The 41,261-nt window shown below is 39.7% G+C and carries 48 protein-coding genes and 3 pseudogenes; 20 read left to right on the forward strand and 31 right to left on the reverse strand.

Going from position 1 to position 41,261, the window contains the following annotated elements; translation table 11 throughout:
- The 7 genes from AC01GB_RS02025 to AC01GB_RS02055 form a co-directional block, all read right to left on the reverse strand.
- Positions 1–810 (reverse strand): recombinase RecT (locus tag AC01GB_RS02025; protein ID WP_474450052.1); only part of this gene is annotated, 810 nt, incomplete at its 3' end.
- Positions 807–1,550, reverse strand: a complete 744-nt coding sequence (locus AC01GB_RS02030) for a PD-(D/E)XK nuclease-like domain-containing protein (protein WP_474450111.1) — start codon at positions 1,548–1,550, stop codon at positions 807–809. The genes AC01GB_RS02030 and AC01GB_RS02025, both read right to left, overlap by 4 nt.
- Before the next feature lie 6 nt (positions 1,551–1,556).
- Entirely contained in the window at positions 1,557–2,402 is an 846-nt protein-coding gene (locus tag AC01GB_RS02035) for a hypothetical protein (RefSeq protein WP_474450053.1), read from the reverse strand.
- Positions 2,399–2,758 carry a hypothetical protein gene (locus AC01GB_RS02040; protein ID WP_474450054.1) on the reverse strand — a complete coding sequence of 120 codons (360 nt, stop codon included), beginning with the start codon at positions 2,756–2,758 and terminating at the stop codon, positions 2,399–2,401. The genes AC01GB_RS02035 and AC01GB_RS02040 overlap by 4 nt, the downstream gene beginning before the upstream one ends.
- Before the next feature lie 69 nt (positions 2,759–2,827).
- Positions 2,828–2,965: a hypothetical protein gene (locus AC01GB_RS02045; RefSeq protein WP_474450055.1), complete on the reverse strand. Its 138-nt coding sequence runs from the start codon at positions 2,963–2,965 to the stop codon at positions 2,828–2,830.
- A 242-nt stretch (positions 2,966–3,207) separates the two neighbouring features.
- A complete protein-coding gene (locus AC01GB_RS02050; RefSeq protein WP_474450056.1) occupies positions 3,208–3,462 on the reverse strand; it encodes a hypothetical protein in 255 nt (84 codons plus the stop codon).
- Positions 3,463–4,245, reverse strand: coding sequence for a ParA family protein (locus tag AC01GB_RS02055; RefSeq protein ID WP_474450058.1), 783 nt, complete (start codon positions 4,243–4,245; stop codon positions 3,463–3,465).
- Between the two features lie 720 nt (positions 4,246–4,965).
- Between AC01GB_RS02055 and AC01GB_RS02060 the strand changes: the two genes are divergently transcribed.
- The 3 genes from AC01GB_RS02060 to AC01GB_RS02070 are packed head-to-tail and all read left to right on the forward strand — an operon-like array spanning position 4,966 to position 6,785.
- A complete protein-coding gene (locus AC01GB_RS02060) occupies positions 4,966–6,051 on the forward strand; it encodes a replication initiation protein (protein ID WP_474450060.1) in 1,086 nt (361 codons plus the stop codon).
- Positions 6,052–6,077: 26 nt separating this feature from the next.
- On the forward strand, positions 6,078–6,497 hold the full coding sequence (locus AC01GB_RS02065; protein ID WP_474450061.1) for a PH domain-containing protein: 420 nt from the start codon (positions 6,078–6,080) through the stop codon (positions 6,495–6,497).
- 15 nt (positions 6,498–6,512) lie between these two features.
- Complete coding sequence (locus AC01GB_RS02070; RefSeq protein ID WP_474450064.1) at positions 6,513–6,785, forward strand: HU family DNA-binding protein; 273 nt, start codon at positions 6,513–6,515, stop codon at positions 6,783–6,785.
- An 86-nt stretch (positions 6,786–6,871) separates the two neighbouring features.
- On the opposite strand, the pseudogene AC01GB_RS02075 reads toward AC01GB_RS02070, so the two are convergent.
- Positions 6,872–7,402: pseudogene (locus AC01GB_RS02075) on the reverse strand (RNA-guided endonuclease InsQ/TnpB family protein); the annotation flags it as partial.
- 56 nt (positions 7,403–7,458) lie between these two features.
- On the opposite strand from AC01GB_RS02075, the gene tnpA (AC01GB_RS02080) reads away from it, so the two are divergent.
- From tnpA (AC01GB_RS02080) to AC01GB_RS02100, 5 genes are all read left to right on the forward strand, one after another.
- The gene (gene tnpA / locus AC01GB_RS02080) at positions 7,459–7,884 is read left to right on the forward strand and encodes an IS200/IS605 family transposase (RefSeq protein WP_474450066.1); all 426 of its coding nucleotides are present in this window, start codon (positions 7,459–7,461) and stop codon (positions 7,882–7,884) included.
- A gap of 116 nt (positions 7,885–8,000) precedes the next feature.
- Positions 8,001–10,592 (forward strand): type I restriction-modification system subunit M, encoded by a 2,592-nt coding sequence (locus AC01GB_RS02085; RefSeq protein ID WP_474450067.1) that lies wholly within the window; start codon positions 8,001–8,003, stop codon positions 10,590–10,592.
- 1 nt (position 10,593) lies between these two features.
- Positions 10,594–11,805 carry a restriction endonuclease subunit S gene (locus AC01GB_RS02090; protein WP_474450069.1) on the forward strand — a complete coding sequence of 404 codons (1,212 nt, stop codon included), beginning with the start codon at positions 10,594–10,596 and terminating at the stop codon, positions 11,803–11,805.
- Positions 11,806–11,814: 9 nt separating this feature from the next.
- Positions 11,815–14,991, forward strand: a complete 3,177-nt coding sequence (locus AC01GB_RS02095) for a type I restriction endonuclease subunit R (protein WP_474450071.1) — start codon at positions 11,815–11,817, stop codon at positions 14,989–14,991.
- A 268-nt stretch (positions 14,992–15,259) separates the two neighbouring features.
- Positions 15,260–15,487, forward strand: a complete 228-nt coding sequence (locus tag AC01GB_RS02100; RefSeq protein ID WP_474450072.1) for a relaxosome protein TraM — start codon at positions 15,260–15,262, stop codon at positions 15,485–15,487.
- Between the two features lie 41 nt (positions 15,488–15,528).
- Here AC01GB_RS02100 and AC01GB_RS02105 read toward each other — a convergent pair whose 3' ends face one another.
- The 4 genes from AC01GB_RS02105 to AC01GB_RS02120 form a co-directional block, all read right to left on the reverse strand.
- Positions 15,529–15,987, reverse strand: coding sequence for a hypothetical protein (locus tag AC01GB_RS02105; protein ID WP_474450073.1), 459 nt, complete (start codon positions 15,985–15,987; stop codon positions 15,529–15,531).
- Positions 15,987–16,691 (reverse strand): hypothetical protein, encoded by a 705-nt coding sequence (locus AC01GB_RS02110; protein WP_474450074.1) that lies wholly within the window; start codon positions 16,689–16,691, stop codon positions 15,987–15,989. The genes AC01GB_RS02105 and AC01GB_RS02110 overlap by 1 nt, the downstream gene beginning before the upstream one ends.
- Positions 16,691–17,176 carry a POTRA domain-containing protein gene (locus AC01GB_RS02115; RefSeq protein WP_474450075.1) on the reverse strand — a complete coding sequence of 162 codons (486 nt, stop codon included), beginning with the start codon at positions 17,174–17,176 and terminating at the stop codon, positions 16,691–16,693. The genes AC01GB_RS02110 and AC01GB_RS02115 overlap by 1 nt, the downstream gene beginning before the upstream one ends.
- 197 nt (positions 17,177–17,373) lie before the next feature.
- The gene (locus AC01GB_RS02120; protein ID WP_474450077.1) at positions 17,374–17,496 is read right to left on the reverse strand and encodes a hypothetical protein; all 123 of its coding nucleotides are present in this window, start codon (positions 17,494–17,496) and stop codon (positions 17,374–17,376) included.
- Between the two features lie 95 nt (positions 17,497–17,591).
- Between AC01GB_RS02120 and AC01GB_RS02125 the strand changes: the two genes are divergently transcribed.
- From AC01GB_RS02125 to AC01GB_RS02145, 5 genes and pseudogenes are all read left to right on the forward strand, one after another.
- Positions 17,592–18,353, forward strand: a complete 762-nt coding sequence (locus tag AC01GB_RS02125) for a transposase (RefSeq protein ID WP_474450078.1) — start codon at positions 17,592–17,594, stop codon at positions 18,351–18,353.
- Between the two features lie 458 nt (positions 18,354–18,811).
- Positions 18,812–19,444 (forward strand): annotated as a pseudogene (locus AC01GB_RS02130) (RNA-guided endonuclease InsQ/TnpB family protein); the annotation flags it as partial.
- A 208-nt stretch (positions 19,445–19,652) separates the two neighbouring features.
- Positions 19,653–20,006, forward strand: coding sequence for a hypothetical protein (locus tag AC01GB_RS02135; RefSeq protein ID WP_474450080.1), 354 nt, complete (start codon positions 19,653–19,655; stop codon positions 20,004–20,006).
- Between the two features lie 32 nt (positions 20,007–20,038).
- The gene (locus AC01GB_RS02140) at positions 20,039–20,980 is read left to right on the forward strand and encodes an Rpn family recombination-promoting nuclease/putative transposase (protein WP_474450081.1); all 942 of its coding nucleotides are present in this window, start codon (positions 20,039–20,041) and stop codon (positions 20,978–20,980) included.
- Between the two features lie 4 nt (positions 20,981–20,984).
- Positions 20,985–21,185 (forward strand): hypothetical protein, encoded by a 201-nt coding sequence (locus tag AC01GB_RS02145; protein WP_474450082.1) that lies wholly within the window; start codon positions 20,985–20,987, stop codon positions 21,183–21,185.
- A gap of 20 nt (positions 21,186–21,205) precedes the next feature.
- Here the strand turns inward: AC01GB_RS02145 and AC01GB_RS02150 are convergent, their stop codons facing one another.
- The gene (locus tag AC01GB_RS02150) at positions 21,206–22,375 is read right to left on the reverse strand and encodes an RNA-guided endonuclease InsQ/TnpB family protein (protein ID WP_474450084.1); all 1,170 of its coding nucleotides are present in this window, start codon (positions 22,373–22,375) and stop codon (positions 21,206–21,208) included.
- Positions 22,376–22,431: 56 nt separating this feature from the next.
- Between AC01GB_RS02150 and tnpA (AC01GB_RS02155) the strand changes: the two genes are divergently transcribed.
- Positions 22,432–22,857 carry an IS200/IS605 family transposase gene (tnpA, locus tag AC01GB_RS02155; protein ID WP_474450066.1) on the forward strand — a complete coding sequence of 142 codons (426 nt, stop codon included), beginning with the start codon at positions 22,432–22,434 and terminating at the stop codon, positions 22,855–22,857.
- Between the two features lie 77 nt (positions 22,858–22,934).
- Here the strand turns inward: tnpA (AC01GB_RS02155) and AC01GB_RS02160 are convergent, their stop codons facing one another.
- From AC01GB_RS02160 to AC01GB_RS02175, 4 genes are all read right to left on the reverse strand, one after another.
- Positions 22,935–24,560, reverse strand: coding sequence for an N-6 DNA methylase (locus tag AC01GB_RS02160; protein ID WP_474450085.1), 1,626 nt, complete (start codon positions 24,558–24,560; stop codon positions 22,935–22,937).
- A gap of 326 nt (positions 24,561–24,886) precedes the next feature.
- Positions 24,887–25,213: a plasmid partitioning/stability family protein gene (locus tag AC01GB_RS02165; RefSeq protein ID WP_474450087.1), complete on the reverse strand. Its 327-nt coding sequence runs from the start codon at positions 25,211–25,213 to the stop codon at positions 24,887–24,889.
- Positions 25,214–25,747: a hypothetical protein gene (locus AC01GB_RS02170; RefSeq protein ID WP_474450089.1), complete on the reverse strand. Its 534-nt coding sequence runs from the start codon at positions 25,745–25,747 to the stop codon at positions 25,214–25,216. It lies immediately after the preceding gene.
- Positions 25,748–25,806: 59 nt separating this feature from the next.
- Positions 25,807–26,976, reverse strand: coding sequence for an RNA-guided endonuclease InsQ/TnpB family protein (locus tag AC01GB_RS02175; protein ID WP_474450084.1), 1,170 nt, complete (start codon positions 26,974–26,976; stop codon positions 25,807–25,809).
- Between the two features lie 56 nt (positions 26,977–27,032).
- On the opposite strand from AC01GB_RS02175, the gene tnpA (AC01GB_RS02180) reads away from it, so the two are divergent.
- Entirely contained in the window at positions 27,033–27,458 is a 426-nt protein-coding gene (tnpA, locus tag AC01GB_RS02180; protein ID WP_474450066.1) for an IS200/IS605 family transposase, read from the forward strand.
- Positions 27,459–27,600: 142 nt separating this feature from the next.
- Here the strand turns inward: tnpA (AC01GB_RS02180) and AC01GB_RS02185 are convergent, their stop codons facing one another.
- From AC01GB_RS02185 to AC01GB_RS02210, 6 genes and pseudogenes are all read right to left on the reverse strand, one after another.
- Positions 27,601–27,879, reverse strand: coding sequence for a helix-turn-helix transcriptional regulator (locus AC01GB_RS02185; RefSeq protein WP_474450091.1), 279 nt, complete (start codon positions 27,877–27,879; stop codon positions 27,601–27,603).
- A gap of 210 nt (positions 27,880–28,089) precedes the next feature.
- Positions 28,090–28,572, reverse strand: coding sequence for a replication/maintenance protein RepL (locus tag AC01GB_RS02190; protein WP_474450092.1), 483 nt, complete (start codon positions 28,570–28,572; stop codon positions 28,090–28,092).
- 364 nt (positions 28,573–28,936) lie between these two features.
- Positions 28,937–29,449, reverse strand: a complete 513-nt coding sequence (locus AC01GB_RS02195) for a DNA-3-methyladenine glycosylase (protein WP_474450094.1) — start codon at positions 29,447–29,449, stop codon at positions 28,937–28,939.
- Positions 29,450–29,452: 3 nt separating this feature from the next.
- Positions 29,453–30,437 (reverse strand): annotated as a pseudogene (locus AC01GB_RS02200) (Rpn family recombination-promoting nuclease/putative transposase).
- 45 nt (positions 30,438–30,482) lie between these two features.
- Positions 30,483–31,481 carry a MobP1 family relaxase gene (gene mobP1 / locus AC01GB_RS02205; RefSeq protein WP_474450112.1) on the reverse strand — a complete coding sequence of 333 codons (999 nt, stop codon included), beginning with the start codon at positions 31,479–31,481 and terminating at the stop codon, positions 30,483–30,485.
- Between the two features lie 28 nt (positions 31,482–31,509).
- Positions 31,510–31,653: a hypothetical protein gene (locus AC01GB_RS02210; protein WP_474450096.1), complete on the reverse strand. Its 144-nt coding sequence runs from the start codon at positions 31,651–31,653 to the stop codon at positions 31,510–31,512.
- 220 nt (positions 31,654–31,873) lie between these two features.
- On the opposite strand from AC01GB_RS02210, the gene AC01GB_RS02215 reads away from it, so the two are divergent.
- The 3 genes from AC01GB_RS02215 (at position 31,874) to AC01GB_RS02225 (ending at position 33,649) form a co-directional block, all read left to right on the forward strand.
- Positions 31,874–32,656: a ParA family protein gene (locus AC01GB_RS02215; protein WP_474450097.1), complete on the forward strand. Its 783-nt coding sequence runs from the start codon at positions 31,874–31,876 to the stop codon at positions 32,654–32,656.
- Positions 32,657–32,911 carry a hypothetical protein gene (locus AC01GB_RS02220; protein ID WP_280632085.1) on the forward strand — a complete coding sequence of 85 codons (255 nt, stop codon included), beginning with the start codon at positions 32,657–32,659 and terminating at the stop codon, positions 32,909–32,911.
- A gap of 384 nt (positions 32,912–33,295) precedes the next feature.
- Positions 33,296–33,649 (forward strand): hypothetical protein, encoded by a 354-nt coding sequence (locus AC01GB_RS02225; protein ID WP_474449978.1) that lies wholly within the window; start codon positions 33,296–33,298, stop codon positions 33,647–33,649.
- Between the two features lie 66 nt (positions 33,650–33,715).
- Here the strand turns inward: AC01GB_RS02225 and AC01GB_RS02230 are convergent, their stop codons facing one another.
- The 3 genes from AC01GB_RS02230 to tnpA (AC01GB_RS02240) all read right to left on the reverse strand — a co-directional run bounded on the left by AC01GB_RS02230 (position 33,716) and on the right by tnpA (AC01GB_RS02240) (position 36,162).
- Positions 33,716–33,910 carry a hypothetical protein gene (locus tag AC01GB_RS02230; protein WP_474450099.1) on the reverse strand — a complete coding sequence of 65 codons (195 nt, stop codon included), beginning with the start codon at positions 33,908–33,910 and terminating at the stop codon, positions 33,716–33,718.
- Positions 33,885–35,306 (reverse strand): toll/interleukin-1 receptor domain-containing protein, encoded by a 1,422-nt coding sequence (locus tag AC01GB_RS02235; RefSeq protein WP_474450101.1) that lies wholly within the window; start codon positions 35,304–35,306, stop codon positions 33,885–33,887. The genes AC01GB_RS02230 and AC01GB_RS02235 overlap by 26 nt, the downstream gene beginning before the upstream one ends.
- Before the next feature lie 430 nt (positions 35,307–35,736).
- Positions 35,737–36,162, reverse strand: a complete 426-nt coding sequence (tnpA, locus tag AC01GB_RS02240) for an IS200/IS605 family transposase (protein ID WP_474450066.1) — start codon at positions 36,160–36,162, stop codon at positions 35,737–35,739.
- A 56-nt stretch (positions 36,163–36,218) separates the two neighbouring features.
- Between tnpA (AC01GB_RS02240) and AC01GB_RS02245 the strand changes: the two genes are divergently transcribed.
- On the forward strand, positions 36,219–37,388 hold the full coding sequence (locus AC01GB_RS02245) for an RNA-guided endonuclease InsQ/TnpB family protein (RefSeq protein WP_474450084.1): 1,170 nt from the start codon (positions 36,219–36,221) through the stop codon (positions 37,386–37,388).
- Here AC01GB_RS02245 and AC01GB_RS02250 read toward each other — a convergent pair.
- Both AC01GB_RS02250 and AC01GB_RS02255 read right to left on the reverse strand, forming a co-directional pair.
- Positions 37,366–37,611, reverse strand: coding sequence for a hypothetical protein (locus tag AC01GB_RS02250; protein WP_474450102.1), 246 nt, complete (start codon positions 37,609–37,611; stop codon positions 37,366–37,368). The genes AC01GB_RS02245 and AC01GB_RS02250 overlap by 23 nt on opposite strands.
- Before the next feature lie 249 nt (positions 37,612–37,860).
- A complete protein-coding gene (locus tag AC01GB_RS02255; RefSeq protein WP_474450103.1) occupies positions 37,861–38,259 on the reverse strand; it encodes a relaxosome protein TraM in 399 nt (132 codons plus the stop codon).
- 474 nt (positions 38,260–38,733) lie between these two features.
- Between AC01GB_RS02255 and AC01GB_RS02260 the strand changes: the two genes are divergently transcribed.
- A complete protein-coding gene (locus AC01GB_RS02260) occupies positions 38,734–39,222 on the forward strand; it encodes a lytic transglycosylase domain-containing protein (RefSeq protein WP_474450104.1) in 489 nt (162 codons plus the stop codon).
- A gap of 77 nt (positions 39,223–39,299) precedes the next feature.
- On the opposite strand, the gene AC01GB_RS02265 is transcribed toward AC01GB_RS02260, so the two are convergent.
- The 3 genes from AC01GB_RS02265 to AC01GB_RS02275 form a co-directional block, all read right to left on the reverse strand.
- Positions 39,300–39,896, reverse strand: a complete 597-nt coding sequence (locus AC01GB_RS02265) for a ProQ/FINO family protein (RefSeq protein WP_474450106.1) — start codon at positions 39,894–39,896, stop codon at positions 39,300–39,302.
- Positions 39,897–39,900: 4 nt separating this feature from the next.
- Entirely contained in the window at positions 39,901–40,854 is a 954-nt protein-coding gene (locus AC01GB_RS02270) for an Rpn family recombination-promoting nuclease/putative transposase (protein ID WP_474450108.1), read from the reverse strand.
- Positions 40,855–40,907: 53 nt separating this feature from the next.
- The coding region (locus AC01GB_RS02275; RefSeq protein ID WP_474450109.1) for a hypothetical protein at positions 40,908–41,261 on the reverse strand (354 nt) is incomplete at its 5' end.

Consider the following 41,261-nt stretch of genomic DNA (forward strand, 5'->3'; position numbering starts at 1 on the left):
TTCGGTGGGTGACACTGTCACCGTTTCTGCTTTTTGCCGTAACTTTTCGTTTCGTTCACGGAGAACATCCCTGAGTGACAACCGTTTATTAGCAACCATAGCCATTCTAGGCGGATTTTCCGCTAAATTAATACCTTCGTGTACCTCAAGAAGCGAAAACAACTCAGAGGCGCAAGGAAGCCGTCTAGCGAGGCGATGAATGACAGTTTTAAGCGCCATTCGGTCAAACCACTGTTCCCACGCCGTTGAGGATTTCCCTTTAGTGGTGACATCACGGACTCGTTCTACTTCGGTTTTTGACATCACTTCAATTACGATTTCACCGCTATTGAGTTTTGCGAAAGCGTAGACTTTAACAACCTCATCACCATCAATAAACGCCGGACGGTGGGTTAAGTGTTCGCCGTTTTCGTCAATCACATACTCAAATTCATCTTGGGAATAAACCACTTTTGCAATGATATTCACCACCTGCCCAGATTGACGGGCACGTTTAATCACACCATCAACCATTGGCATGTAAACGGCTTTTTTCACAAACTGGTTGTTAATTTTGGTACTGCGAACAACCAGCGCCGCTTCTCTTCCGTCTGGCATCAGTCCATCTTTGGCACAGCGTGTTAAGGCCAGTACCAGTGATTGTTTATCCGCCTTTTGCAAATCCTCATTTTCAATTAATGCGGTTGCGGCGGTTCGGGTGAACTGCTCAGGGGTGACCTGAGCAGGTAACATAGCTGCTATTCCCTGTTGCATAATGACCGATTGCAAATTGGCATAGACGTTAGTCATCGTTTCCAGTCCGGTATTCATGCTACGCCCCCTTCCATCATCAACGCTTCTCTGCGTTTTCTGTCTGCCTGTTTTGCCCAGAAAGGACGGGATATCATTGCAACCGCCTGTGTTTCGGTTCCTTTTTCCAGCGCATCAATCACACTGTTAACCTGAAGCACACCCTCTTCGCTATCTTCTTCGTCCAACATGCCTAACTGCACGGGATAGCGTCCACACTCCGGTCTTTTGCCAATTGCACAGAACAGAAAATCAATATCAAGATTAAACACCTTCTGCGCGATAATCCGGTAGAATGCGGCTTGCAGGTGATAGCCAAACTTGTCAACGGATTTGCCAAAGTCATGAACATCCTCAGTTGTTTTTACATCAAGGATGAACGGTACGCCAGAGTAGAGCCCTAACCAGTCAGGGCGGATTTTCAATAGCGTTCCGTTTTCCGTGCGGTAAAAAATTGAGAGTTCTGGCGCACCGTTTTCCAGTAGTTCGACAACCAATGGATATGCCACTGCAGAATCACGCATTAGCTCAATTTGCTCAAAGTCGTCTTTTTTGAGCACAATTTGGTTGCTGGCAACGGCCTGAGCTTCAAAATCAGCCAAAGCCTGTTTGCCGTCTTTGGTTCTCAAATCCACTTCTGGCGCACAAAGGTATTGCATTTCAAAGCACTCTGGCTCTAGAATAGCCGAGTGAAGAGCAGTACCAATCAAGAGCGCCCCTTGCTTGCTCTCCCTGCATGGGGCGTTTTTGTACCACTCCAGCGCACCCTAATCCTCCACGTTGCACCAATCGTGATTTGCGTACTCGAATAACCGTTTGCCGCATGATAGGTACTGTTTGAGAGACGACGAACAACCAAAGCTTTCTGTAGGTTTCAGCGCATCAACACAGCCGTTTAACATCTCAAGCGTGATATTTTCCCCACTCATGATTTTTCCGTTAACAGGCGGAAAAGCAGAGAAGATAGAGGTGTCGTCAATATTTTTGATGACCGAGTTAATTAACTCCTCTTCATCTGTACAATTATTAACCAACGCTTCAACCTCGACATTCACCTCGCTTTTTTCCACTTTTTCCACAGGGATAACGACAGGTTTAGTGGATAACTCTGTTGATTGCGTTAATAACTCATTATTTTCCCCACACTCAAAAAGATTACTCGCTATTTCCTTGATTTCGCTTAAAGAGATAGTTTTGCCTGCTTCCTGCATTTTCACAGACAACAGTTCACGCAGTTTGGTATATTGCTCAAAAAGCTCTGGCTCTTCCGCTGGATTGGCGAGCAATTCATCTGCATCTCGAATTTCGCCTTCGTCGTATTCTTCCTGAATCCCAAATATCGTCAGCAAAGCGCAAAACTGATCTATTTCCTGTTCTTCGGTAACAGCCGTCTGCTTCTCGGTATTGGCGAGGTATTCCTCAACGCGTGATTTCTTCCAGATCTGAGGCGATTTGTAAAAACAACAATTTGCGCCGTCTGTTTCAAAGATATGTTGAGAAGCCAATTTCTTGGCTGCAATTTTCGTCTCAGATGCAAGATAGATATGCGATGTTGTTTTGCCGTTCTCGTGGTCAACGGTTGTGATAATCGTTGCTTTGAAGTATTTCATCATTTTTCCCCCTCAACGCGGTTACTCGCCTGTTGTTCTAATCTCCGTAGAATTACGCCTCTGGCTTTGGGTAATGCCTTTTCTCTTTGGTTCTCAGCGCAATGGCAACAAGCACCCGAGCACGCTTTCATCGTTGAGTGCTTGTAAAAAAGCAGCTTGAATTGTTTACGGTTAATTTTTTCAACAAACTCAATACAGGCTTCTTCAGGGTTGACGTAGGGACGGTTACCGAGTCTGGCACGCCAAAAGAAGCTCACAAGAGCTAATGAGAGCTGTCCACAATGACAGCAGGCAAAACGCACATCGGGACGACCCTCATAGGTTCGACGAAATCCGTTGAGGGTATAGGTGTATTTCATGCCGCACCTCCGGCAGGTTGAAAAACCTGAGCGCGTTGATGAGGGAGTAAATTTGCTGGAATATAGCGGTCAAAGCCTTTCTGCGGTATAGATGAGCGAATGGAGTAAATTTAACATGCAGTTATTCATTTGAACTTCAGCTTCATCATCGCTAAAACCACAGGGAACAGCACTGCTCAAAAAGAATTTAATCATCTCGGATTTCATGCTGCACCTCCAACTCTCTTGAGAATTCGGGCACGCTGACAAAGGGTTAAGTTGCGGGATTTACGAGCAAATAGCTCAATTATTTGATTCGGCGCTTCACAGACAAGCACGCGGAAGGTAGACTTTTTCATAGTCCGACTCCTACTGACTTAGGTTGTTGGATCAGGTGCTTGTTGGGATTACCGTCCCTTCAAGTACCGCTTACTTAAGTATATAAAAATGAATATATAAGAGTATATACATTATGTGTTATTAATAACTGATTTCGCTAATTTTTTAACTAAATTTATATCATAATTTAAATAACCAACAGCACGTAAAACTCGTGACTTTGATATATTTTTTTGTGGCACAATTTCTTGTATTTTATCGATCATAATAGAAAGTGCATCTTCATCTAAATTAGTCATACGTAAATTCATTTGCTTACCAGTTGTAATATTTCTCTTTTCTACAACTCGCGTTACACCTTTTATTATTCTATCACTTCGACTCACTTAAGAAATCTCCTCAACTCTTTTAATAAGTTCATGCATCAATGATAAATAATCTTCATGCGGTCTTTCATTAAAAGCATAAAGAGGAGAGGGTCTACGGTTTTCTGTAGCTTGCTTATAAAGCTCACTAACCCTTATTTCTGTTGTAGCTACATGATAGCCTGATTTTTTGACATACTCATTTATAGCTTTTTGCATTTTAGAATGAGATTTGTTTACTTTTGTCTTTACAAGAGTATATACAATATTTTCTTGACGTTTTACTTCTTTTGCTACTTGGAGCAAATCATTAATGCCCTTAATAGCTCTTCGATCCATATCAACAGGAATAACAATTAAATCTGTAATTAAAAGAGCATTTTCTATGCTTAAATCAATTGCAGGGCGCAAATCAAACAGAATAAAATCAAATTTAGTATTTAAACGTTTGAGTGCATCTTCTAAAATAGTTAACCTATGCCTGAATCTTTCAGCACTTCTAGCTTCAACAGCTAATGTTATATCCGCTGGAATAATTGATAAGTTTTTTACTTCATCAGTTGAATCAAGAGCTGAGTATATTATTTTATTAATATCAAATTTAGGATTTTCAAAAAGATCTGTAATTGTATAATCTTCATCTCCCCTGCCTAAATCATCACTAAGATTTCCTTGATGATCTAAATCAATAAGTAATGTTTTATACCCTTGTTGAGCTAGACAACAGCCAACAGCTATACAACTAGTTGTCTTACCTACCCCACCTTTACTGTTGGCAAAGCTAATAATAAAAGGGTTTTTCATATAAAATCCAACATTATTGTATATACTTAAATATATACATTATAGATAAAATAACGATTCGTGTCAAAAAATAAAGTATATACAATTATATATACTTAAATGGCCGTCAATTATTTTGGAAAAGTCGTTTCTTTAATTTATCAATACAGCTTAAAGGAAAAATTTATGTCGAAAAAAATCGTCTATGATGATTATGTATCTAAAAAAATTAAACGACTTTTTGCTACGGCTATTTTTAAGAAATAATAGAATTGGCGTGATTTATTTAATGATAAAAATCCAACATAAAAAATAACTAACTGATATATAAGGATTTATTAAAATTGATAATTTGCTAAACTTCAATTTTATCCACAGAAAAACGCTACGGCTATAACGACTTTTTTGTCCGGCTATTAATATTTATAAATGATATCCGCCACTAGATATGAATAAATTTAAAATTTATATGACCATGTAAGAAATAACATAAATAATTGATTTAATTTGTTTTTTATTATTTACAATTAATATTGTTGGATTAACTTATCCACAGAAAAAATGTCCGGCTATAACGACTTTTTTGTCCGGCTATAACGACTTTTTTGTCCGGCTATAACGACTTTTTTGTCCGGCTATAACAAGTTAACTAAATGATTTTTATATATAAGTATTTCGATAAAAAGAAAAGTAAATATAAAAAATAACAGTGGCTTCACCACATTTTTTAGAGGTATAAAAATGTCAGCATCAGTTGATAAAGATCCAAATTACAATTTAGTTCAAAGTAATGACCTAATAGAAGCAAGTTACAAGCTTACGCGTAATGAAATGAGATTATTAATCTTAGCGCTATCAAGGATTGATTCGAAAATAAGTAATCCAGGCAGAATAACCTTATACCCAAAAGAATTTATTGAAATGTTTAAGACTAACGAACAAAAAGTCTGGGTCACTATGAGGGATGCTCTAATTGGACTAATGAAAAAACAAATAGAATTTTTTAGGCTTGATAACAAAGCAAAGAAAACTATTCATATGGTTAATTGGTTGGACGATGCTAGTTTTTATAAAAAACAAGAAGATTGTAGTAAATTATCACTATGCTTTAGCCGTAGTGTAGAACCTTATCTTTTCGAGCTAAAAGGAAACTTCACTGTTTGCTCTGTAGAAGCAGTTCAAAGATTAACTAATCCTATAGCATTGAGAATATATTGGATATTACTAAGTTACATCAGAAAAGCAAAAAACAGAGAACACAAAAAAGGTAAAAAATTAGACGTTTACACTCTTGTGATGCCAATTCACCATTTTAGGGCTATTTTCCCAAATTTATCGAAAAGCTTTGATGATCTTAAAAAAAGAACATTAATACCTGCTTTCGAACAAATCCAGTCACTTACAGACATTTCATTAAATTGGCGTACTATCAAAACAGGAAGATCAATAACAGACATTGAGATTACTTATCTTCTAGAAAAAGATGATCTATTCAACACAAAACCAATTCGCCCAAGGCTAGCCAAACGCCCACATGTCAAAACTGGTTCTCATGATGAGGGCGAGTGGATGAAGAAAAATGCCGAGATACTTTTCCAGTACGAGAAGGATTTGAAGAAATACGATCCTACATTACGTTTAACCATGCCAGATTTGCGTAAAGCCGTAGAATGTTCAAAATATTGCAAGCAAAATTGGCACGAAGAGAAAAAACGAGAATTGTCAATCAGAGAAGGCAAAAATACAAAAATATCCGTTGTGAAATCTGAGCAAAACAAAGATATTAATTTCTCTGAAAAAGACTTAGAATATGTGGTTAATCATTAGAAATTTAGTATATTAATAGGATTTTTATGTCTAGATATATTGATAAAGCATTAAACAAAAAAGAAGAAGTTATAGAAAGAGCTAAAGTTTCTTGGTTATCTGAAATTTTTTTAATTATTTTAGGGATAATTTGTCTAGGATTTTTTGGATTAGGAATTGCAATATTAATCTACGTAGTAATAAAAATTTGGACAACAGAGTTGGCTTTGACTAACCAAAGAATTATAGCCAAGAAAGGATTAATTAGAATAGATACCGTAGAATTAAGATTGGATAAAGTGGAAAGTCTAGGTGTTCAACAAAGTGTTATTGGCAGGATTTTAGGTTATGGAACCATCCTTGTAAAAGGAACTGGAGGAACAATTACTCCAATTCCAAGCATCAAAAATCCTATGGGTTTCAGAACGGTTTTTAATAACTATCTCGAAGAAAAGCTTGAACAATAAAAAAATAGGCACAACATGAACAAAACAGAAGTCATTAATCAAATCGCTGAAAAAGCTGACTTAACCAAAACAGATTCAGAGAAGGCACTTAACGCATTCATTGAAACCGCGACAGAAGCGTTAAAGGCTGGCAATGATATACAGCTAGTTGGCTTTGGGAGTTTTCAGGTTAAGCAAAGAGCAGCCAGAGATGGACGTAATCCAAAAACGGGCGAAACACTTAAAATTGCTGCTGCAAACGTACCAAGTTTTAAAGCGGGTAAAACGTTGAAAGAAGCAGTCAAATAACATGACCGAAAACGATGTACGAATTAAAACACCTGTACGAAACGCAATTTCACTATTTTCGTACAGGTGTTTTGGATGATGTCCGAAACCGAAGGTTTTTCTGGCGCTTGTGTGCCGTCATCACAGAGTACCGAGGCATAATATTTCCCCGTAGCCGAACGCGTGATCGTAATGCTTTTAACTTTCCCGTTAATTTCACGATGAATGCAGGCTTTTATTGGTGACAACTTGGGTATTTTGATTGCTCCATTCTGCAACCTCACCCCAACACAATGATAACTAGACTGCTTGCCGTGCTTGCGTTTAAAAGCAGGGAAATGCGCTTTCAGCTTCGGATTAAAAAAGTTAGAAAATGCAACATCGAGGTTAATAACCGCCTGCTGCAAGGCTATAGAATCATATTCTTTAAGCCATGCGTATTTACGGGATTTCTTCGCTACTGCCAGTAAAGGTTTCAGATCTTTACGGGGGCTTAAATTCACACTGTGGCGCTTGTAAGCCTGTTTTTTGATGTGCAGAGCCTTATTGTATGCAAAACGAACTGCACCGAACTGGGCATTGAGATAGTCAGCCTGTTCCGGTGTAGGGTAAATGCGTACTTTTGTGGCCCTTAACATAGTCAGCGCTCATTGATATAGTTATTTTATTTTAACAGGTTAAGTGGATATATCAATTGAGTAATCATCATGAAGCACTGGAGGGATTTCTCCGAAAACGGCACAGCGTCAGTAAATTGATTGTGCATCTGATTTTCACGACAAAGTACCGATGCAAGCTCTTCGACGGGCGCATGATAGAGCAACTACGGGAAGCCTTTGGTTCAGCTGCCGAAAAGCTGGAATGTCAAATTATTGGGATGGATGGCGAATCAGACCATGTACACCTTCTGGTCGCATACCCGCCAAAACTGCCGGTGAGTGTGATGGTGAACAATCTGAAGTCAGTATCATCACGGCTATTACGCCAGCAAAACACACATTTACGAATGCAAAGCAAAACGGGGTTGCTGTGGTCAAGATCTTACTTTGCCTGTAGTACGGGAGGGGCAACGATTGAAACACTCAGAGTCTATGTTCAAAGTCAGGCAACGCCTGACTGATCTTTAAAGCCCTTCGGGCTTTTCGCCTTATATCCCCGCCCGCATTGGGCGAGGGTTTACGGCGTTTTTCGCTAAAATAGCCTTTTCAAAAAGAATTGCTCTAAATAGGAATTATAGTGAATAAACAACAGCTTGCGAAAAAAATATGGGAATCTGCCAACCAGATGCGCTCTAAAATTGAAGCCAACGAATACAAAGACTACATACTCGGCTTTATCTTCTACAAGTATCTAAGCGACCAGTTGGTGCAGTTTGTCACCAGACAGGGAATGACGCCCGAAGACATCAAAGCGCTCAATGAAAAAGACGCTGACACCGTTAAATACGTACAAAGCAACTTGGGCTACTTTATTGCCTACGATAATCTGTTTTCTACATGGATTGATCCAACATCCGAATTTGATGAATCTAACGTGCGTGATGCGCTCTCGGCCTTTAGCCGTTTGATTTCGCCAACTTACAAAAAACTGTTTGAAGGCATTTTTACCACACTGGAAACAGGTTTAAGCAAACTGGGTGAAAGTGCCGGCAAACGCACCAAAGCCGTCAGCGACTTACTACACCTGATCAAAAGCATCCCCATGAATGGCAATCAAGGGTATGACGTACTGGGCTACATTTACGAATACCTGATTGAAAAATTTGCTGCCAATGCAGGTAAAAAAGCCGGTGAGTTTTACACGCCTCATGAAGTTTCGGTACTTATGTCGAACATCATCGCTCATGAGTTAAAAAACAAAGATACCATCAAAATTTACGACCCCACTTCCGGCTCTGGATCGTTGCTGATCAATATCGGTGAGGCATTCGAGAAATACGCGAAAAATAAAGACTGTATTACCTATTACGCTCAAGAGTTAAAAGCCAATACCTACAACCTAACCCGTATGAACCTCATCATGCGCGGTATTAAAGCTAGCAACATTAAAACCCGAAATGGCGACACCCTAGAAGACGATTGGCCGTATTTTGATGACAGCGACCCGCAAGGCTCATACTACGCCTTGCATGTCGATGCCGTGGTGTCCAACCCCCCTTACTCACAAAACTGGGACCCCAGCTTTAAAGAAAGCGATCCACGCTATTCACGTTTTGGCCTGGCACCTAAAACCAAAGCCGATTTTGCTTTTTTGCTACACGATCTCTACCATCTAAAACCTGATGGCATTATGGCTATCGTACTACCTCATGGTGTTTTGTTCCGTGGCGGTGAAGAAGGTAAAATTCGCAAGCAACTCATTGAACAGAATCACATTGACACGATTATCGGTTTGCCAGCTAATATCTTTTTTGGTACTGGCATTCCCACGGTGATTTTGACACTCAAGCAAAAACGCCAAAACAACGATATATTGGTGGTCGATGCCTCTAAACATTTTATAAAAGATAGCAAAAACAACAAACTGCAAGCCAGTGATATCAAGCGCATTACTGATGCGGTGATTAACCGCGAAAGTATCGACAAGTTCTCGCAACTGGTGAGCAAACAAACCCTGCGCGACAACGGTTACAACCTCAACATATCGCGCTATGTGGATTCCTCTGCGACAGCAGAAAGCTGGGATTTACACGCCACCATGCTCGGCGGTATTCCCAATAGCGAAATTGCCGAGCTACACAATTTTTGGCAAGCGTTTCCGCAATTGCACGGCGCTCTGTTTACACCAAAATCCGCCGCTTATAGTGAACTACACATTGACAAACAAGCTGTTAACACCTGTATTAGTGAGCACCCTCAAGTGCTAGCGTTTATCAGCGCCTATCACCATGCTTTTAATGGCCTTGATGACCTTCTAAACCGCCAGTTAATTCAAAATTGGGAAAACGTACCACGTAACCAGCAAGAGGAGGTATTAAGTACCGAGTTATTTACTCGCTTAGCTCCCATAGCCTTAATCGACAGATACCAAGCTTATCAATTTTTGAGTAACCAATGGCAAATTATCAGCGCTGATCTAGAAATGATGCAAACCGAAGAGTTTGCCGTCACCAAACAAGTTGACCCCAACATGGTTATTAAGAAGAAAAATGGCCAAGACATAGAAGTTCAGGAGGGTTGGAAAGGTCACATACTGCCGTTTGATTTAGTTCAACAAACCTATTTGAGTGATGACTTACAAGCATTGAAAGATCAAGAAACTCGCCTAGCCGAAATCGCCAACGAGTTGGAAGAAATTCTAGAATCACTAAGTGAAGAAGAAAAAGAACAAGATACGGTCAAAGAAAGCAAAGACGGCTTTGCTAATGTCGAAGTCGGTAAAGCTGCCAAAGTGTTCTTAAAAGAGCAAAAAGATCTTAAAACTAAATTTGCCGAAGACAGCTATGAAGCAAAAGTCATTCGCGCGAACACATTAATCGATGAAGAAAAAGCCCTGAAAAACACGATTAAAGATGCCACTACTGCCCTGCACTTAAAAACCAAAACCACCATTGAAGCCTTCAGTGATGAACAAGTGAATAATCTACTGCACTTGAAATGGATTACACCGCTGTGCAATGAACTTGCGGCGATGCCAAACACAGTAATTACCCAGCTCACCAGACAAGTGCAAGCCCTTGCCGAAAAATACGCCGTGACCTATTCGCAAGTGGCGAATGAAATAAAAACCACCGAGCAAGAACTGGCACAAATGATGGGTGAACTCACTGGCAACGAATTTGATATGCAGGGCTTAACCGAACTTACCAACTTATTGAAGGGTGAATAAGATGAGTATGGATAATAAAGTGCCTGAGGTTCGGTTTAAGGGGTTTAGTGAGGAGTGGGAGGAAAAGGGACTGGGCGAGGTGTTTACTTATGAGAGACCTGATAATTACATTGTTAAATCATCTGTATATTCTGATGAGTATCATACACCAGTACTAACTGCTAACAAGGGGTTTCTTCTTGGCTATACTCATGAGAAATCGACATATAATGATCCGAGTATTATTTTTGATGATTTTACTCTTGACTGTAAATTTGTTGATTTCCCTTATATGGTAAAATCGTCAGCGATTAAAATTCTTACGGTAAAAAACAGTAGAGAAGATGACCTTATATTCGCATTTCATTTACTGAATACCGCACAAATTGAGGTAATGGGGCATGCCCGACACTATATAAGTGTTGTACAAAATACAAAAGTAAGTATACCTAAGAAAAATGAACAAATCATGATCAGCAACTACTTCCAAAAGCTCGATAGCCTAATCAATAAGCACCAACAAAAGCATGACAAACTCAGCAACATTAAAAAAGCCATGCTAGAAAAAATGTTTCCTAAACAAGGTGAAACCATACCTGAAATCAGGTTTAAAGGATTTAGTGGGGAGTGGACGGTGAAGCTATTTGGCGTTTGCTTTGCTAATGTACCAATCAATACCCTTTCTCGAGCCGACTTAAATTACAGCGCTGGCTCGGTAAAAAATATTCACTATGGCGACGTATTAATTAAATTTGGTGAAGTTCTGGATGTACGTCATGAAAGCTTACCATTTATTACAAACGATAGCGTAGCCAATAAGCTAAATCATGCTGCCTTGCAGGATGGGGACATTATCATTGCAGATGCAGCCGAAGATAGTACTGTTGGAAAATGCACAGAGTTACTTAATATAGATGAGCAGTTAGTTGTTTCTGGATTGCACACGATTGCGGCTAGACCTACCTTGTCTTTTGCCTCTAAATATCTAGGCTACTACTTAAATTCATCTTCATTCCATGATCAACTTTTGTCATTGATGCAGGGCACAAAAGTGTTATCAATCTCAAAAACGACAATACAGAACACAAGCGTTATATTTCCAAAGAGTTCAAAAGAACAAGCCGCTATCGGCAATTATTTTCAAAAACTCGACGCGCTGATCAACCAACACCAACAACAAATCACCAAACTCAATAACATCAAGCAGGCCTGCTTGAGAAAAATGTTCATATAGGGAGTGTGCATGATAACCTTTAAAACCGAAGCGCAATTTGAGCAGGCCTTTATTGAGGTACTTACCCAAAAGGGTTGGGAACCAGAGATTCTAAAAAACAAAACTGAAGCGGAGTTATTGCATAACTGGGCAACCATTTTGTTTGAAAACAACCGCCAACAAGACAGATTAAACGATGTGCCTTTAACCAATACAGAAATGCAGCAAATTATTGAGCAAATTAAAGAACTTAAAACACCGCTCAAGCTCAACGGTTTAATTAATGGCAAAACCGTGGCGATTAAGCGCGATAACCCCGCCGATACTTTGCATATGGGCAAAGAAGTCAGCTTAAAAATATATGATCGCCAGGAAATCGCCGCAGGACAAAGCCGCTACCAAATTGTGCAGCAGCCCAAATTTGAACGCGGGTGCCCTTTGCGTAACGACCGACGTGGCGATGTACTATTACTGATAAATGGTATGCCAGTGATCCATGTCGAGCTAAAGCGTAGCGGTATTCCGGTTAGCCAAGCAGTGAACCAAATTGAAAAGTACAGTAAAGAGGGCTTATTTAGCGGCTTGTTTTCGCTCATCCAGGTGTTTGTAGCCACGGAGCCAAACGAGACCAAATACTTTTCCAACCCCGGGCTAGACGGCAAGTTTAACCCCGACTATCAGTTTAACTGGGCCGATTTTAATAACGAACCCATGAACTATTGGAAAGACATCGCCTCTACCTTGCTTTCTATCCCTATGGCGCACCAGTTGATTGGTTTTTATACCGTCGCCGACGATACCGATGGCGTGCTTAAAGTTATGCGCAGTTATCAGTATTACGCCGCCAATGCGATATCTGACAAAGTGGCTAAAACCAACTGGCAGCAACTGGGTAGCGCTGCCAATAACCCTGATCGTCTCGGGGGCTATGTGTGGCATACTACCGGTTCGGGCAAAACCATGACTAGTTTTAAATCGGCACAGTTAATTGCACAATCGAAAGATGCCGATAAAGTGATTTTTTTAATGGACAGGATTGAGCTGGGTACCCAGTCGCTGACGGAATATCGCAATTTTGCTAGCGATAGCGAAGACGTACAAACTACTGAAAATACTCACGTACTGCTCACCAAATTAAAAAGCACCAACACCTCCAACACCTTGATTGTTAGCTCCATTCAAAAAATGAGTAATATTTTTGAAGAGGTAGACAATCAAGGCACAGCCACAAACTCTGCAGATATTGAAAAAATACGAGCTAAGCGCTTGGTGTTTATTATTGATGAAGCGCATCGCTCAACCTTTGGCGATATGCTGATTAAGATTAAGCATACTTTTCCACGCGCCTTATTTTTTGGTTTTACAGGTACACCTATTCAGGAAGAAAACGAAAAAAAAGGCAATACCACCAGTACTGTATTTGGCAACGAGCTACACCGCTATAGCATAGCAGATGGTATACGTGATGGTAACGTTTTGGGCTTTGATCCTTACAAAGTGCCTACCTTTAGAGATAGTGACCTAAGGAAAGAAGTTGCATTAGAACAAGCCAAAGCTGGTTCGGTTGCTGATGCGATGGCGGATCCAGCTAAAAAGAAAAAATTTAATCACTTTATAAAAGATGTACCTATGGCTGGCTACAAAGATGCCACAGGCAAATACCACAAAGGCATTGAAGACTATGTACCTAAAAGCCAATATTTAACTGTCACCCACCAGGAAAAAGTCGTTAGTGACATCTTAGATAAATGGGATGTGCTCAGCCAAAGCAATAAATTTCACGCGATTTTAGCCACGAATAGTATCGCTGAAGCGATTGACTATTACCGGCGTTTAAAAGCGGCTAAACCTGAGCTAAAAATCTCAGCCTTATTTGATCCTAATATTGATAACGACGGCAGTGGCGACCATGGCTCCACCTTTAAAGGTGATGGCTTAGACGAAATTATGGCCGACTATAACGCGCGTTACGGTCAGGATTTTGATTTTGCGCGCCATGCAGCTTTTAAAAAAGATGTAGCCAAGCGGCTTGCCCACAAAAAGCCTTACGAGCGCATTCATACCGATCCTTCGAAGCAATTAGATTTACTGATTGTAGTGGATCAAATGCTCACGGGTTTTGACTCTAAATGGCTTAATACCTTGTATTTAGACAAGGTAATTAAATACCAACATATAATTCAAGCATTCTCACGCACCAATCGCTTGTTTGGTCCTGATAAACCCCACGGCATCATTCGTTATTATCGCTATCCACATACCATGGAGCAGCACATTAATGCTGCGGTAAAACTCTATTCCGGCGATAAGCCTATCGGCTTGTTTGTTGACAAGTTAGAAAGCAATATTAAAGCCATGAATGAATTAGTGGCTAACATTTCCGAGCTGTTTGTTAGCACCAGTGTTGAGAATTTTGAAAAACTACCAGACGATATAGAAGCCTGTGCCCAATTTGCCAAGTTGTTTAACACCTTTAGCCAGCACCTGGAAGCGGCTAAAGTACAAGGTTTGCATTGGGAACAGTCGGTCTATTCCTTTACTGAAAATGATGTAGAACATGAGGTAACGTTGGCTATAGACGAACAAACTTACCTGAGCCTGGCCCTGCGCTATAAAGAGTTAGTAGGCAAAGGTGATCACGATGGTGCAGGTGGCAGCGATGTGCCTTTTGATATCAGTGGTTATTTAACTGAGATAGATACCGGCAAAATCGATGCCGACTATATGAACAGCCGCTTTGATAAATATTTAAAAGAGCTGAACAAACACCAAAACCCTGCGAGCATTGAATCCACATTAAATGAACTGCACAAGTCGTTTGCAACGCTCACCCAAATTGAGCAAAAGTACGCCAAACTCTTCTTGCACGACTTGCAGCGCGGCGATGTGCAGCTAGTTGAAGGCCATACTTTCAGAGACTACATCAACATCTACAAAGATAACGCTGAAAACGCACAATTAAACGCCGTTGTTAATGCTCTTGGTTTAGATAAAGAACTACTCATAGCATTAATGGTTAATAGTGTTAATGAGAAAAACCTAAACGATTTTGGTCGCTTCGACGCATTAAAAGAATCGGTAGATAAGGTGAAAGCAAAAGTCTATTTTGAAAAACAAGATGGCGTAACCATATCTCTATTTAAATTGAATATACGCATTGATCTGTTTTTAAAGCAGTTTATTTGTAGTAGCTCAGACTTGAGCTGACAGCTACTGTAGTGGTCAAGAACGTAGCACGCTACTTTTTACCTGCGCCCAGGCAGGCAAATAGGCAACGGAATTGTTGTCAGAAAGACTGCATAACATGGAAAAAAAACGATGGTTACAAACCGCAACCTAGGAGCAGTGTGCCTATTATTAGGCTTTTAGATGATAATTTAACCGAATTACTGTTCTCATGGTTAATCAACGAGAAAACTGTCAGAATTTAATAGAAATATTGAGTTCAAAACACCTCCATTAATGTCTTACTGTATTGATTGAGATTCCTAACCATCAAGATATTAGTTTAGATGAAAAACTGGCTTTAATTGCTGATGCTGTCCTTAAAACTGAATTAAGAGTCGATTCTATGTTTGAGTTTGCTAATACCAAACCTCAAGATATTGATCAACGAATGATGAATCAATATGGCTACGATGTGGTAAAGCAAAAATTCAGTGAAGTGGATTACAAAGTTAATTATTTTTTCCGACAAAAATAAAGTTATCTCCACTCATGATGCTCTTTCCGGCGTTTTTTACTTTAGCTAAGTGGATCAGATTCACTTTGGTATTCACACCGATTATCAAACTTTTCCTTTTCAAGAAAAAAGTATAGTAAATCATCATATTCTCTTTCTAGAATTCCTTCATAATGAGAAATAGATGTGACTAATTTTGGATAACCGATAATTGAATGTATTTTAAAAGAGTCGTATAGATGCTTATAATCTTTATTTGAATAAGTGATACATATAGACCAATTGTTAGGTAATGTATGATCGATAATTTCAAATAAGTTACCGGGTATCCAATCAGGATCTCTATTTCTATAATGATTACAAATTAAGTAATCAACTCGTGTTGGAAAAAAATTAATCCCATAGACAAGAAACTCATCACCTATCTTTAAATATGAATAATCTGTCTCATCTGTTTCATTCATCCAACGATATTCTAAAGGTATATTTTTACCTTTATTAAAAATACACTTAATGAGCATTATTTTTTCTCCTTAAATTTGAAATCATCTATAGCCCCTGTTTTTGTATTTCTTACATAATGAATTTCAATATCATTTATCTTTTGCGCCATTTTCACCCAGCCTTCTGATGAAGGCCACCTTGTATCTCTTAGACTTAAAATTAATTCTTTGCCAGCTTCAGGCTTAGAGATAGCTTCCTCTAGTGCTAATTGCTCTTGCAAATTCCTTGGAATACTACGACCCGTCGAGCCCAAACCAAGAGGTGTATGAACAACCTTTTCAGTCACAGCCATTTTTGCCGAGACTTTCTCTACCAATTTTAAGCCACCCTTGGCGACTCCTGCACCCCCGGCAAGGGTACTAGCGATATCAAAAATGATTTTACCGCCTTCAATGCCCGCGTTAAATGCCCCTGCGGTTCCGGCCTTTTGATATTCGGCTTCCATTCGCTCAAGACGCGCGATATACGAGTGTTTCACCGCATCGGTTATCATTCCTAATGTGTCATCGCTTTGCAGAACTGCTTTTATCGCCGTATACGTTTCTTTCGGGTTGCTCGCCAGGTTAGCTAACCCGTCTATTGTCTCATAAAGTCCAACCGGCGCACCCGACACCATGCCCGCCCCAAGACTGACATCCTGGTCAAGGGAGGTGTATCCCCATTTCAGGGAAATCAGCGCTTTTTTAAAATCATTCGGGGTTGCCGCCAGCTCTTTTTCCATTAATGTCTGCTGGTGATGAGATAAATAATTATAGCGAAAACTGTTCTCGGCAGCGGTCGCGCCACTGTACACGCCTCCAGGCTGACCCGTAAACACTGCGCCGGCAAATAAGCCTGAGACGTAACATACCCTTTTTCAATATAGGTATTCGTGGTATCGCGTACCAGTTGCTGAATCTCAGTCAATGTAAGACAACGATAAAGATAAGGGGCCTGTAGCGTAGACTGGGTGGCGGGAGAAAGCGAACGGGCATTATCAAACTGGATAGTGCGAAGCGTAAAACACGGTGCGGGATGTGAATCAAGTGCAACAGGCGGCAGCAACGGCACTAAAAATGAAGGGGATTTTTGCAACGCGTTTCTTTGCTGTTCTGCTTGTTCTAATACCGCTTTCTGCTGCTGTTGTGTCGCATCGATTGTCGCTGCCTGCACGAAAGCGGTAACAAAAAAGTGACAAAACCAAACCATCCGAAGCCGTTGTTGCAAATCATCATCCTTGTTGTCATTTTTTGTAAATGATATGCAGTATATAAAATCTTCGACCAGAATTAAAATTATTAATAGGGGTTTGGGGCGCAGAGGAACATAGCTGCGACGATCACGCGTAGCGTGCTACGTTCTAAATCGATTTCCTCTCCTTTTTGCAATAAGGGATGGCTTTTGCTCCTCACTTTAAAAGCGATTCAATTTCCTAACCATGAACGAGAAAGCCCGAATTCTCTAGCAATAGTGGCCTGAGTAACACCGTCAATTATTCGTTTTTCGATATAAAAGCGATCATGTAAATTCAAATGTTTTCCCTTCATACAACAATATCTCTTATGCAGTCATTACAGTAAGTTTATCTATGTATGACCAAGGATTCACTTTGTTGCATTTCGTTTGGGAATTGGGGGAATAGTTGGATAAACAAGAATGTTTGCTTAAAGAGGTGAGAATTATCCTTGAGTCTACTGGGATTTATCACGAACAACTTTGCAATGAGCTTTATGATATCGGCCTTCATGTTTCCATCGTCAACCCTTACCGTATAAGAGAATTTGCAAAAGGGATAGGTATTTTAAAAAAAACGGATAAAGTCGATTCATTTGCTTTGGCTTGTTACGGTGAACTAAAGAAACCTTCTGCCTGGGTTGCACCATCGACGGAAATTAGGGAATTAAAATCCCTAATTAAACGTCGTGAAGCAATTTTGGCTGATTTATTACGCGAACAAAATCGGGAAGAGAAAACTTTAACGAGTTATACTTCCAAGGTGGTTATTAAATCCATTACGAAATCACTTGAAGCATTAAATAAACAATTACAGGACATTGAAGCTGAAATTTCCAAGCATATCAATAACCATACTGAGTTAAAAAAAGATATGGAATTACTGACATCAATCAAATCAATAGGTGCTCAGGTTGGAAGCCAGATGCTGATGGTATTAAGGAGCAATGACTTTACTAGCGCAGAACAGGTTGCTGCCTATTTGGGATTAGTGCCTGTAGAGCGTCGGTCGGGTACCTCCGTTAACGGTCGTGCTCATTTATCTAAAACGGGCTCTGCTCAAATTCGAGCTAAATTATATTTCTCAGCTTTGACAGCAATACGCTATAACCCTCATATTAAAGCGCTATATGAACGTTTAGTTGCTAGGAGCTGTCGTCACAAGATGTAAGTCTATGATATGATTTTAAAATGAAAGAACGAAGCAGCTACGCTGCAAATCGATAATCGGTAAGGTCGGAGATTAAACCTCAACATTGACTATTTTTTGGTCTCTTAGGCAAATTTTTGATTGAAATTGCATATTGATATTCAATTCACCCTCAGAAGTCGATTTTAAGCCGCCTGGAACACTCTCTACGGCATTTTCTCTATTTCACCCAAAATTGTACCGCTAAAAATTTTTAGAGGCTTAGCGTCGCTTCTGGTAATATTTTGTGTTTTACATTTGAAATGAGGCTCATCCTTCTAATTTCGTTAATTGAGTTAATGCCCTGATGAAAAAAGATTTCCAACCCAGACCCTTAAAGTCGCTTTTTGAGCGGAATAAGGCCTGGGCGGAGATAATGCAAACCACAAAACTGAGAGAAATTGAAATCGAAGTGGTCACAAAAATGTTCCCTGATAAAACGTATCGCCGGTCTGGATATGGGACTGAGCCATTATGCTATCAAATCAGACGGTAGCAAGGTGAGTAATCCTCGTCACCTTATCAACGCCAGCCGTAATTTGCGGTGCAAACAAAAAGCGCTGTCGCGCAAGCAAAAAGGGAGTGCCAATCGTCGTAAATGCCGCCTACAGCTTGCAGCAGTTCACGAGCGGATAACCAACGCCCGTGCTGATTTTCAACACAAATTCTCTCGTGCAATTGTTGACGAAAACCAAGCGGTAATTGTCGAGACGTTAAAAACAGCGAACATGATGAAAAACCACAACCTCGCACGCGCTATCGGGGATGCGGGTTGGGCTGGATTCATTACCAAACTAGAATACAAAGCAGCAGAAAAAGGCGTTCATCTGGTGAAGCTTGACCAATGGTTTGCCAGCTCGAAAACTTGTCACTGCTGCGGACACAAAATGCCGGAAATGCCACTCCATAAGCGCATCTGGCAATGTCCTTGCTGTGGCGTTGAACATGACCGCGATATCAATGCGGCGCTCAACATCCGGCAAAAGGGTATATTGGAATTACAGGCGGCGGGACTCGTCGTTTCTGCCCATGGAGGCCAGCGTAAATCCGTCACACAGACGGTTGCGGCCTGAGAAGTGGGAAGCCTCGCTGTTTACGGCGGGGAGCAGTCACGGTTTGATTGTACGTTTGATAAAAGCTTCTTGCTAGGGTCTGTCAGATCATCGTCAATCCGGAGCAATTGTTAAAAAATTAATGTCATGTAGTGAAAAGATTGCTCATTCAATATAGCGCTTTCGTTTGTTATGATGCAATTTGTTATGTAAACAGTGAAAATATGAGATGAGTAAAAACCGCAGTTTGAAAAAGTTAAACATCAAACGTAAAGACAATGCTTTTGTAGCTAAACCGTTTTTGGTATTTGATATTAATAATCAGCATTCTTCACAATTTTTTGATACTTACGATGAAGCAGCCGATTACTGTATTGATAAGGGATTATCAACATTTCTGGAAGTCGGAGAGGTGAGTTACATTAATTCTAATGAGCTTTCCCTGTCTCCCGTTAATTTTTACTTTGTACCAAAGAATTCATCAACAATCTATGTGATTGATGTTGATTATTTTGAGGAAGTGAGCAAAGAGATTATGGCTGATAAGGTCTTTTTACCTTGTCCTTCAAACTCTCTTCATTGATATTTTTCTAAGTTAAAAGCGAACATTACAAGATGAATAAAAAATTCACCCCAACCCCACACGATGCTGTGTTTAAACAATTTCTAAGCGAAAAAGAGACGGCAAAAGACTTCTTTGATGTCTGGCTACCGGATGAGATTAAAGCACTATGCGACTTAGAGAGCCTAAAAGTGGAATCTAGCTCATTCATCGATGCGGAGATGAAAAATTACCAGAGTGATATTCTCTATTCAGTCAGTATCTCAAAGGGAAGCGGATATATCTATGTATTAATTGAGCACCAATCCACTCCTGATAAGCTCATTGCATGGCGATTAATGCGTTATAGCCTTGCAGCCATGCAGAAGCACCTAGAAGCCGGATATAAGCAATTACCGTTAGTTTTCCCAATGTTATTTTATTGTGGTGAACAGAGTCCTCACCCCTATAGCACTGATTGGCTTGATTGCTTTGAAGACAGGAAACTAGCAGAGCGTATTTATACCAATCCCTTTCGATTAGCTGATGTCACCACATTAGATGATGGTGAGATTATGCAGCACAAGCGAATGGCTTTGTTGACGCTTATCCAAAAGCACATTCGTCGACGCGATATGATGGAGCTTATGAATGAAATTGTCACGCTGTTGTCGTATAATTATTATACCGATAATCAGGTTATTACACTGTTTAACTATCTCATTCAGGAAGGTAATGCTAAAAAACCGATGGAATTTATCACCGAGATAGCCAAACAATCAGAGAAACACGAAGGAGCACTTATGACTATTGCTCAAGCATTAAGACAAGAAGGCAAACTGGAAGGTTACCAATTAGGCAAAAATGATGGCGTTCAAGAGGGTATGCAGAAGGGCGAAAAACAGGCTTCGATGAAGATAGCGCGCCAAATGCTAGAAAGTGGCATGGACAGGCAATCTGTGATGAAATTTACGGGTTTGACTGATGCCGAAATGAGCAACCTGTTTAAAGATTAAATCGATGACGGAACGCAAGAAATTAAGCCTTAATCGCCCTAGAAAGGCTTCACGGGAAGATCAGACCTCAAATACCTCTGTTTACGGTAAAAAGGTCTGGGTCAATGCTGCGCCCAAAAAACAGGCAAAAAAACCGAAACCCCAAAAGGTAGTAAAACAACAGCCCAAGAAGCTGGTTGAAAAACGTGACTGCTCCCCGCCGTAAACAGCGAGGCTTCCCACTTCTCAGGCCGCAACCGTCTGTGTGACGGATTTACGCTGGCCTCCATGGGCAGAAACGACGAGTCCCGCCGCCTGTAATTCCAATATACCCTTTTGCCGGATGTTGAGCGCCGCATTGATATCGCGGTCATGTTCAACGCCACAGCAAGGACATTGCCAGATGCGCTTATGGAGTGGCATTTCCGGCATTTTGTGTCCGCAGCAGTGACAAGTTTTCGAGCTGGCAAACCATTGGTCAAGCTTCACCAGATGAACGCCTTTTTCTGCTGCTTTGTATTCTAGTTTGGTAATGAATCCAGCCCAACCCGCATCCCCGATAGCGCGTGCGAGGTTGTGGTTTTTCATCATGTTCGCTGTTTTTAACGTCTCGACAATTACCGCTTGGTTTTCGTCAACAATTGCACGAGAGAATTTGTGTTGAAAATCAGCACGGGCGTTGGTTATCCGCTCGTGAACTGCTGCAAGCTGTAGGCGGCATTTACGACGATTGGCACTCCCTTTTTGCTTGCGCGACAGCGCTTTTTGTTTGCACCGCAAATTACGGCTGGCGTTGATAAGGTGACGAGGATTACTCACCTTGCTACCGTCTGATTTGATAGCATAATGGCTCAGTCCCATATCCAGACCGGCGATACGTTTTATCAGGGAAGGTTTTTCTGGCGCTTGTGTGCCGTCATCACAGAGTACCGAGGCATAATATTTCCCCGTAGCCGAACGCGTGATCGTAATGCTTTTAACTTTCCCGTTAATTTCACGATGAATGCAGGCTTTTATTGGTGACAACTTGGGTATTTTGATTGCTCCATTCTGCAACCTCACCCCAACACAATGATAACTAGACTGCTTGCCGTGCTTGCGTTTAAAAGCAGGGAAATGCGCTTTCAGCTTCGGATTAAAAAAGTTAGAAAATGCAACATCGAGGTTAATAACCGCCTGCTGCAAGGCTATAGAATCATATTCTTTAAGCCATGCGTATTTACGGGATTTCTTCGCTACTGCCAGTAAAGGTTTCAGATCTTTACGGGGGCTTAAATTCACACTGTGGCGCTTGTAAGCCTGTTTTTTGATGTGCAGAGCCTTATTGTATGCAAAACGAACTGCACCGAACTGGGCATTGAGATAGTCAGCCTGTTCCGGTGTAGGGTAAATGCGTACTTTTGTGGCCCTTAACATAGTCAGCGCTCATTGATATAGTTATTTTATTTTAACAGGTTAAGTGGATATATCAATTGAGTAATCATCATGAAGCACTGGAGGGATTTCTCCGAAAACGGCACAGCGTCAGTAAATTGATTGTGCATCTGATTTTCACGACAAAGTACCGATGCAAGCTCTTCGACGGGCGCATGATAGAGCAACTACGGGAAGCCTTTGGTTCAGCTGCCGAAAAGCTGGAATGTCAAATTATTGGGATGGATGGCGAATCAGACCATGTACACCTTCTGGTCGCATACCCGCCAAAACTGCCGGTGAGTGTGATGGTGAACAATCTGAAGTCAGTATCATCACGGCTATTACGCCAGCAAAACACACATTTACGAATGCAAAGCAAAACGGGGTTGCTGTGGTCAAGATCTTACTTTGCCTGTAGTACGGGAGGGGCAACGATTGAAACACTCAGAGTCTATGTTCAAAGTCAGGCAACGCCTGACTGATCTTTAAAGCCCTTCGGGCTTTTCGCCTTATATCCCCGCCCGCATTGGGCGAGGGTTTACGGCGTTTTTCGCTAACTCTATTTGCGTAGTCTTCTGTCTCTAAGCTTTTTCCATATATCTACAAGTTTTTCATTATCTTCCTGAGTAAAACCAAGCTTGTCTAAGATTAGTGAACCTTGTTGTCGAATCACTTTCTCTATTTGACCATCTTTGATCAACTGGTTGAGTTCATCAACGTTGTGTTTTAAGCCTTCAATGATAGGGATATGTAATTTTTCTATCTCAGATGGAACAAGTTCAAGAACACCGCCACCGTAAAAGCGTCCTTCAAGTTCGGCTGTAATGACCGTTAAAGGGTTCAAAAAACTACATACCAAGTTTTCAGCACTCGTAACCGTTGAAGAAACTCTATATGCCGTATCAGTGGTGTATGCTCCAACTTTGTTATGAATTAAGCGTGGCGCATCGTGGCAACGCTTTAACATTCCAATCTCTGTGCTATAGACAAACGGGACTTTGAACCAAGGCTTACGTATACGGCACTTATAACGCTTGTGATACTCTTCGGCTTCACCTAACTCAATGTAACTTTTTACACTTTCAGAAAGGTCTTCATACTCTTCATCTATGTATAAGAAATTGGTCGGCAAACCTTGCTTCTGGTTTTCAATGTGCTGCTGTTCATCATAGATAATGCCAGGACAATGTTGACTTCTGCCAAACATAGGGTGAGCAAAACGCTCTAAGTTATATGCTTTAACTGATTCATTATCAACAAGAAAATACTTGTTAGCTCCAGTCACAATACCTACATCGACCTTAGCTATATCTTTAAATTTACGAACATCAGGGTGAGCAATTACCCTTTTAATTAGCTTAAGTTCGTCAATATCAAGTGTCGCTTTAGTCCATTTACCTTCAACTGTCTCACCATTAATTCCGACCGTATCATTAAACAGAACGTTTGGATCATCTTGAAGGAATTCAAACCCACTTACACTAACGATCCCGACACCTTGCGATGTTTCATCAAGATATTGTTTTTTTTCTGCTAGTATAATAACCGCACCTTGTAGAGTGTCTTCAAACCAAATTTCTTTAGGGTCGATGATGACAATCTTAGAGCAAACGTGACCTAAGTAGTTTCTCAATGACTGAGCGTGCATTACGTGAATAATCTCAGATGGTATGACAGCCCCCATTCTTCCACCTTGTTTAAGAAGGGCTAATGAAGATAGTAGGAACGGAACCCAAGCATTAGTGTGTTTTGTAAATTTTAGGGCGAGTTGTTCAAAGACCAATTGAGCTTGTTCTTGAAAGTTTTTCTCAAGGAATTGATAACGGATAAACGGAGGATTACCTAAAACTCCATCAAAAATCGGTCTACCTTTCTTGAGCTTATCATTCGCCCAAACAAGAAAATCGCCCTCTGTAACGCTTGCATTAACAAGGTTGTTCAATTTGCAACGTGCAAGCGCCTTAGAAGCCTCTTTATCGAACAATTCAAAGCAAGATAACTCGATGTTAGAATCACAATCATTATTAACCACAGCCTGAATAAACACACCATCGCCACAACTCGGTTCAAGTATGGCTGTTGGACTCTTGCTTAATACCCACTTTGTTACATAATCAGCTAAATTTTGTGGGGTGTAATAACCACCTCTAAGTTTTTGTGATGTTTGATCTACTTTAAACTTCATCGTCTACCTTCTAAAAGCTATGAATTAGCTCATATTTTTTTCTTTTATGTGTTTGTGTGCTTTATCTACGAACCAATCTTTTAGCGTAAATGAACTATGCCGATTAGTAACTTGGCATTAACCATTGCTTAATTGTCCATCTATTTTAAAGGTCGCCTAGATGGTATAATGAAAATATAAAATTCCCTGACACAGAATTATAAACACCCTCGCGGAATTCAATCTATTTAAGCGATACGCTTTTTTTTCACGATGCATCTAACATCCGGTAGGGAAACATAAGCGGAGCCGCCATTAGCGGCGGCATCCTTGCTCGGTTTCTGATGTCACCCAAGCAACAAGTTATTCTTGATTTCATCTAAACCTTTTTTTTCTTCTGGAATATCTTCTTTTTTTGTAGGGTTATCTGACTTTGAGATCAAAGCCAAAACGTTATGCAATTGTTCAAGATTAAAATTTTCATCTAATAGACAGGAGATCATATTGGGCAATCGATGATCAGCTAAATGCAAAGCCAAGCCTGATAAGAAACATTTCCTCAGAAAATCGCCTTTTTTGATTAACGGTTGATCAAGCATTTCATCGGCGAATTGGTCTTCTCTGAAGGAATCTGGATGAATATGTACAATGATTTTCTTTCTTTTATCACGCATTTAATCGTCCCCTAAAATCATATTAGCAATCGATTTGACTAAGGCAAATTGCGAATCAGGAACTTGATATATCTTGTTCTTTAAGTGTTTAAAATCTTTAACAATTTTATCTTTAATTAAAGATGAACCCCCGCCGATGAGATAAATTCGCTGAAACTCATTAAACGTTTTTAGCTTACCGGATACCAATACCGATAAATTATTTATCGCATCTTCAGTTTCTGATTTTATCCTGTCTAATTTTTGCTGCTCTCGATTGACCAGCGAACTTAAAAACGCATATTTTTTATAAAAAATATCTAACATTAAATTATTAGCAGAAGCGTAACTTAAGCCGATATTCGTCTCGGATTTAACTATTTTCTGTATTCTTTTAATAACGGAAGAAACACCTAATGACGGCTCAGCAATAACATGCGTTAATTGTCTGAATTTTCCTAAAACAACACCACAATCTAACGTTGTTCCGCCTAAATCTACAATAAGAGATGATTCATAATCATTAACGTCGTCATATTTAAACCTTTCGTGCAAAGCGGTTAAAGATTCAGGAGTGACTGCTCCCCGCCGTAAACAGCGAGGCTTCCCACTTCTCAGGCCGCAACCGTCTGTGTGACGGATTTACGCTGGCCTCCATGGGCAGAAACGACGAGTCCCGCCGCCTGTAATTCCAATATACCCTTTTGCCGGATGTTGAGCGCCGCATTGATATCGCGGTCATGTTCAACGCCACAGCAAGGACATTGCCAGATGCGCTTATGGAGTGGCATTTCCGGCATTTTGTGTCCGCAGCAGTGACAAGTTTTCGAGCTGGCAAACCATTGGTCAAGCTTCACCAGATGAACGCCTTTTTCTGCTGCTTTGTATTCTAGTTTGGTAATGAATCCAGCCCAACCCGCATCCCCGATAGCGCGTGCGAGGTTGTGGTTTTTCATCATGTTCGCTGTTTTTAACGTCTCGACAATTACCGCTTGGTTTTCGTCAACAATTGCACGAGAGAATTTGTGTTGAAAATCAGCACGGGCGTTGGTTATCCGCTCGTGAACTGCTGCAAGCTGTAGGCGGCATTTACGACGATTGGCACTCCCTTTTTGCTTGCGCGACAGCGCTTTTTGTTTGCACCGCAAATTACGGCTGGCGTTGATAAGGTGACGAGGATTACTCACCTTGCTACCGTCTGATTTGATAGCATAATGGCTCAGTCCCATATCCAGACCGGCGATACGTTTTATCAGGGAAGGTTTTTCTGGCGCTTGTGTGCCGTCATCACAGAGTACCGAGGCATAATATTTCCCCGTAGCCGAACGCGTGATCGTAATGCTTTTAACTTTCCCGTTAATTTCACGATGAATGCAGGCTTTTATTGGTGACAACTTGGGTATTTTGATTGCTCCATTCTGCAACCTCACCCCAACACAATGATAACTAGACTGCTTGCCGTGCTTGCGTTTAAAAGCAGGGAAATGCGCTTTCAGCTTCGGATTAAAAAAGTTAGAAAATGCAACATCGAGGTTAATAACCGCCTGCTGCAAGGCTATAGAATCATATTCTTTAAGCCATGCGTATTTACGGGATTTCTTCGCTACTGCCAGTAAAGGTTTCAGATCTTTACGGGGGCTTAAATTCACACTGTGGCGCTTGTAAGCCTGTTTTTTGATGTGCAGAGCCTTATTGTATGCAAAACGAACTGCACCGAACTGGGCATTGAGATAGTCAGCCTGTTCCGGTGTAGGGTAAATGCGTACTTTTGTGGCCCTTAACATAGTCAGCGCTCATTGATATAGTTATTTTATTTTAACAGGTTAAGTGGATATATCAATTGAGTAATCATCATGAAGCACTGGAGGGATTTCTCCGAAAACGGCACAGCGTCAGTAAATTGATTGTGCATCTGATTTTCACGACAAAGTACCGATGCAAGCTCTTCGACGGGCGCATGATAGAGCAACTACGGGAAGCCTTTGGTTCAGCTGCCGAAAAGCTGGAATGTCAAATTATTGGGATGGATGGCGAATCAGACCATGTACACCTTCTGGTCGCATACCCGCCAAAACTGCCGGTGAGTGTGATGGTGAACAATCTGAAGTCAGTATCATCACGGCTATTACGCCAGCAAAACACACATTTACGAATGCAAAGCAAAACGGGGTTGCTGTGGTCAAGATCTTACTTTGCCTGTAGTACGGGAGGGGCAACGATTGAAACACTCAGAGTCTATGTTCAAAGTCAGGCAACGCCTGACTGATCTTTAAAGCCCTTCGGGCTTTTCGCCTTATATCCCCGCCCGCATTGGGCGAGGGTTTACGGCGTTTTTCGCTAATATTACTGAAATATAATAATAGCCATACCCCCTAAAATAGAGGGTATAATTGATGATGATTTTTTGTTTATTTCGACGATTTCTTCAAAATGCAATTTTTCAAACAAAATAAAACTAACCGTACCTGAAAAATTGAAAGTAATTGATTCAATGAATAAATCCCCATCCTTTTTTTTATATCGTCAAGAGTTTCTTTAACAACGGAATAGGATACCGAACGCAACATTCCAATCTCTTTTTTAGTAATGCCCATGGAGTAAAGCATTCCAGTTTCAAACTGTGCCTGAGTTAATTCAGGAAACACATCTATAAAATCAGAAAGCTGATTCAAATCAAATTCTCTCATGCCCTCCCCCCAACTCTATTGAAAATTAGTGCACGCTGACGAAGGGTTAAGTTGCGTGAGGTTCGAGCGAAGAACTCGATTATTTGTTTCGGTGCTTCACAGACAAGCATGCGGAAGGTAGACTTTTTCATAGTCCGACTCCTACTATCCTAGGTTGTTGGATTAGCTGGCTGTTGGGATCTCAACTCCTTTCAGTCAGCGACTATTGTGTTAAACTCTTTTTGTCGTTATCTCCCTACCTTCTTCTGAATATCTTATTTTCAATTCAAAAGCGGCTCTTTGTTCTATGATGGCTTTCCATTCTCCTCTAGCAAAAAATTTAGGATTAACTGAATATTCATTCCCTCCCTCACTAAAAACAAACTCTTTTTTTACAAGAAGAGCCAACCTATTTCTTAAGGTTCCGTCTTTAATATCTAATTGTTCTCTCATTAATTTTCTGTATCTTGTTGAAAGAGTGATATATCCATCGTAATCAAGTTTACGAAGCATCAAAAATAACACATTTTTCAATGATTCAGGGATGCTTATAAGTGAGCATATATCATCTATATACATTTTCACATATGGTGGTTCTACTGAATAACGAGATAGTGTCGTTTTTGATTCAGATATGACTTCTCCGGTACTTAAATCCAAAGTTTCTCGTTTATGTTCGTAGTATGCTGTTTTTATCTTTTTTTGTTTTTGCATAAACTATGTCCAATATATGTCACGTTTTATATAGTGACATTCTACACATCTAAGTGCACCCTGTCAATGAAGTACATTTGAACTCAAAATTAAATTACAAATGTCACTTTTAAAAATAACAAACGTACCTTCATGAAGGTACGTTTATACCGCCATAGCGTGATAAGACCAGGAGAATTCCCTTATGTTATCTAGCTTCGGTTATCTATTATCTTTAAAGGTAAAGTGTGTCAGGGTCGCTTTGACAGAACAGTGGATATTCCGCTTCCTCGCTTTGGCTGTTCGTTCCTCGTCGCTCAGCTCCTGCGGTACGCCTCAGCCAAAGACTGCGGCGAGCGGTGAAAGTTAAATAAAATCATTTAATTTATCTTGTCTTAAAACGCCATAATTTGTCAGTCCCAACTTTTATGCCTATTCTTGGTGTGGTCATATATTCTGGTCTGGCCGTGGAATCGTAAACACAAAAATTATGCGATTGTGTTAAATCAATCTGGTTATTATTTTTAGTGATAGTTAATTGTTTGCAGAGTTTACCCGGCCCATTTAAAGAAAGAACTGTGGGTTTATATAAATCGATTCCCCGAATTAAAACTGCCGCTGGAAATCCTTCACGTTCGGTCACAATATTCAGGCAATGGTACATGCCGTAAATAAGATAAACATAGGAAAACCCGGCATCACTAAACATGACCGCGGTTCGTGGCGTACAGCCTCGCGCGGCATGGCAGGCTGGATCATCCTGCCCTATATAGGCTTCCACTTCGTTGATAACGCCATAATAGTCAGCAAACTTTAAAACTTTTCCCAGCAAATCCTTTGCCACACAAAGCGTATCACGTTCATAAAATGAGCGAGGTAAAATAGTATTACTCGACACAGATTAATCCATCAGCGCATTAATTTCAGCATCAGACAGCCCCGTTGACATCTTGACAATCGCCCGATCAACACCGTTAGCTAAAAGCTGGCGAGCTATAGTTCTGGCGGATTCTTGCCTACCTTTTTCTATACCTTTTGCTATACCTTTTGCTATGCCACGCTCTTCGCCTAGATGAATACCCTCTTCACGCCCTTTCAATATACCTTTTTCTATACCTTGTTTTTCGCCCTCTTGCCGTAACTGCTCTGCAATGGTCATCACCACCTCCCGATAATCAGTTGCTCTTTCCGCAATCTGGTGCAAAAATTGCTTTGCATCAGAAGTATTTCCCTCGTTCTACAATATAACATATTAATCCTCGAAATAGCTCAGGCTGCAATACCCACTTATTGAGCAAGGACGCTATCTCATGACTTAACTCTAGCATATCGCGGGTGCGGATATGCTTCATCACCAGTTCCATCAGGGCAACATGTCGATGTGTGACAATCTCCTCGTCCGGGATGGCCGTCACGTCAACCAGAGGAAACGCCTGCATATAAACCGACTTTGCCAGTTCCGGATCAGCAAAACAATCCAGACAATGGGTACTGTAGGGATACGGCGAAGTTTTACCTTGATAAAACAGCATCGGTATCACCACTGGCAAGGTGTCGTTGCCCTGCTCAAGGTGCCGCTGCATGGCAGCAACCGCATACCTTAAAAGCCTAAATGCCATCAGTTTTTCAGGTCGGCTCTGATGTTCGACAACACAATAGACATAACTATCATGACCAGCGATGGTCTTCATCGAATAGAGCATATCCGAGCACTGACTACGTAGGTCTGCCTCAATAAAGCTGCCGGACTCCATCGCCAGCGTACTAAAATCACACAATTGGCGAAGTTTTTCCGGTAAATGAATTTGTAAAAAATCCCTTGCGATGGTGATATCACCAAGGAATTTTTTAAATAAACTGTCATGATGGGAAAGTCTCTTTTTCATCAATGCAGTATACCCTTGAGAGATAAGCCTCGCCATCCTCTCACATCAAAATTTGATGCCGCCAATTTTTATCCCCTTCTTAAGCTGTTCTTTCAGGTCTAACATTGCCGCCTTCGACTGCTTAAAGACCGCCATGCTACGCTTATGTTTCATTAACTGCTCAGGTGAGTCCAGCTTGATTTCTTTCGGAAATGGTTTCGGTTTAATCCCCATCTGCCCCTGATTTTCAATGCGCCAGTTGTTCCTATGGGTCTCCGTCCAGCCAACCTGTTTCCCCTGACGATCCAGTTTAGGCACTTTAACCGCCGTAGCCCCCTCTTTTTTAAAGCTGATCACACTGCCGGGCTTAATCTGTTCACGCTCTATTTCCTCCGCCAGATTCACACCCCAATAGGTTACTTCGGTTTTATTTTTTAACGTGCGTAACGTGATATAGTTTTGGTCACCATTTTTAGGATTAAATCGATAGCTGGCACGACCAAATTTTACCACCTCATACAAACCACGTTGCCGATCATGTTCTCGCTTCAATTCACTCTTAAGGCCAAACTGATACTTATGGGTACAGGTCACGTTGTATCCCATTTTTTGCAATTGCCCGGCGAAATTTTCCCGCAACTCACGTAAATCCTGTTTTCGGATGTTGATCCGTTTTCCGTAATTATCAGGTATACGCAATAATACGTGGACATGATGACTATCAGTATCTTTGTGATAAGCCATGACAAAGCGATTATACGGGTATTTTTCTTTTAACGTGGTTTCCACCGATTTAAACGCATCGGCTTCACTAACACCGGCAACAGTGGGCGCAGAAAAAACCATATTATGAACCAGCTTCGGCGCACTTTCATCCTTGTATACCAGTTTATCTTCCCTGTCTGTCATAAACGAATAGGATTCTTTACGCTCTTCTCTTTCTTTAAGAAAATACTCTTTTCCATCACTATCACGCAGTGTCAACTCACCTTCACGGGCAATATAGTTAATTTCGTTTTTAACCCCGCGTGGTGTGCGACCGCTTCCTGCATCGTGTATTTTTATGGTGGTTTTGTGCTCTGTTTTTGAAGTGCTATTTCTCTATTTCTTGTCGCTTCTTTAGGATGAATTCGGGGTGTTCTCCAGCGAGTAATTGTAATAACATATACTCACTATTGGTGATCTTTCTATGCTGAATACTATTTTTAGGCAACTCTTTACGTTGCCAATAATTCAATGATATTCCGAATAGCTTAGATACATAATCATCATAGACGATTTTTTTTCGACATAAATTTTTCCTTTAAGCTGTATTAATAAATTAAAGAAACGACTTTTCCAAAATATTTGATAGTCATTTAAGTATATATAATTGTATATACTTTATCTTTTGACACGAATCTTTTTTTTATCTATAATGTATATATTTAAGTATATACAATAATGTTGGATTTTATATGAAAAACCCTTTTATTATTAGCTTTGCCAACAGTAAAGGTGGGGTAGGTAAGACAACTAGTTGTATAGCTATTGGCTGTTGTCTAGCACAACAAGGGTATAAAACATTACTTATTGATTTAGATCATCAAGGAAATCTTAGTGATGATTTAGGCAGGGGAGATGAAGATTATACAATTACAGATCTTTTTGAAAATCCTAAATTTGATATTAATAAAATAATATACTCAGCTCTTGATTCAACTGATGAAGTAAAAAACTTATCAATTATTCCAGCGGATATAACATTAGCTGTTGAAGCTAGAAGTGCTGAAAGATTCAGGCATAGGTTAACTATTTTAGAAGATGCACTCAAACGTTTAAATACTAAATTTGATTTTATTCTGTTTGATTTGCGCCCTGCAATTGATTTAAGCATAGAAAATGCTCTTTTAATTACAGATTTAATTGTTATTCCTGTTGATATGGATCGAAGAGCTATTAAGGGCATTAATGATTTGCTCCAAGTAGCAAAAGAAGTAAAACGTCAAGAAAATATTGTATATACTCTTGTAAAGACAAAAGTAAACAAATCTCATTCTAAAATGCAAAAAGCTATAAATGAGTATGTCAAAAAATCAGGCTATCATGTAGCTACAACAGAAATAAGGGTTAGTGAGCTTTATAAGCAAGCTACAGAAAACCGTAGACCCTCTCCTCTTTATGCTTTTAATGAAAGACCGCATGAAGATTATTTATCATTGATGCATGAACTTATTAAAAGAGTTGAGGAGATTTCTTAAGTGAGTCGAAGTGATAGAATAACAAAAGGTGTAACGCGAGTTGTAGAAAAGAGAAATATTACAACTGGTAAGCAAATGAATTTACGTATGACTAATTTAGATGAAGATGCACTTTCTATTATGATCGATAAAATACAAGAAATTGTGCCACAAAAAAATATATCAAAGTCACGAGTTTTACGTGCTGTTGGTTATTTAAATTATGATATGAATTTAGTTAAAAAATTAGCGAAATCAGTTATTAATAACACATAATGTATATACTCTTATATATTCATTTTTATATACTTAAGTAAGCGGTACTTGAAGGGACGGTAATCCCAACAAGCACCTGATCCAACAACCTAAGTCAGTAGGAGTCGGACTATGAAAAAGTCTACCTTCCGCGTGCTTGTCTGTGAAGCGCCGAATAACACAATTAAGCAGTTTGTTGAAAAATCCCGCAACTTAACCCTTTGTCAGCGTGCCCGAATTCTCAAGAGAGTTGGGGCATCAGAATGAAAAATCAGCGTACGTAACTACCAGCTGTAAGTAACATAAAATTAACATAATGAAATGGCCAAATCGAAAGTCGCCCTCTCTGATAAATGGCGTTATAATCTTTTTTATTGTTCTTTTTCTAACTAAAGAAAAACTTCTATGAAAAAAACACTTTTTTTATCCGTAACACTTGCCACTATGGTTTACCCTTCATGTATTTTTGCCAACACTTCTTTGGGTCGAGATAAAGATGATGACGGAAATACCACATTATCAATTCACTTCAGCAATAAAGAAGCCAAAGAAATTTATAAACATCTGGAATATGCTCAAGGATTGGGGGGATATGTTGTATCTGATAACGGAATGGGAAAGAGCTACCTGTCCAGCCCAGCGATGACCTGCACGAAAAGTAATCCAGATATGTTAGGCCGAAAACTAAATGATGATTCACCGGATTTGTACACTTGTGATCTCACCATTGGGACTAATGGCCTAAAACAAAATCCTTAGATCATATTTCCCCGAGTCATTCAGTCTTAATGACTCGGGGCCGTTGAAAAACTTTGATGACCACGCTCAGGGTAACAAGCGCTGCTGATTAATCCGGCTATCGATAACCCATTTCCCGTTACGCAAAGCAAGCTGAAAGATTGACATTTCTGCCTGAACAGCATCATCCCATAAATCAGATAGTTCACTAAGCCTCACAATTAAGGCTTCTCTAGCACCTATTAAGTCACAACCCTCATTTGAGAGTGTCCCAATTTTCAATATTAAACATCTTATCGTATGGGAGATGAAAAAAATAACTACTACCGATATTCCCGCCTTTGCCCTTTATTCCTTCTAAAATATTTTGTGTAAGAGTGTTTTTGCTTGAAAATCCTGTAAGAGTAAGTAATTTTTGGAAGCCTTTTTGCTGAGTGGCTTTTATGAATAAAGGAGGTTGATAGGAATGTGATGCATAATAAAGTGTTTTAGGATACCAGTATATTTCTGATTTTATAAAGCTGAACATTGTTATAACCAAATCAGCTTGGATTATATCATTAAATGGTATATCAGTTCTATTTGAATATATTTTTAATAAGGAGATAACCGATGGTAGATGTTGAGTAACGTACTGAGAATCATAATAAAACTGGGATATACTTGAAAAAGTATTGTTAGGGTATGAATCTTCTTTGCGTACTGGATAGCTAGATGTGATTATTTTATTCGCAGTTGTGTAATTCTCCGTTTTTATTAGGATTGCTATAAAGTACAATATACATTCATAAGCAAATGCCCTATGTGCATAAAACCAATCATCATTGAATGAACTGAGCTCTTCAGGCCTTGAACTGAGTTCTAGTAATTTTTCAAGAATTAATGTTAAATTTTGTAAAATATCTTCATTTTTTAATTGTGATTCTAATAGACACCAATCAACTAAGTAATTTCTAGCGATTACAAGTTGTTTAAAATCTTCAATTATTTTTATGGAAAAATCACCATTTTTAGGTTTGCTTCTAATTCTTAAAGAATCAATAAAGGAAAAACAAGCCTCAAAAAAATCAGTTCGGCATAAAGGAACTGTTTTTTTATCTTCTAACAAAGCGTGCTTAAAAGATTTAAATTTAGAATCCATCTCATATGTGTTAAGGGCCTCGTTTATATCAAGATAGGAGGGCCTTTTGCCTACAATTGGTTGTACATACTCTGGTTTATCATGAAGAATTCTAAGTAATTTTTCCCAATTATCATTTTCTTTTTCAGGAGAAGAAAAATCTATATAAATTCTGTTTTTAAGGAATGTTGGCGCATATGCTTCGTTATTTTCATCTAACTCATAGATTATAGGAATAAATTTTTGCTGTGAGTGTTTAGAATATATCTCTTGTGAAATTATTTCGGATTCTGCCCCAACTCCAGATTGACGTTTATTTGCCTTTTCAAGGTATAACTTGTCACAAATTATAAGAACATGGCTTAATGTGGGATCATTTTCTATTTGTTCCATATAATAGAATTTATCATTTCCCACTTTAAGGTGATAGATATCAGCAACTATGTCAACACCATCGGCAGCAAGTCTGCGCGCAAATCTATCTATTTTGTCCTTCTTTTCCTGTCCATTCCAGCAGTAAGATATAAAAACTTTAGGTGTTTTTTCTTTTTTTTCCATATTTTTCGGTTCAGGGTTTCTATGGGGTTTTTTATTATATTACATTCATACTTTTGATGAAAAAATATTCTTAATTATGTGATTTTTTTAATTGATCCACCCCGAGTGCTGCGCATAAAATCACAAAAAATATTATCCTGCTAGCCTTTGTGGTATCAAAAAATAAAAGAATGATCTTCCTGACTATGAAATCTTTTTAGATATTTCAAATGATAAAGTAACTTTCAAAAATCGCAATCAAAATACTCCACAAGCTGAATCATCTCGTAGGCGTGAGAACGGAAAACGAGAAGTTTATAAAATAAAAAAAACTTTACTAAAAAAATAAGCTCTTTACTATAGCTTAATAGCTTAATTAGCGAAAAACGCCGTAAACCCTCGCCCAATGCGGGCGGGGATATAAGGCGAAAAGCCCGAAGGGCTTTAAAGATCAGTCAGGCGTTGCCTGACTTTGAACATAGACTCTGAGTGTTTCAATCGTTGCCCCTCCCGTACTACAGGCAAAGTAAGATCTTGACCACAGCAACCCCGTTTTGCTTTGCATTCGTAAATGTGTGTTTTGCTGGCGTAATAGCCGTGATGATACTGACTTCAGATTGTTCACCATCACACTCACCGGCAGTTTTGGCGGGTATGCGACCAGAAGGTGTACATGGTCTGATTCGCCATCCATCCCAATAATTTGACATTCCAGCTTTTCGGCAGCTGAACCAAAGGCTTCCCGTAGTTGCTCTATCATGCGCCCGTCGAAGAGCTTGCATCGGTACTTTGTCGTGAAAATCAGATGCACAATCAATTTACTGACGCTGTGCCGTTTTCGGAGAAATCCCTCCAGTGCTTCATGATGATTACTCAATTGATATATCCACTTAACCTGTTAAAATAAAATAACTATATCAATGAGCGCTGACTATGTTAAGGGCCACAAAAGTACGCATTTACCCTACACCGGAACAGGCTGACTATCTCAATGCCCAGTTCGGTGCAGTTCGTTTTGCATACAATAAGGCTCTGCACATCAAAAAACAGGCTTACAAGCGCCACAGTGTGAATTTAAGCCCCCGTAAAGATCTGAAACCTTTACTGGCAGTAGCGAAGAAATCCCGTAAATACGCATGGCTTAAAGAATATGATTCTATAGCCTTGCAGCAGGCGGTTATTAACCTCGATGTTGCATTTTCTAACTTTTTTAATCCGAAGCTGAAAGCGCATTTCCCTGCTTTTAAACGCAAGCACGGCAAGCAGTCTAGTTATCATTGTGTTGGGGTGAGGTTGCAGAATGGAGCAATCAAAATACCCAAGTTGTCACCAATAAAAGCCTGCATTCATCGTGAAATTAACGGGAAAGTTAAAAGCATTACGATCACGCGTTCGGCTACGGGGAAATATTATGCCTCGGTACTCTGTGATGACGGCACACAAGCGCCAGAAAAACCTTCCCTGATAAAACGTATCGCCGGTCTGGATATGGGACTGAGCCATTATGCTATCAAATCAGACGGTAGCAAGGTGAGTAATCCTCGTCACCTTATCAACGCCAGCCGTAATTTGCGGTGCAAACAAAAAGCGCTGTCGCGCAAGCAAAAAGGGAGTGCCAATCGTCGTAAATGCCGCCTACAGCTTGCAGCAGTTCACGAGCGGATAACCAACGCCCGTGCTGATTTTCAACACAAATTCTCTCGTGCAATTGTTGACGAAAACCAAGCGGTAATTGTCGAGACGTTAAAAACAGCGAACATGATGAAAAACCACAACCTCGCACGCGCTATCGGGGATGCGGGTTGGGCTGGATTCATTACCAAACTAGAATACAAAGCAGCAGAAAAAGGCGTTCATCTGGTGAAGCTTGACCAATGGTTTGCCAGCTCGAAAACTTGTCACTGCTGCGGACACAAAATGCCGGAAATGCCACTCCATAAGCGCATCTGGCAATGTCCTTGCTGTGGCGTTGAACATGACCGCGATATCAATGCGGCGCTCAACATCCGGCAAAAGGGTATATTGGAATTACAGGCGGCGGGACTCGTCGTTTCTGCCCATGGAGGCCAGCGTAAATCCGTCACACAGACGGTTGCGGCCTGAGAAGTGGGAAGCCTCGCTGTTTACGGCGGGGAGCAGTCACGCCGGAAGTATCTGAAGGAATATCTTCAAAAGAATTAAATGGATATTTTGTCATGTATTTACTGTTTAGTTCTTCATCCATGCTTGAAAACCAAGTGACATCCGGCATAAATTCTTTTTCTCTTTCTCTTATTTCTTTTATTTTGTCACCAAATAAATCATCTAAACTTATATTTGTTTTCAAAGCAATATTCCTTATTAGGTTAATAGCCTATTTTAAATAATCTTATTTTTGTTAGTGATTAGTAACAATAAATATTGTTATCAAAAAACTATTGTCGATAAAAAAATATTTCTTTATAGATTACATGATAACAGAAGTATTTTATAAAGTATGAGAAAATAAAAAACTTTATAAATTTTATTATAAAATTAATTTACATAAAATACGGAATATTACAACTTCAATAAGTAAAATCCCGTAAAATAATATTTATTTATGTTTAAAGAAATGACTGATTTTATAATCAACTTCCTTTATTTTATTATTTACCGCCTCATAACCAAATTGATTTATAGTATTACTATCAATCTCCTTTGGATTTTTAAACGATAATTCAAATATTGATTCAATTTGTAATTTTGATTTAAGAACAGCATCTGCAATTAAAGCTAACTTTTCATCAAATGTGACATCTTGATCACTACTCTGCTCATTTTTCTTCTTTAAAACCCTCGCCCCTATTTTTAACATTTCTAATGCTACGGCGGTTCGATTTGCTGTTGATTTGTTCTCTCCATCCTGTAATTTTTTTTCTATCATTTCATCAATAAATTCCAAAACAGAGAAAGGCACTCTTAATGTCATCGGATAATTTTTTTGACTTTCCATTTTATACCTTACAATTTATTTCATTTATTTACATTTAAAAAACAATTTATAGCTTGCTTACCAGAAAGTTTTAAATTTTTTTGCTAAAATTCCGTATAAATTACCTTATAATTGTAATTATAAAATTGCTTAAAAGAAAGTTATAACTTTCTTTTTTTTATTTATGTTTAATATCAATAGATTAAAATAATAATTTTTAGCTTTCTAATGAGAAAGTTAAAACTTGCTTATAAGTTTCTTTTTGAAATCTGTTTTTAGATTAAAAATAATTTATATTAAATATAACTTACTGAAATATAAATATAAAATTAGGAAAAATTTATTTTGCGTGTGGTGTGTAGATTAGTGGTAGAAAAAGCGGATTGAGGGAGGTAAAATTGAAAATGATAATTGGAATATCTTTAAAAAATTCTTTGGCTTTATAGGGGCGACAATATGCCGAATTGTTCTTACTTTTGAATAAAGAGCGACGTGATGAAAATTAAAAATTTACTGTGGCTATTTTGTCTTGTTATCTCAAAATTATCGATTGCCGATTGCTTTGATAAAGCAGGAAGTTATTATCAAATTGACCCCGATTATTTAAGAGCCATTGCCTGGCAAGAATCCAATTTTAATCCTAAAGCAAAAAACAAAAATAAAGATGGCTCGTTAGATTTGGGGGTGATGCAAATTAATAGCAAAACCTTTAACGCCATTAAAAAAGAATACCCTATATTATCTGTAAATGACTTAATCAATCATCCTTGTTTAAACATTCATATTGGGGCAATGATTTTAACTCGTAACTTTGCTAGCTACGGAAAAAATTGGCTAGCCGTAGGGATGTATAACGCGGGAATGAAAAATACCAATACATCAATTAAAAATCGTTACCACTATGCCAAAAAAATTCATCAACATTATCAGAAAATAAAAGCGGGAAAAATGAATGAGAATAAAATTTACGGGTCGCTAGAATAAACAAAGTCTTAAGAATACAATTTATTAACAAATCACCAAATAAATCATAACAGAGTTCCACTTCATACCAGCGAGAATCATTTTCCCAACGCCAAATCAGCATGAGCAACAGGAGACTTATGGTTTGATTTATTTCGCCTTGCCAAACGTTGCAGATTATCGTCAACATCAGCTTGAGTGACCTCGCCGACTATCTGACCGTCTTTGTCATAACGACTAGCCCGTGACTGGATAAGTGCGCGATAATGAGCATGATAACCAATACTGCGTAAATAGGCTCTCAAACGCCTTCTGGCTATAGGGAAACCCTTTTCTTTCACTTCTTGCCACATATCTTGTTGTATACCAATTTTCATGGGGCACAACTTGCCATCGGGAAAAAGATAAGGCCAATACGCGCTGATTTGAGAGATAGCCTCATCTAACGGCAATCGCTTCTTAGGTGGGGTCGGTGGTTTAGAAATTTTAACCTTCACTTCCTGTTTAGTTTTTTCAACCAGCTTCTTGGGCTGCTGTTTTGCTAGCTTTAGCTTTTGGGGTTTCGTTTCTTTCACCTGTTTTTTGGGCGCAGGATTTACCCATACCTTTTTAGCGTAAACAGGGGTACTTGAGGTCTGTTCTTCTTGTGAAGCCTTTCTAGGGCGATTGAGGCTTAATTTTTGGCGTTCTGTCATCGTTTTAATCTTTAAACAGGTTGCTCATATCGGCATCATTCAAACCCGTAAATTTCATCACAGATTGCCTGTCCATACCACTTTCTAGCATTTGGCGCGCTATTTTCATGGAAGCCTGTTTTTCGCCTTCAAGTTTCCCTTGTTGAATACCTTGTTGCATACCTTGTTGCATACCTTGTTGCATACCTTGTTGTATACCTTCTTCTCGTATACCTTGTGCAATATTCATCAATGCCCCCTCGTGTTTCTCTGTCTGTCTGGCTATCTCTTTGATTAACTTTGCTGGCTGCTCTGCATTCCCTTCCTGAATGAGATAGTTAAACATCGTGATAACTTGATTATCGGTATAATAATTATACGACAACAGCGTGACAATTTCATTCATAAGCTCTGTCATATCGCGCCGGCGAATGTGTTTTTGTATCAATTCAAGTAAAGCTATTCGCTTATGCTTCATAATATCACCATCATCTAATGTGGTGACATCAACCCGCTTAAACGGTTTGGTGTAGATTTTTTCGGCAATATCTCTGCCATTAAAGCAATCCAGCCAGTCAGTACTATACGAATGCGGACTTTTCTCACCACAATAGAACAGGATAGGAAAAACCAGCGGCAACTCTTTGTGTCCAGCCTCTAAATGCTTTTGCATAGCAGCCATACAATAACGCATAAGTCGCCATGCCATCAGTTTATCGGGCGTTGATTGGTGCTCAATCAGCAGATAGACATAACCCTGCCCTTGTTGGGTGTTGACAGAATAGAGAATATCACTCTGGTAGTTTTTCATTTCACTATCGACAAATGAGCCTGACTCCACTTTGAGGCTATCTAAATCACACAGCGTCTTAATCTCATCCGGTAGCCAGATATCAAAGAAGTCTTTAGCCGTCTCTTTCTCGCTTAAAAACTGTTTAAACACAGCATCGTGTGGTGTTGGGGTGAATTTTTTACTCATTTTTCAATCCAGCTTTAGTTTAAAACGCGCCCCTACTTGCTCAGGGGCATATTTCAATGACTCGGACTAAACCGGGATTTCTTCCGTTCTTCAAGCACCGCGCCCACCTCTTTTGCTTTTTTCTCAGCCTCAAAAAAGCCAAGCACTATTTCACCGTCTGGAAATCGCCAAGCGTCGCCTGTGCCGTTTGCTAGCCTTGCCATCCATACTTCACTATCTTTTTTGTCTGGCATTAACCGCTTTTTGGTCGCTTTAATTTTTTCACGGAGTTGTGTTTTCTCGTCCTCAGACAACTCGGCGGACAATAGGGTACAATGCTCGACGATTTCAGCAAGGCTTTTTTCGTCTGTCGCATCGTCGAGACCGATTAATGCAGCTTCCAATTTTGGATTGGTTGCTGGTTGTGT

It is taken from the genome of Candidatus Arsenophonus phytopathogenicus, assembly GCF_056113345.1.

Coding starts and splice junctions, on each gene's coding strand:
- AC01GB_RS02035 (WP_474450053.1), bottom strand. CDS start 2,402: ATGATGAAATACTTCAAAGCAACGATTATCACAACCGTTGACCACGAG.
- AC01GB_RS02040 (WP_474450054.1), bottom strand. CDS start 2,758: ATGAAATACACCTATACCCTCAACGGATTTCGTCGAACCTATGAGGGT.
- AC01GB_RS02045 (WP_474450055.1), bottom strand. CDS start 2,965: ATGAAATCCGAGATGATTAAATTCTTTTTGAGCAGTGCTGTTCCCTGT.
- AC01GB_RS02055 (WP_474450058.1), bottom strand. CDS start 4,245: ATGAAAAACCCTTTTATTATTAGCTTTGCCAACAGTAAAGGTGGGGTA.
- AC01GB_RS02060 (WP_474450060.1), top strand. CDS start 4,966: ATGTCAGCATCAGTTGATAAAGATCCAAATTACAATTTAGTTCAAAGT.
- AC01GB_RS02065 (WP_474450061.1), top strand. CDS start 6,078: ATGTCTAGATATATTGATAAAGCATTAAACAAAAAAGAAGAAGTTATA.
- AC01GB_RS02070 (WP_474450064.1), top strand. CDS start 6,513: ATGAACAAAACAGAAGTCATTAATCAAATCGCTGAAAAAGCTGACTTA.
- AC01GB_RS02090 (WP_474450069.1), top strand. CDS start 10,594: ATGAGTATGGATAATAAAGTGCCTGAGGTTCGGTTTAAGGGGTTTAGT.
- AC01GB_RS02095 (WP_474450071.1), top strand. CDS start 11,815: ATGATAACCTTTAAAACCGAAGCGCAATTTGAGCAGGCCTTTATTGAG.
- AC01GB_RS02105 (WP_474450073.1), bottom strand. CDS start 15,987: ATGCTCATTAAGTGTATTTTTAATAAAGGTAAAAATATACCTTTAGAA.
- AC01GB_RS02110 (WP_474450074.1), bottom strand. CDS start 16,691: ATGGAAAAAGAGCTGGCGGCAACCCCGAATGATTTTAAAAAAGCGCTG.
- AC01GB_RS02120 (WP_474450077.1), bottom strand. CDS start 17,496: ATGAAGGGAAAACATTTGAATTTACATGATCGCTTTTATATCGAAAAA.
- AC01GB_RS02135 (WP_474450080.1), top strand. CDS start 19,653: ATGAGTAAAAACCGCAGTTTGAAAAAGTTAAACATCAAACGTAAAGAC.
- AC01GB_RS02140 (WP_474450081.1), top strand. CDS start 20,039: ATGAATAAAAAATTCACCCCAACCCCACACGATGCTGTGTTTAAACAA.
- AC01GB_RS02145 (WP_474450082.1), top strand. CDS start 20,985: ATGACGGAACGCAAGAAATTAAGCCTTAATCGCCCTAGAAAGGCTTCA.
- AC01GB_RS02150 (WP_474450084.1), bottom strand. CDS start 22,375: ATGTTAAGGGCCACAAAAGTACGCATTTACCCTACACCGGAACAGGCT.
- AC01GB_RS02160 (WP_474450085.1), bottom strand. CDS start 24,560: ATGAAGTTTAAAGTAGATCAAACATCACAAAAACTTAGAGGTGGTTAT.
- AC01GB_RS02165 (WP_474450087.1), bottom strand. CDS start 25,213: ATGCGTGATAAAAGAAAGAAAATCATTGTACATATTCATCCAGATTCC.
- AC01GB_RS02175 (WP_474450084.1), bottom strand. CDS start 26,976: ATGTTAAGGGCCACAAAAGTACGCATTTACCCTACACCGGAACAGGCT.
- AC01GB_RS02185 (WP_474450091.1), bottom strand. CDS start 27,879: ATGAGAGAATTTGATTTGAATCAGCTTTCTGATTTTATAGATGTGTTT.
- AC01GB_RS02190 (WP_474450092.1), bottom strand. CDS start 28,572: ATGCAAAAACAAAAAAAGATAAAAACAGCATACTACGAACATAAACGA.
- AC01GB_RS02215 (WP_474450097.1), top strand. CDS start 31,874: ATGAAAAACCCTTTTATTATTAGCTTTGCCAACAGTAAAGGTGGGGTA.
- AC01GB_RS02225 (WP_474449978.1), top strand. CDS start 33,296: ATGAAAAAAACACTTTTTTTATCCGTAACACTTGCCACTATGGTTTAC.
- AC01GB_RS02235 (WP_474450101.1), bottom strand. CDS start 35,306: ATGGAAAAAAAAGAAAAAACACCTAAAGTTTTTATATCTTACTGCTGG.
- AC01GB_RS02245 (WP_474450084.1), top strand. CDS start 36,219: ATGTTAAGGGCCACAAAAGTACGCATTTACCCTACACCGGAACAGGCT.
- AC01GB_RS02255 (WP_474450103.1), bottom strand. CDS start 38,259: ATGGAAAGTCAAAAAAATTATCCGATGACATTAAGAGTGCCTTTCTCT.
- AC01GB_RS02260 (WP_474450104.1), top strand. CDS start 38,734: ATGAAAATTAAAAATTTACTGTGGCTATTTTGTCTTGTTATCTCAAAA.
- AC01GB_RS02265 (WP_474450106.1), bottom strand. CDS start 39,896: ATGACAGAACGCCAAAAATTAAGCCTCAATCGCCCTAGAAAGGCTTCA.
- AC01GB_RS02270 (WP_474450108.1), bottom strand. CDS start 40,854: ATGAGTAAAAAATTCACCCCAACACCACACGATGCTGTGTTTAAACAG.